The organism is Paenibacillus sp. EC2-1 (genome assembly GCF_049311625.1).
Taxonomy (GTDB): Bacteria; Bacillota; Bacilli; order Paenibacillales; family Paenibacillaceae; genus Paenibacillus_AQ.
Window position 1 is genome coordinate 1356372 of sequence record NZ_CP186006.1, and the last position, 57671, is coordinate 1414042.

Genomic DNA, 57671 nt, shown 5'->3' on the forward strand with positions numbered 1-57671 from the left:
AGCTAATGAACGGGTGAAGTCAAGCATGAGTCATAAAGTTACGATGCAACATATTGCCGAAGCGGTTGGGGTTTCGAAATATGTCGTCTCCAAATCTCTGTCCGGTAAGGAGGGGGTGAATGCGGCAACCAGAGAGCGAGTCCGTCAGGCGGCCATCAAGATGGGTTATCGGTTCAATCCACGTGCAGCAAAAGTAAATGAGGAAGAGACAGAGGAGTCAACAGAGGTCGTACAGACCATTGTTGTACTTCTTCCAGATATCCGCTATCAATATAAAGAATCACTTTATTGGGGGCGTATCATTAGCGGGATAACAGAGGAGCTCGAATCACTTGATATGAGGGGAGTTGTTGTAACCGATCAGACTGCGGACAGCCTCTTATCCATTGTGAATCAAGACACGATTCAAGGTTTCATTGGAGTGGGTGAGATTTCGGCTCAAGTAATCGAGGAGATCAGCAGACTCCGGGTCCCGATCGTGCTTGTTGACTCAGGCAATCCACTGATTGAAGCCATTCGATTGTTTGCTAACAATCGTGAGTGTGTGTATCAATTGAGCCAACATTTACTATCCATGGATCACCGAAATATTCGGTTTGTGGGTAATATGTCATTCTCGCAGAGCTTTATGAGCAGGTGGAATGGCTACAAAGATGCCATGGAAGAGTATGGACTGACGGTAGATCGGCAGGATCCGCTATGCCATCTGAACGGAGAAGACCAAGCTGAATATACAGATGAGATTCGTTCTATTCTGCAGGAGTTTATGGATAAAGATGGACTGCCTACTGCGCTTATATGTGCGAATGATTCACTTGCCATCAGTACAATGAAGGCTTTAGCTGATCTAAAGCTTAAAGTGCCAGATGACATTTCCGTCACAGGGTTTGATAATATCGAAGACGCATATCATACAGATCCGGGATTGACTACGGTGAATGTGGAGAAGGAAATGATGGGCCGCCGAGCGGTACAGCTAATGCTCCATAGTATTAAGCATCGTGATTTCCCTAAGGAAACGGTATATATGCCTGCATCTATTATACATCGTGATTCTGTGTCCTCCTTGAAAGGAAATGGGGCTTAATAGGCTCTCATATAATATATGATAAAAATAAGCTTAAAGATAACGGGGTCCTCTATATGAGGGCCCCGTTTGTGTGATTTTATAAGTTGTTATCTGCTTCTGTTGTGCCGGTCGTCTCAATTTCTCGCTCTGCTTGTTTGCGATGAGCGATTCGGCTGCTTGCTGCCGCTGCGACAGCTCCAACAATGTCATCAAGAAAAGTATTGATTACTCCACTTGATTTGTCGTTTAACCGTTCTAGTACGCCAGGTTTTAATTTATCAACATATCCATAGTTCGTAAATCCAATGCTGCCATATACGTTGACAATGGAGAACGCCAAAATTTCATCCACACCATACAAGCCCTCGTCATGGGCTAACATATCCTGAAGCGGAGATAAGAGTTTGCCTTCTTCCGCCAACATATCCAGCTGGATGCCTGTTATTACGGCGTTCTGAACTTCTCGCTTACTGAGCACCGCCTCGACGTTTTTGACGCACTCTTCCATTGTTAGGCCTGGGTAGTATTTCTTCTGTAGCACCATAACAAGCTCAGCGATCTCAGTCGTCGTCACTCCACGTTCATGTAGTAACCTTCTCGTCGCTTCAGCGACTTTTTTGCTATTTAAGCTATAAGGTATCTGTGTGTCGGCCATGATCTCACCTCGTTTTCTTAGTGGTTGTAATGAAGCCATACATCCAAATTGTACTTTTTCTATGATTACTTTGTCCAGAAACCTAAAAAGAAGGGGCATGTTTTGGAAAAGGGCTCGTATACATAAGAGTACAACCTGTACAAAAAGTAGGGAGGAACAATACATGACACGTAAACGTACGATTCGCGGACTTTCAGCCGCCGGACTTCTCGCTGTTCCGTTGATGTTGTCCGGCTGTGGGCCATTCGGTGGGAAGGAATCGGAGGCCATTGATCCGCCGCCAGCTCAAGCGGAGACTCAGATGATGAACTCGGCACTCAATCAGTCGTTACAAGGCCAGGTCGGTGTCCAGACCACCGTCTATTTGTCTGATCAGCATGGAATGCTCGCACCCGTTACTCTTGGTATTCCCAAAGAAGAAGGAAAAGACCCCCTTAAAAGCACTCTGGAAGTAATGATCCAAGGTGGTTCCTACTCAGGTTACATTCCTGTTGGCTTCCGAGGCGTGTTACCTACGGGAACAGAGGTCAAAAATGTCACGGTTGATAAGGAAAATAAGCTTGCTGTAGTAGAGTTTAATAAATCCTTTGGTGAATATAACGTTCAGGATGAACGCAAAATCTTAGAAGCTCTCACCTGGACGTTGACTGGAAACGAAGGGATTGACAAGATCCAATTGTGGGTGGATGGTGCAAAATTAAATGAAATGCCTGTTAACCATACCCCGTTAGATCGGCCGTTATCTCGTACGATGGGAATCAATCTCCAAAAAGCTGAGGATACGCAGTATTCACAGTCTTCCCCAGTAACGGTCTATTTCTCTGGCTTATCTCCTTCGGGCATCCAGTATTACGTTCCAGTAACGCGTCTTGTAGCTTCTGGTCAGGATACTGTGACCGCAGCACTTAATGAACTAATTCGCGGCCCGCAGTATGGTGACGGTCTGGAGCAAGTTATGACGAGTGAAACGTCTGTCGCAGAGATTAATAAGAACGAAGATGGATCCCTTACCGTTTCTTTAAATGAAGATATGTTCGAACAGGGGGATCAGATCCCATCTGAGATGCTGCAAGCCGTTGTGCTTACGGTTGCGGAGAATTCGAATAATGCCAAGGTGAAAATTCACATGAACGATTTGGCTGAAGTTAAGGGAGATGACGGACGAAATTATAGCGAACCGGTCAGTCGTCCAGAGTATATTAATGAGATTCCTATATAAGAGGTGGAATTCGCGGGAGGGTGCTTTTATGTTAGCACTTTGGTAGAATAGGGGTTGCTAATTAGGACGCGATAAGAAGTAGGAGGCAGAAAACATGAGATCTAACGGACGTAAGAGCGACGAGCTTCGCCCGATGAATTTATCGACCCATGTGAATAAATATGCGGAAGGCTCCGTGTACATCGAAATGGGAGAGACCAAGGTGCTGATTACGGCTACCGTGGATGAGAAAGTACCTCCATTTCTGAAAGGACAAGGAAAGGGCTGGGTGACAGCGGAATATTCCATGCTACCACGGGCGACACAATCCCGTAATCAGCGGGAAGCGAACCGAGGTAAACTCAGCGGCCGGACGATGGAAATTCAGCGGCTGATTGGTAGAGCGCTCAGGTCTGTTGTGAATCTGCATGCGCTGGGTGAGCGCACGATTACGCTGGATTGTGATGTCATTCAAGCGGACGGCGGTACCCGGACCACCTCTATAACAGGTGCATTTGTAGCATTGGCAATTGCAGTGAATAAAATTGCAGAACAACATAAACTAGCTGTATTCCCCATTACGGACTACTTGGCATCCACAAGTGTTGGAGTAGCTGGTGGGCAGGCCCTTCTAGATCTGAATTATGAAGAGGATTCCAAGGCCAAAGTGGATATGAATTTAGTGATGACAGGCAGTGGGAAATTTGTTGAGGTTCAGGGAACAGGAGAGGATAGCCCGTTTTCTCGTGATGAGCTCAATGAAATTCTGGAGCTTGGTGAAAAAGGCATTCGTGAGCTGATCCTTCGTCAACAAGAAGTACTTGGACCTATTGCAGCAAAGATCGGTACAGTCAGCACGAGAAGTGGGGCGTAACGTATGGAGCTTCAAGGAGATATCATCATTGTTGCAACTCGTAATAAAGGCAAGGTTATGGAATTCTCCCATGCCTTCGCACCTTTTGGTAAAAAGGTCGTAAGTATGTTTGATTACCCTAATCTTCCTGATGTTGTGGAAGATGGGGAGACCTTTTCTGAGAATGCCCTAAAAAAAGCCAAGACCATTGGGGATGCTATTGGTTTGCCTGTTCTTGGTGATGATTCGGGTCTATGTGTGGAGGCATTAGATGGGGCGCCTGGTGTGTATTCTGCTCGGTATGCAGGTGAGCATGGTACAGATCAAGATAACAATTTGAAGCTTTTGGCTGAGCTTGAGAAGCTACGACTTGGTGAAGATACAGAACTGCCACTGCTCAGTCCTGCACAGTTCGTCTGCGTGCTTGCTCTTTATGATCCGGCAACAGGGCAACATATTGAGACCAGAGGAACGGTAGATGGATGGATTACTTCCCAGCCATCCGGAAGTAAGGGCTTTGGTTATGATCCTCTTTTCTACCTTCCAGAATTCGAGAGAACGATGGCAGAGCTAACAATTGAGGAGAAGCAAGCGATCAGTCACCGCGGAGAAGCACTTCGTCAGCTGGCTGATAAATTTCGCTCAGAGGATTAATCGTACCCAAGTGATAGCAACGGATCGGGTCCCGCCCGTATTCCGTACATAGGAGAAGCAGAATCTTTCCTTCATCGAATCAGGATGAGAGGAGGGGTTCTGTTTTTTTTATTTTCTTACCGAAGAAATTTGAAAATAAGGATGGTCTAGTTGGGTTCTCCTTGGTAAAATTATTAATTATGAAACGTAGTTTCATTGTGTGAAATTGAAATGGGAGGTTTTTAAATGAGTTATTCATTTTCTGGGATTGACCATGTTCAGTTAGCCGCACCAGAAGGTTGTGAGGCGGAAGCACGATATTTTTTCACAGGTCTTTTAGGATGGAAGGAAATCGACAAACCAGATATGTTAAAACAACGTGGGGGTGTGTGGTTTCAGTGCGGAGCACATCAAGTGCACATCGGAGTTCAGAAGGACTTCACTCCAGCTACCAAAGCACATCCAGCTTTTCTTGTGCGTCAATTATCTGAATTCAGGGACTATTTGTTAATTCATAACGTAGAGGTTATTGATGATGATGCGAGAAAGGATGAAAAAGTCCAGCGGTTTTACTTGAATGATCCATTTGGTAATCGCTTGGAATTTATGGAATACATATAGATGAATGTTTCTGTTACAGAATAGAAGAATGACGTACCCGTCAATTTCGATGGGTACGTCATTTTTTATTGCTGACATCAATTTGTAAGTCTTGTGTTATAGGGTATTTCATGACTTTTTTACCTAATGGCTACATTGTACTCCTTCAGCCAGTAATTCACTTGGGCCAAATAGGCGAACAGCTGAGGGCCTGACATCAGCTGACCGAACCAAGGTAAATTTGATGATGCATCAGGAGAAGACGCGAGCTCACGAATTCTTTTGGTGTCTATCAGAGGTAACAATGGTGAAGTAGGGTCATCCAGAATGGAAAGAACCTGCTGTTTTACAGCTGCCAAGTAGTTAGGATTGTGGGTTTTGGGATAAGGGCTCTTTTTGCGATAGAGTACATCATCCGGAAGAACTCCCTCAAGTGATTTCCGCAGAATTCCCTTTTCTCGAACTCCTGCTGTTTTAATACTCCATGGGATGTTCCACACATAATCGATCAGACGATGATCTGTATAAGGGACACGCACCTCCAGTCCGACACCCATACTCATCCGGTCCTTCCGGTCAAGTAATGTTGGCATGAAGCGAGTGATGTTTAAGTAAGACATGATTCTCATTTTGGCTTGCTGTCCTGTTTCTTCTTTAAGGATCGGGGCCTCTGCCACGGCATCGCTGTACCGGTCTCCCAAATACTCGAGGGGAGAAATCCATTCCCGGATTTCTGGAGAGAGCAGCCCTGCACGCATATCTGGTGCCACAGACCAAGGGAACGTTCCTGAGTTCAGCATATCCTCTCTGTGAAACCAAGGATATCCGCCGAATATTTCATCCGCGGCTTCACCAGAAATAGCTACTGTGGCTCCTTTTTTGATCTCCTGGCAAAACAGGAGCAAGGAAGCGTCTACATCGGCCATACCAGGAAGATCTCGTTTTTGAGTGGATAATTCAAGCGCCTCAACCAGCTCAGGGGTATCGAACTCAATCCAGTGATGTGCCGTTCCAAGCTCCTCATGCATCCGCTTAATCCATGGGGCATCTGCTCCGGGCTGGAAGGAATGAGATTTAAAGTGCCTATCGTTATCTACATAATCGACAGAGTACGTATGAATTTGTCCTTGGCCCGTCTGTTTGTAGTAGTCAACAGCTATGGCAGAAAGGGCGCTGGAATCAAGACCACCGGATAGAAGGGAGCACACAGGAACATCGGATACGAGTTGTCTTTGAACCGTATCAAATAGCAGTTCACGCAGATGTGCTGCTGTTTGTTCTTCATTATCCTCATGCGGTCTGCTTGTGAGCTTCCAATACGTATAATTACGGAGTCCTCCCCGACTAAATATCATGGCATGACCAGGTTTAAGTTCAAATATATCTTTGTACACACCATGGCCAGGTGTTCGTGCAGGGCCAACAATGAACACTTCCGCCAAGCCTTCCGGACCAACAACGGGTTCGACTTTTGGGTGCTGAAGCAGTGCCTTAGGTTCTGATCCAAAGATGAGTGTACCGTCAATGTAACTGTAGAACAGAGGCTTAACCCCAACTCTGTCCCTAGCAAGAAATACTTGTTCTTTTACGCTATCCCAAATGGCAAAGGCAAATATTCCATTCAGGCGTTCCAGACAATCCGGTCCCCATTCGATATAGGATACGAGGAGGACCTCGGTGTCACATTTCGTTTTGAAACGATGTCCCCTTTGGATCAATTCGTCTTTCAATTCCGCAGCATTATATAACTCTCCATTATATACAATGGCGTATACGTCCTCTTCCTGATGAATAATCATAGGCTGAGCACCGTTCTCCGGATCAATAACACTGAGCCGTCGGTGTCCAAATGCACAAGGATTGGATATCCAAGTTCCTGAGCCGTCAGGACCGCGGTGGGCTATGCTCTCAGTCATTCTAACCAGCAACTGTGAGTCCTGGGTTAAGTCGCCGCTCCATTGTATAAATCCGGTTATTCCGCACATGACGGTTCATCCTCTCTATTGTCTTTGTCATACGCTGTCCTTCTTTTTTGATCTAAATCGCCAAAGTGATACAGATATATGCCGAAGTAGGGCATAAAATGTCTGTCCTTTAACGAAAACTATGAGGGAGAACGAATTCAATGTGAAGGGGTGAGGGCGACATGGACAAGTCGAAATATTACGTCTCCGTTCAGAGCCGCTCAGTTATGAACGAACAGGGAGCAAGTGCTTATGAGTGGGAGATTGAAGCTACTCCTGAGGAAGCCAACCAAGTGCGAATGGAGCTCGGTTTAATGCAGGAGAAGGAGGAAGAGGCTTTTCCGGGGTATGTTTTTCCTTGGCCTGATACACCTGAGCAGAGCACAAATGCAGTGTTCCAAGATTCATTGGATCGAGTATATATGACGATTTATCGATTAGGAACGCCAGAAACAAAGACCCAAATGCAGCAGTTTCGGTTACTTTCTCATTTTGCGGATCAATGAAAGGAGAGGCGAATATGTACTCGATTAAAGATGCTAAAATTCGGCGTATGACGAATGTGAATGGCACACCTTGTGCTGAGGTGGAGGTTTATCCAACTTCTGAATCAGATACTGTAGTTTTGGCATATCTGGCACCATCAGCACGGCTTGGAGGCTATGAATTAGTGAAGGTTGTCCGCAGTGACGCGTCCCTTACGCACGATTGGTTCGATAATAGTATGCACAACGCCTATGAGGATGCTACCGATGTCGCTTTTGAGAACAGTGCCATAGCCACTGCGGAAGAGGAACGAGAGCAATTTAAACAGCAACTTTTATCTATCGGCAATTTGAGCCAGCAGTTGAATGGACGATTTAATAATTAGTTGCTCCATTTATTGAGTATGCAAGGACATTTTGAAGAGACCAGCTTTAATAGGCGAGGTCTCTTTGTTTTGTTGGTTTTTGTCAAATGAAATTGAAATTTTGCGTGTATTCGCAATTTAAAATATAAGTTATAGGATGAATTGAGTGGGACTTTTATGAAGAATACATAGGAGGTTTGAATCGGTTTTATTCCTAATCATGAATAATTTGGAAATGAGGCTTGTCCTCTATATGATTGTTTATCAGGTATCCCTATAATGTTGGGTTAGTGTGGCAATATTCACTAATACTTCATGAGGAGAGATAAGATTGAAAAATCGTTTGATTCAAACAATCATGGCAGGTATGCTGGCGTTGAGTATGGTATTTGGGACCATCCAGCCATCTGCACAGGCTGAGGAAGCCACGGGTATTACCGTGGTAGATTCATCACAGGAACTGGTCAATGGAAAGATGAAGGTTAGCTTTGATGTTCGTAATGGAGGTAGAGGGACGACAGCGGGCTTTATCGTCGTTGGTTACGATGAGAAAGGTAAAGTCATAGAAGTGATTGGAGACTCAACTTATCTCATGAGCAATGAGATTGAAACCTTTGAAGTGGATTTGGTAAGTGGAAGTAAAGTTAAAGAGGTAAAGGTGCTACCAGCAGAACCCTCAGGTAACCAAGCCGTACTTCTTGAGTACGGTACACGTACAGAGAAAGGAAGCATTGAGGTATCTGGTGCTGTGCTGAATGCTAGTGAGGGTCGCCGTGTGGGGATGCTTGTCGTAGGTTATGATGCTAACGGTAAAGCGGTTGAAGTGAATTCAGGAAGTAGTTATTTAATGGGTAGTGAGGTAGCTACATATAATATTCAGTTGAAAGCCGTAAACCAGATTAAAAGCGTGAAAGCAATGGTTATTGATTCTACTGAGGATGCGGTGAAACTTCTCCAGACGGGAAGTCGTGTAGAGAATGGAAAACTGGTCATTACCGGATCTATTCAAAATCGTAATGAAGGTGGCAGAGTTGGTGTTATTGTAGTGGGTAGTAATTCAAGTGGAAAAGTGCTGGAGGTCAACACGACAACGGGTTATTTAACCGCTAAGGAAATTGGTAATTTCGAAGCAGAGCTTGAATCAGGAAAAGCGGTCTCTGGTGTAAAAGTCTTCTTAACAGGAACGAGCCAGACACCTAAAATTATTGCTGAAGGAAAAACACGTATCAACAACAAGTTGGTGGTTACCATTGGTGTAGAGAATGGAACGAAGAGTCAGCGAATTACAGTGAAATCTACAGCTTATGATTCAAAGGGGCGTTCCCTGGGATCAGATACGGATTCAATGTTTATGTTAGCTAATGAAACAACAACACTGCGGATGGACTATAATGATAGCCGTGTTAGTAGTGTAAAGCTGAAATACTATGATGAAGCTGGAAAAGAAATTGGGGCCGAACCGATCCGTATTAAAATCAACGGTCAACTTCAGTCCTACGCTCAAGCGCCAATGATGGTAAACGGTAGTGTGCTGGTACCGATGCGTCCGATATTCGAATCTCTTCAGGCTTCTGTCAAGTGGGATCAGAAATCGCAGACCGTTACTTCGAGCAAAGGAACGACGAACATTAAGCTGAAGATGGGCTCAAAGCAGGCGACGGTGAATGGGAAGGCAGTAGCGCTGGACTCCGCACCGCGCTCGGTGCAAGGAACAACGATGGTTCCACTACGTTTTGTCGCGGCTGCACTTGGTTGCGAGGTCAAATGGGATAAGAATGAGCAGATGGTGTTGATTACAACCAAATAAGCGAAAGGATCAGGCCTGTTAGGCCTGATCCTTTTTATACTCGTGGATTTTGGGGCTTTAAGCGTATTCCCGAAGCACTTGTATACCTTGAATCACATTGTATATAAAAGCTCCAAAATATATGATTCCAAAGAGGATGACATACCCTAGAACGGCACCGAAAGAGCCAGCACCAATGGCCATGATAATTAATATGACCGCAGCGATCACAGGGAATACATGCGAGAACAACGCTCTTTTAGCATGTTTTTTTACATAGTCGTCATTTGAGATGAGCCATACAACAATCGGTAGAATGAATGGTGCGAAAAAGATACTGAAATACGATAATGACGAGAGTAATTGCCGCATAAAGAGGCCCCTTTCGAATCCTGTATTTATCATACATATTACCCTGTAAGGGACATACTGATTCATATGTTAAATGTTCCAAACAAAATTCTTCTTTAAAAAATCCCAAAGATGCGATATAATATATTTCGTTACTGTTTTACATAGTTTTTGTCCCAGTAGCTCAGCTGGATAGAGCAACGGCCTTCTAAGCCGTCGGTCAGGGGTTCGAATCCCTTCTGGGACGTCCTAAGAAAAGTCGCCTTTATGGCGACTTTTTTTTCGTATTCCAGAAGGTGAGAACCCCAAATGGGGGTTCGTCGGAGCATAGGCTTCGTTAGCATCCGCATCGCAGTCGGCCCGAAGGGTCGTACCCCGGTCTGGGACGTCCTAAGAAAAGTCGCCTTTATGGCGGCTTTTTTTTTCGTATTCCAGAAGGTGAGAACCCCAAATGGGGGTTCGTCGGAGCATAGGCTTCGTTAGCATCCGCATCGCAGTCGGCCCGAAGTGGCCGTACCCCGGTCTGGGACGTCCTAAGAAAAGTCGCCTTTATGGCGACTTTTTTTTCGTATTCCAGAAGGTGAGAACCCCAAATGGGGGTTCGTCGGAGCATAGGCTTCGTTAGCATCCGCATCGCAGTCGGCCCGAAGGGTCGTACCCCGGTCTGGGACGTCCTAAGAAAAGCCGCCTTTTATGGCGGCTTTTTTGCGTATTCCAGAAGGTGAGAACCCCATGCTCTATACAAATTTTGTGAAAAAGTCTTATACTGGAGCAGTACTATATAGCTGATTCGCAATGATCATACATAGAGGAGAGAACAAAATGTCAGAAACGAAGATTTCGCAACGTACAGCTATTTTATTGGAACATGCACGCAACTGCGGCCTCCAAGGTGAAGAACTTTTGAATGCGATCCGTTCAGGTAAGATTGAGTCATTCGAATTGGCCCAGAACGGCCATTTTGATTATGCCGAGCTGTTTAGTTATGCAGAGGAGCATGGTGAAGAATTAGAGAAGGCCGCCGCTGCAGGGTATCGAATTACATTTAATACGAAGAACGGTTTGAAAATATGGCTTGAAGAAACATTCCAATTAAGCTCAGAATCCGATTTTTCGGTAGGCGAAGGGATTATTGAGAATCTCTATCTACAGGAAGAACAGCTAGAGAAGCTAAAACAGAGTCTGGCAGTTAACTGGATCATTGCGGAAATCACGCCCAATGAAAGTGGCTACAATTTGAAACTGACTTTACGCGGTTTGCAGCACTAATATAGAAGAAAGATAAACAATCCCCCGTTTCTCATGTACAAGAAAAGCGGGGGATTGTTATTTCTATTACATTCTGCTCGGGGTTGGCAAACCAAGAACCTCTAGAGCTTCACCTAGCGTATCTTTATAGATCGATGTCAGCCATACGCGTAAATGGAGTACATCTCCTTCGGACTTAAGGATTGGGCATGCGGCATAGAAGTTATTAAAGAGCGAAGCCAGTTCATATGCATAATTACATAGTGAGCTTGGTGTGAGCTCTTTGCTCGCAGCATACAATAAATCGTGCCAAGTGCTAATATGTCTAAGTAGAGCGTGCTCTGCTTTTTCAAGATTTGGGAATTGTTCTGGGACTAGAGGTATCACACCTTTGTCTTGAGCCTTGTTTAGGACGCTCAGGGCACGAGCATAAGAATAAAGTAGATAGACACCTGTATTACCGGATATTTCTGTAGCTTGCTTCAGATCAAACACGACCTCTGTCTGTAAAGCGAAACGCAGCAGATAGTAACGGATGGAGGCGATGGCGATTTCTCGACTGGACAGACCATTCTTGTCGGAACGGGAATCTTCGATGACATCTTCCATCCGTTGGATCAGTTCTGTAACCTTGATGCCAATTCCTTGACGACCGGACATGGCATAAGAAGATTTTCCGTCAGATGTATCGATTCCTAGATCAGACGCAGCTGAAGGACTTAACGACACAACTCCATAACTGACATGGCGAAGTTTTTCTGCTTCCTTGGTGAATCCAAGACCCTCTAACGCTTGCTTGACCATCATCTGGGGGTATTGCTGTCTATAATCAATGACGTTGATGACGGTATCAGCTTGACCGAATGATTGGTGCTCACCGTGAGATACAGTTGTCCATACATCCCCAGTGAACTTTTTATATACAAAATCATTTTGTAGCAGACCGTATTTCCACAAATGATATGCAATATCTTTTGCTGTATAGGTCAAAATGCCATTTGAACGAACAAGCACTTTATCGATGCTGTGCTCAGCCTCATGGTCGTCACTTGGCTCGTTCGTCGACTGTTTCAGAACCCAGCAACCAGCGAGCTTCCCCTCAGTTTCTTGATGGAATAATGATGTTTGCTTAAGTAACTCGAAAGCCGTATCCCAGAACCCTTCTCTAACGATACTGCTTTCCCAGACCAGTAGGTCATATTCGATTCCGAATTGCTTCATCTCTTCGATGTGTTCTCTGACGATTCGCTCTGCTACAAGTAGCCCAATCCATGAAAGGTTGTGGTTTCCTTCCTCTAGTGCATGGAGTACTTCGGTTCTTTGTTTAACGAGTTCTGGATCATTTTGATAAGCCTTATTGATGGCTGCGTAAATATCCCAGCAGTAATCTCCGAAACGAAGATGATCTTTGGATAATGATATGTTTTGAATGCCCACAACCGTATCTGCCAGTTGATTGCCTAGATCATCAATGTAATTGTGAACTTCTACCTTGTATCCGATTTTTCTCATGAGCCGAACAAGGGTATCTCCGATACAGGAATTTCTTAAGTGCCCAATATGGGCAGACTTGTTAGGGTTGATCGAAGTATGTTCAATTACAACCTTGTTCTTAGACAAAGGTGGCAGTTCAAACTTCATATGTGCCCAGCTGGGCCAATGGATGTGAAAGTTAATGAAGCCTGGCGGCACAACTTCAATACGGTGAATCAACATACTGAAAGCTTCATCTCGCTCAAGTTCAGTCTTGATTTGCTCTGCGATTAGTATGGGTGTCTTACGTAAGGGTTTAGCAAGTTGCATGGCAATGTTCGTTGAGTAATCTCCATGCTCCATATTTACGGGTTGCTCGATTTTTACTTGAAATGAATCAGGTAGTTTGACTTCCTCTATGCATGAGACGACCTGTTGTACAGCTTTTTCGATCCCTGTAATAATGAACTGACTTAACACATGTCATACCCCCTTAGAAAATAAAAAAAAGCCCCCATCTCATAAGAGACGAGGACTATTGCTCGCGGTACCACTCTCGTTGTTAAACCGGCAGGTCTAACCACTTGATACTATAACGGTGTAAACCGGGACTTCCTACTGAATTATTTCAGAAGACCGTTCTCATGGGTCCGCTTCGTGAACTCACCTGTACCGGCTCCCACCACCCCGGCTCGCTTAGACATCGATGTCGATCATTACTCTCCCAATCATTGAACTCGTATTTTGTTTTTCCACATTATAACTAATATTTTCAGAAAAGCAAGCCATCATTTATATGCAACAACTCGAAGTCTTTTATAATCTGCCCAAAAGGCATCGTCTTTCCATAGTGATTGTTCCGTAAGTTGACTTATTTTTTCAAAAGCTTCGTGTTGATCCTCTCGTGTGAGTTCAGTGAAAAAACATTGTCCAAAATGGTGCAGCCATTCTTTGATCCCATTCTTACCTCCGTGAAGTCTTGTTGGGCGGTCAAAGTGATGGGCTAATGTTACTCGAAATCCGATCTTCTCCAGTAAAAAAGTGTATTCTCCAATGCTTGGAAAGTACCAGGGGTTACTAGCTTTTGGGTCGATGTTGTAATCAGAGGAGAGGACCTCTTCGATCGCATTCACAATCGCTGCAATATTCCCTTTTCCCCCGAATTCAGCTACAAAACGCCCCTCTGGTTTTAGAGCTTGGTACACTGAGGCTAATGTATCTTTTGCATTTGTCATCCAGTGCAGCGCAGCATTAGAGAACACCGCATCAACGGGTGTGTCTAAGCTAAAATTTTCTCCGTTTCCTGTAATGAAATGGAGCGAAGGATATTTTTCTTGGGCTTTACTGATCATTTCTTGGGAGTAGTCCATACCTACAACAAAAGCTCCTGCATCCGAGATCTCCTTAGCAAGGTCACCAGTGCCGCATCCGAGATCCAAAATCTGTTCTCCTGAACGAGGGGCTAGAAGTTCGATTAACCCTTTTCCATAGGCTGATACAAAAGAAATCTGATTGTCATAATCCTCTGGTTTCCACACTTGGGCTGAACTCATAAGACCACTCCTTAACGATTGGTTCCTTTATTGTGCATGACTTCAGTTATAATTTGAAATATATAAATACTATGATAGTTATAGGTTTTATCTATTGGAAGTCAAAGTCGATAATAACCAAGACCGTCTCAAACAGTCTTGGTTGATGGAACGAACACGAACTCTGAGCTTATTTTACAGCTACTAACAGAGCCCCGATAGCAATTAGGGCAACGCCGGCAACATTGATCCACGATATTTTCTCACCAAGAAATACAAAGGCCAGTATAACAGCAATCACCACACTGAGCTTATCGATGGGCCCTACTTGCGATACCTTGCCATATTTTAATGCCAAAAAATAAAAGAGCCATGACAGAGCGCCCGCAACACCACTTAGCACGATAAAGCTGAGTGCTTTTTTCTGTAACAAAATCTCACCAAGCTGTGAAAATTTTCCCTGCACCGCAACGACTCCGAGCAAAAATAAAGCCATAATAACGGAACGGATCGCAGTGGCAGCGTTCGCGTCAATGTTCTGCAGCCCGATTTTACCGAAGATTGCTACAAGCGCAGCGGTAACCGCAGAGAGTAGAGCATATGTAAGCCATAATGGCATGTTAAGAGCCTCCTTATATATGTAAACTACTTTTTAGGTAGTATGGGGTAAAATAAGGAATCTTAAAATAAACAATAATTTGCGCTAAAAATAACCGATAGTTATGTGCTTAGATATGTTGTCACTGCAATGGAATTTTGGAAATAGAAGGGTATGCGGACAGAAAAACCGTTATATGTGGAAATAGTTCTGTAATTCGTGCTACGCGGACTGAGATTCCGTTATTTATTCCAAACACACTAATTTCACGAATTTTGTTGGTATTAACGGATTGTCTGTCCGCTTATACTCACAAATTGAGAATATAACCAAAATAACGGATCGTCTGTCCTCAAAGAGACTGCGATGCGGATGCTAACGAAGCCCATGCTCCGACGCCCCCCTGTTTGGGGTTCTCACCTTCTGGAATACGCAAAAAAAGCCGCCATAATTGTCGACTATTCTTAGGGCGTCCCAGACCGGGGTACGCCCCTACGGGCCGACTGCGAAGCAAATGCTAACGAAGCGTATGCTGCGACGAACCCCCATTTGGGGTTCTCACCTTCTGGAATACGCAAAAAAGCCGCCATAATTGGCGACTTTTCTTAGGACGTCCCAGAAGGGATTCGAACCCCTGACCGACGGCTTAGAAGGCCGTTGCTCTATCCAGCTGAGCTACTGGGACACGTTTTTTCAAGCAGGAAATATCATACCATGCGATAAAAATAATTGCAACATATTAATTTGGATTAATAATTTTTATATGCGATTAAGGTCTTGTATATCGTGTTATATAGTTTAGATATATATAATTCTTACGATATTAATGCAATGAATCTTTCACTGTTATTGAGCAAAAACTTCTGCGGTTTGTGTTTTTTTAACTTTGCAGAGGATATGCTATAATCTACAAATATGAAAACGGAAAAGAAAGGGGGTGTCCTTATAAAGGACTCCAACTCCCCAGACCAAGAAGACAAAAACATCATCCTGTTTCCGAAGACATTGGATTACTATCAAATACAACTCACCGTCATGCTCGAAAACGAACGTTACGGGGAGGCGATGGAGCTCCTCCGGTTCCTGCTTCAGTGCCAAGGCCAGAGTGAACGGAATTACGAAGAATGGCGTGCGCTGTTAGAGTGGCTGGAAGCTGCTTTTCCATCATCTTCATCAGCAATTCCAAGCGAAGAAGAGGCAGAGGATGAGAGTGATGAGAATGAGGCGGAGATGACTCGCCGCATGGTTCAAGATAAACTCTCTCAGGATGCCGGATACGCTGATAAACTACTTGAAACGGTAATGAACGGTCCTCTAACCGAACAGACAGTACTAGCACTAGAACAACTAGCATATCTTGATCGACCAGAGGTTGATGTGGCACTTACAGAGTGGATTAAAGAGCGTGCTTTACATCCATTGCTGCAATTCCGTGTGCTGCAAACCCTACGTCGCCGGGGATTATCAAGTGTAGTTACTCTTCCTAGAGGCTCTGAGACCGTAGAAATTGAGGTAGAACAAGTTCCTTTAAGCCAAGGCGAGTTTCCGGATGCTATACTTCAAATACTTGATCGTGTGGCTGAGAAAACAGAGATCCATGAGCCTACCTTGTTTTATTTTGCTCAGGAACTGTGGTCTCAGTTCGTCATGGCGGTTTACGGAACAACAGACTATAAGTCTATGCTTGATGATGAGGAGTCTACTCTGGATATCTGGGCGGCTGCATTGCACGACATCGTCTCAGAGAGTTTAAAAGGCGTTCGTGACGAAGAGGAAATCCGATCTTATTATGGAATTACCGATACCATGCGATTCAGATACGAAGGGGCATATCGCTCTCTTAAACAATTTGTATCAGCAGGTGTAGAGGATTCTTAAAGCATGGGAAACGCTTTCCGTATGATGCCACAAGGGTTCGCCCTTGAAAAAGGATTTAATGTTGTTTATACTATAGTGGTTATTCGGTACGGGATACATTATCTACGCCGACCACGTGAATTATTTTGGAGGGGAAAGCATAAATGAAAGCAACTTGGGAAAAAATAGAGAAGAACCTTGGCGTTCTTGACGTTGAGGTTGAAGCGGACCGCGTAGCGGGCGCCCTCGACAAAGCTTTTAATAAAGTAGTTAAAAAAGCGAATGTACCTGGTTTCCGTAAAGGAAAGGTACCTCGTTCAATCTTCGAAGCACGTTTTGGAGTAGAGAGCCTCTATCAAGACGCTATCGACATCCTACTTCCTGAAGTATACGGAGAAGCTATTGAAGAAACAGCTATCTTCCCTGTAGATCGTCCGGAAATCGATATCGAGCAGTTCGGTAAAGGTGAAACTTTCAAGTTTAAAGCGAAAGTAACCGTTAAACCTGAAGTGAAGCTTGGAGACTATAAAGGTCTTGAAGTAGCAGCTGTTACAGCTGAAGTGTCTGACGAAGAATTGACTCAAGAACTCACGCGCTTGCAAGAGCGTCATGCTGAGCTTGCAGTAATCGATGAAGGTACAGCAGCTTCTGGTGACATCGCAGTTATCGACTTCGACGGATCCGTTGATGGCGTTCCTTTTGAAGGTGGACAAGCTGAGCGTTACTCTTTGGAACTAGGAAGCAACACTTTCATTCCAGGTTTTGAAGAGCAAGTTATCGGTATGGGCACTGGCGACTTCAAAGACGTTGAAGTAACCTTCCCTGAGACTTACCATGCAGAAGAGCTTGCTAACAAACAAGCAGTCTTCAAAGTGAAAGTACACGAAATTAAGCGCAAACAGCTTCCTGAACTGGATGATGAGTTTGCTAAAGATGTTAGTGAATTCGACACGCTTGATGAGTACAAAGAAGACTTGAAGAAACAATTGTTGAAGCGTAAAGAGCAAGAAGCTCAAGGCGTTCGTGAGAACGAAGTTGTTGAAAAAGCTGCAGCTAATGCGGAAATCGACATTCCTGAAGCAATGGTACAATCCGAAGTTCAAAACATGATGCGTGATTTCGACAACCGTCTTCGCCAACAAGGTATGAACCTTGAAATGTTCCTCAGCTTCTCCGGTCAGTCAAACGCTGATTTGGAAGGTCAAATGAAGGATGACGCTACAAAGCGCGTTCGTAACAACCTTGTTCTTGAGCAAATCGCTAAAGACGAGAAGCTTGAAGCTACAGAAGAAGAAATCAACGAAGAGTTGAACAACATGGCTGAAACTTACAAGCGTCCTGTTGACGAAATTCGTAACATCTTGGCTTCTAACGGTTCCCTTGACAGCCTTCGTGAAGAACTGGTTCTTCGCAAAACAATCGACTTCTTGCTTGAAAACAGCGTAGAAGGCGCACCGGTTGCAAAAGAAGAAACAGCTACAGAAGAATAAAATAAGGCTGCTGCAGAAGCTGCCCTAACAATGGATAAGGCACGTACTTTAATGACGTGCCTTATTTTTAACCATAAACACCCATTTTATTACTAAATATGACATGAAATGGGTATTTTTGAAAGAGTACATATAGAATACATAATGAAACAAGTTGGCAGGATATAATTTTTGAGAAGTTCATAGAATGTAAACAGGGTTAAAAAATGACATGGCGCTTTGAACATGTTAGAATATCTTGTGTAACGCTCAAGTATATTTTCAAGGAAAAGAGGTTGGTCGCATGAGTCTTGTACCTATGGTTGTGGAACAAACCAATCGAGGAGAGAGATCCTATGATATCTACTCCCGATTACTGAAAGATCGCATCATCTTCCTCAGCAGTGCGATCGATGACGATGTCGCCAATCTTGTCATTGCACAGCTATTGTTTTTGGCTGCAGAAGATCCGGAAAAAGACATCCATTTGTACATCAATTCTCCTGGTGGTTCTGTAACAGCCGGGATGGGTATATATGATACGATGCAGTTCATCAAGCCTGATGTATCTACCATATGCGTCGGTATGGCCGCAAGTATGGGATCGTTGCTGTTAACTGCCGGGGCGCCGGGTAAACGCTTTGCACTCGAGAACAGTGAGGTTATGATTCACCAACCGCTCGGGGGAGTTCAAGGCCAGGCCTCTGATATTCAAATCCACGCAGATTGGATCATCAAGACTAGACAGAAGCTAAACCGTATCTATGTGGAACACACGGGGCAATCCCTTGAAAAAATTGAACGTGATACGGACCGCGACTATTTCTTGAGCGCGGAGGAAGCGAAAGCTTACCGAATTATTGACGAGGTCCTGTCTTCACCGATCAAATCTTAAGAGGTGGTAATCTAATGTTTAAATTTAACGATGATAAAGGGCAGCTGAAATGCTCTTTCTGCGGTAAATCGCAGGAGCAGGTTCGCAAGCTAGTTGCTGGACCCGGCGTTTATATATGCGATGAGTGCATTGATTTGTGCTCTGAGATCGTGGAAGAGGAACTCGGTCACGAGGAAGAAGTTGACCTCAAGGATATCCCGAAACCACGTGAAATTCGCGATATCTTAGACCAATATGTTATTGGTCAAGATCAAGCTAAGAAGTCTCTTTCTGTAGCGGTTTATAACCACTACAAGCGTATTAATACGCAAAATAAAGTTGAAGACGTTGAGTTGCAAAAGAGTAATATCTTGCTGCTTGGTCCAACAGGATCGGGTAAAACATTGCTTGCACAGACGATGGCTAAAATTTTGAATGTTCCTTTTGCAATTGCAGATGCTACTTCCCTGACCGAAGCGGGATACGTTGGTGAAGATGTGGAGAACATCTTGCTTAAGCTCATTCAAGCTGCAGATTTCGATGTGGAGAAGGCAGAACGCGGCATTATCTATATTGATGAGATTGATAAAGTGGCTCGTAAATCCGAGAATCCATCGATTACGCGTGATGTTTCAGGTGAAGGTGTACAACAGGCCTTATTGAAGATCTTGGAAGGCACTGTAGCTTCAGTTCCTCCTCAAGGTGGACGTAAGCATCCTCATCAAGAATTTATCCAGATCGACACAACGAATATTTTGTTCATTTGTGGTGGTGCATTTGATGGTCTGGAGCAATACATTAAACGCCGGATCGGTAAGAAGGTTATCGGATTTAATGCATCGGGTGAAGGCCAGAAAGAGCTTAAACCGGGTGAATACCTGACAATGGTACTTCCAGAAGATCTTCTGAAATTCGGCCTGATTCCAGAATTTGTTGGACGTCTGCCAGTCATCTCTACACTGGAGCCGCTTGATGAGAAGACTCTTGTTCGGATTCTTTCTGAACCGAAGAATGCACTCACGAAGCAGTATCAGAAGTTGCTTGAGCTGGATAACGTTAATCTGAAGTTTGAAGCGGAAGCGTTGGAAGCTATCGCTCGTGAAGCGATTAAGCGTAATACCGGTGCACGTGGACTTCGTTCCATTATTGAAGGCATTATGCTAGATGTGATGTATGAAGTGCCATCCCGTGATGACATTACTGATTGCGTGATTACAGAGAAAGTGGTTCAAGATAAAGTAATTCCTGAACTTCAAGCAAATGGTAACGATGACAAAAAACAAGAAGAAAGTGCTTAAATTAAAGCACTTTTGAAATAAATCAATGCCAATTCTCCACCCCCGCCCTTTATTTTTTGAGGGCAGAGGTGGAGCTTTGGCGTTATATGGGAGAGATAAACCATGTTTTTGAGACAAGACACAAGGCCCGTAAAAGTGGGGAACCTCACAATCGGCGGAAGCAATGAAGTCATTATTCAAAGCATGTGCACGACCAAAACCGCGGATGTTGAAGCAACGGTTGCCGAAATTTTGCGATTGGAAGAAGCAGGTTGTCAGATTGTACGTGTTACGGTTAACAATGAAGAAGCGGCTGCGGCAATTAAGGAAATTAAGAAACGGATTCATATTCCTCTAGTAGCTGATATTCATTTCAATTATAAGCTTGCTCTTGCAGCGATTGAGAATGGTATTGATAAAGTACGTATTAATCCAGGGAATATTGGTAAACGTGAAAAAGTCGAAGCGGTTGTTAAAGCATGTAAGGAAAAAGGAATTCCGATCCGTATTGGTGTAAATGCAGGTTCTCTTGAGAATCATCTGCTTGAGAAATATGGCTATCCAACAGCGGAAGCTATGGTAGAGAGTGCGTTATATCATATCGGTATTTTGGAAGAACTTGATTTCCACGATATTATCGTTTCACTCAAAGCTTCTGATGTCCCAATGGCTGTAGAGGCTTATACGAAAGCGGCTGAGGTGATTCCGTATCCGCTACATCTTGGAATTACAGAGGCGGGTACATTATTCTCTGGAACGGTGAAAAGTGCTGCTGGACTAGGAACTTTATTGTCCGCGGGTATTGGTAATACCATGCGAATTTCTCTCAGCGCCGATCCGGTAGAGGAGATCAAGGTAGGCCGTGAACTGCTGAAAGTATTTGGCCTGATCTCGGATGCGGCAACACTTGTTTCTTGCCCAACATGCGGCAGACTCGACATCGATTTATTCTCGATTGCCAATGAAGTGGAAGAATATATTGCGAATGTTAAGGTGCCAATTAAAGTGTCTGTTCTCGGTTGTGCAGTGAATGGTCCTGGTGAAGCCAGAGAGGCTGATATCGGTATTGCTGGGGCACGAGGCGAAGGCCTGCTGTTCCGATATGGAGAAATGATACGTAAAGTACCAGAGGCTACGATGGTCGAAGAGCTTAAAAAAGAGATTGATCATATTGTTAAAGTATATGAAGAGACGGGAGAAATCCCTGGTCGTAAACATAAGACGGGTGTGTAAACATAAACATTCGTAGTACTTTTAGTCGAAAATGATACAAAAAAAGAACTGGCCACTTGAGATTTCAATCTCAGGTGGTCTTTTTTGGACTAGTTATTCCTATTCTTATTCAGATTCTTAGTAATTCCTTTCAAAGAGTCGTTTTACCATCCGATTAACAGGCAATACTATCATGTATTAACGTGTGGTAATAGACATGAATGGAGAAACAGGAGGAATGACTTATGAATTTGAATATTGTGATTATGCTGGTTCAACTGTTCTTTGCAGTGATTATCGGCGTTTATTTTTGGAACTTGCTGCGAGGACAAAAGACGAGTAAAACAGCGGTAGATCGTGAATCTCGTAAAGAATTGGATAAGCTACGTAAATTGCGCTCCATTTCACTTACTAAACCTTTGGCTGAGAAGACGCGCCCTCAGACGATGAATGATATTGTAGGCCAAAAAGATGGTCTGCGTGCATTAAAAGCTGCTCTTTGTAGTGGTAATCCTCAGCATGTTATTGTATACGGACCTCCGGGAGTAGGGAAGACAGCAGCGGCTCGTGTTGTGATGGAAGAGGCTAAAAAAAATCCGCAGTCTCCATTTAAATACGATGCTAAATTTACTGAGATTGATGCTACGACTGCGCGTTTTGATGAGCGGGGTATTGCAGATCCACTAATTGGATCGGTTCATGACCCGATTTATCAAGGTGCGGGTGCCATGGGGGTAGCTGGGATTCCCCAGCCTAAGCCAGGTGCTGTAACGAAAGCCCATGGTGGAATTTTATTTGTTGATGAAATCGGTGAATTGCACCCCATTCAGATGAATAAGCTGTTAAAAGTGCTGGAGGACCGCAAAGTTCTACTTGAGAGTGCGTATTATAACTCGGAAGACACCAATACACCGGCTTACATTCATGATATTTTTCAAAATGGATTACCCGCCGATTTCCGCTTAGTAGGAGCAACGACACGTTCACCTGAAGAAATAGCCCCTGCATTAAGATCACGCTGTATGGAAATCTTTTTCCGTCCATTGCTCCCAGAAGAGATTGGACAAATTGCTGAGGATGCCATACAAAAAATCGGTTTGATGCCATGTCCAGAAGCTGTGGAGGTTGTAAAACGTTATTCGACGAATGGGCGTGAGGCCGTTAACATGATTCAGCTAGCAGCAGGTCTTGCTCTCACGGAGAAACGTGAGACGCTCCGAGCAGCTGATGTGGAGTGGGTGGCGAGCAGTAGTCAGCTACAGCCAAGACCCGATCGAAAGATACCGGAAAAACCACAGGTAGGGCTTGTGAATGGATTAGCGGTGTATGGGCCGAACATGGGTGCGCTGCTCGAGATTGAGGTATCTGCTGTACCAGTTGAAAAAGGAAGAGGAATCTATAACATTACAGGTGTGGTTGATGAGGAGGAGTTCGGTGGTGCTTCTCGCAAGCTTCGACGTAAGAGCATGGCTAAAGGTTCGATAGAAAATGTACTTACGGTATTAGGAGCGATGGGATTTAATCCTAAGGATTTCGATCTGCATATCAACTTCCCTGGTGGTACACCGATCGACGGTCCCTCTGCTGGGATTGCGATGGCAACAGCTATTGTATCAGCAATTACGGGGCTCGAAATCGACAACAAAATAGCCATGACCGGTGAGATCAGCATTCACGGTAAAGTGAAGCCGATCGGCGGTGTTATTGCTAAAGTGGAGGCAGCGTTTCAGGCCGGTGCGACAGTGGTGATTATACCGAAAGACAATTGGCAGACTCTTTTTGAAGATCTGAATGGGCTGCGAGTGATTCCGGTTGAATCTGTTGATGAAGTGTTTACCCAAGTATTTGGTGGTGCTGTTACACCAGGTGTGGTTCAAATGTCTCAAGCAGAGAAGTTTTCTGCTTCCTCAGCTTCTTTGTTACAAGCCACACAGCCGCACAATGGGCAAATTACAGATGCTGGTAGCTGTTAATACTCAACTTGTTGGTTTTTTATACGAAGATTTGATAAAATAGGAATAGTGTCAACATTGAGAGCCATTGGAGGTGTGAAAGCGATGGGACCCAATAAATCCAAAGGTCGTCGTTTTCCTTTGTTGCCTTTAAGAGGACTTCTCGTCTATCCAAGTATGGTATTGCATTTGGATGTTGGTCGGGAGAAGTCGGTTAAGGCATTAGAAAAGGCGATGGTTGAAGACAATTTGATTCTCCTATGTTCTCAATCGGAAGTGAACATTGAAGAACCAACGCAAGAGGATATCTTTCGAATCGGTACAGTAGCGAATGTAAGACAAATGCTTAAACTTCCGAACGGTACCATACGTGTGCTTGTGGAAGGTATGGAACGGGCGGAAATTATTCAATATACGGATAACGAGGATTATTATGAAGTCCTCGCGCGTGAACTTCCTGAAGAAGAGAATAACGATTCCGAAGTTGCAGCTCTAATGAGAACAGTTCTGGGACAATTTGAGAATTATATCAATTTGTCCAAAAAAGTGACGCCTGAGACACTGGCCGCGGTATCCGATATCGAAGAGCCGGGACGCCTTGCGGACGTAATTACAAGTCACTTGTCCCTTAAGATTAAGGATAAGCAAGAAATTCTGGAGACGATTGATGTTCGGAAACGTCTGGAGAAACTGCTTGATATCTTGAACAATGAGCGTGAAGTACTTGAGCTCGAGCGAAAGATTAATCAGCGTGTTAAGAAGCAGATGGAGAAGACACAGAAAGAGTATTATTTGCGTGAGCAGATGAAAGCGATCCAGAAAGAATTAGGTGAGAAAGAAGGGCGTACTGGAGAAGTAGAGGAACTTCGCAACCAGCTGAAGGAGCTTGAACTTCCAGAGCGTGTACAAGAGAAGGTAGAGAAGGAAATTGATCGTCTGGAGAGAATGCCATCGAGTTCAGCGGAAGGCGGTGTCATCCGTAACTATGTGGATTGGCTCCTAGCATTGCCTTGGACGAAACAGACCGAGGATGACCTGGATATCTTGAAAGCGGAGCAGGTTCTCGATGAGGATCATTATGGTCTGGAGAAACCGAAAGAGCGCGTTCTAGAATACTTGGCGGTTCAGAAGCTCGTCAAGAAGCTGAAAGGTCCGATTCTTTGTTTAGTTGGCCCCCCAGGGGTCGGCAAGACTTCACTTGCTCGTTCGATAGCTCGTTCTCTTGAACGTAAATTCGTACGTATTTCTCTTGGTGGCGTTCGAGATGAAGCGGAAATTCGAGGTCATAGACGCACCTATGTTGGTGCAATGCCAGGCCGTATTATTCAAGGAATGAAGACAGCAGGTTCTAAAAACCCTGTATTTTTACTTGATGAAATTGATAAGATGGCTTCTGATTTCCGGGGAGATCCTTCATCGGCCCTATTGGAAGTGCTTGATCCTGAGCAGAATAATACATTCAGCGATCACTTTATTGAAATTCCGTTTGATCTGTCACAGGTCATGTTTGTAACGACAGCTAATACACTGCATAGCATTCCACGTCCATTACTTGATCGAATGGAGATTCTTAATATTCCGGGATATACGGAACTTGAGAAGTTGCAGATTGCAATACGCTACCTGCTTCCGAAGCAGAAAAGCGAGCATGGATTGGAAGCGGAACAGCTCGTGCTGAGTGAAGAGGCTTTGTTAAAGGTAATCCGTGAGTATACGCGTGAGTCAGGTGTGCGGAATCTTGAACAGCAGGTTGCGGCATTATGCCGTAAAACAGCTAAAAGAATTGTGACCAATGCTTCTGAAGTCATCACGATTGGTGAGGAAGATATCAAAGATTACCTTGGCATTCCGAAGTTCCGTTATGGTATGGCTGAGCTTGAGGATCAAGTGGGGAGCGTGACGGGCCTTGCTTGGACAGAGGTTGGCGGTGAGACGCTTACGATTGAGGTTACCGCTGTGCCAGGTACAGGCAAGCTGACGCTTACAGGTAAGCTTGGCGATGTTATGAAGGAATCTGCTCAAGCCGCATTCAGTTACACGCGCTCCAAGGCGGCAGAGCTTGGAATTGAGTCGGATTTTCATGAGAAGCTTGATGTACACATTCATATTCCTGAGGGAGCAATTCCAAAGGATGGCCCTTCGGCAGGAATTACGATTGCCACTGCGCTCATATCTTCGTTAACGAAGCGACATGTAGCTCGTGATGTGGCCATGACAGGTGAAATCACCTTGCGCGGACGGGTATTGCCTATAGGCGGTTTGAAGGAGAAATCCCTTGCGGCCCACCGAGCAGGCTACAAAAAAATTCTACTCCCGAAAGACAATGAACGGGACTTGCGTGATATCCCGGACAGCGTAAAGAACGACATTGAATTCGTTCCTGTTTCTCATATGGATCAGGTGCTCCAGCACGCGCTGGTGGAGCAAGCGGGAGTGCACTAGAGAGGAATTACTTGAAATGAAAGTTACGAAATCAGAGTTTGTTATCAGTGCTGTAGGTCCCGATCAGTACCCTACAGATGCCTTGCCAGAGGTTGCTCTGGCAGGGCGCTCCAACGTGGGTAAATCTTCACTTATTAATAGGATGCTGGCTCGGAAGAACCTGGCCCGGACAAGCTCAACCCCAGGTAAAACACAGCAACTTAACTACTACCGTGCGAATGACGACTTATACCTAGTCGATTTTCCTGGATATGGTTATGCTAAGGTCTCCAAAACACTGCGTGCGGCATTTGGAGAAATGATCGAGAAATATTTGTTAAATCGTGATGAGCTTAAACTTGTGCTTCTGGTCGTGGATCTTCGTCATCCGCCTTCTAAAGACGATATCATCATGTACGATTGGTTGCAGTATTATAATCGCGATGTTTGTGTTGTAGCTACGAAAGCTGACAAAATCCCGCGTAGCCGCTGGCAAAAACATATTAAGATCGTGAAGGAAACACTAGGCTTTAAGCCACATCATTCCATGGTCATGTTTTCATCTGAAACTGGTTTGGGTAAAGATGAATTATGGAGTATTATTGAGTCTTATACAAATTATGCTGAAATGGACGAAGCATCTAGCGAGGACGTAAATGAGTCTTTTCTAGGAGACCAAGGGCAAGAATAATAGCTTGCCAACTGATTTGCTGTGCCTTCACTTTTCATCATATATCATAGAGATACGGTGTATTTTCTGTATGAAAGTGAGAATCCCTTTGAAATTGTTAGGGAAATTCCGTCTTAAACCGTTTTTTTATGAAATTTGCTGAATAATCTCAATCGGCTGACAGGAAATATCCTTGTGGCCTGCGGTATAATGGACATAAGGATCGTTAAAAGAATTGAGGAGATTTTTATGGCTCATAGGTTAGCCACAGAATATGTTAATGCCACCATGCAAATGACGGACGTTCAAATGAATCAATTTCTGCAGAGTACTATTGCTTCCCAGATTAATTTCAGGGTTAAAGTAATGGACGGCGGAGGGCAGGAGATTGTGCTCGAAGACGAAAGCGGGGAAGAAGTTCATTTGCCTTTTGAACGCAAAGATGGCTTTTATGTCTGTGAGCTGTCCTGCCGATTAGTGACCTCGGAGCTGACCAACGCTGTACGTAAGCTTTTTTCAGCTTACAAAGGTTCAGGAAAGGTAAATCGGATTTATCGTGGATTCATTATGAGCTACGACTATCATGAAGGTGCAGTGAAACGAATTGCACAACTAGCGGAGGACGCTTGTAGTCTGGTGTATGAATACAAGAATACAACAGGGGAATTGCAGCGCCTTTTCAACAGCAATGAAACAGAGAGAGAGATCGAGTCTATTCAACGGAATATTAACGATCTTTTGGATCAACGTATTACTACTGTTTCACCTTGCATAATTGAGCGTATTGATGAGCAGCTAAGAAACTATAATCAGCGATTATTCGTTCTAGAGGCTTAAGGAATCACACTAAATTACGAAAGCTTCCCGATTTATCGGGGGCTTTTTTTGTTTTGATTGAAATGGTTTAAAAACATGAAACAACCTATAAAAACAACTTGTCCACCATGAACAAACCTTTATTTGTCGTCATATGCTGATCTGTAAAATAAATATGATCATTTTTCAAAAATGTATTGCATTTCGATCATATTGATGTTATTTTTAATCTCGTTGAAAACAATATAGGAACCAGGATTCACTCAGGACATGTAATGTTGCGAGAGATTATTCCCTCGGGAAGTGAATGACGTAGGTCCTAGCGGATGAAATTTTTCAAACATTTTATTCCTAGGAAGGGGGAAACCGGAAGATGGAATACTCAACTTTCGGAAGACACGTTGCTGTTGATACTTGGGGAGTCGATTTTGAACTACTGAACAGTGCTGAATATTTACAAGCTCAGATGGTGGAAGCCGCTGAAGCATGTGGAGCAACGGTAATGTCCGTGCAGTCCAAGCAATTTGAACCACAAGGTGCAACGGTACTTGTACTGCTGTCGGAAAGCCATCTCTCTATTCATACTTATCCTGAGAGAGGTTTTGCTGCGATTGACTGTTATACCTGCGGGGAGACGGTGGATCCGCAATTGGCTATTGATTACCTGGTATCCGTTCTAAAACCGGAAAAATGCTACGCGAAAAAGCTCGTGCGCGGTTTAGGCGAAATGAGCGTAGAAACGCCCGAAATGAAGCAGGCTGAATTGGTGTAATTCATTAAGCCTCCAAAATGTGTATACTGATAACCATGGATTTTTCCATGGTTATTTATTTTATGTGATAGATTTTCTAAAGAACTGACCACTTCATAAACATTTCATAAAATAGACAAGGTTTTTCGACATACTATGATATAATTATCATGGTTAAAACAGTCGTTTATATTGTAATGAATTAGTGAATTATATGGATACAGAAAGCTTTAATAACCAATAGGCAGGTGAACAAGAAATGCACATCGTCGTTGTTGGGTTGAATTATCGCACGGCGCCTGTAGAAGTCAGAGAACGGTTTACGTTTGCGGAGCAAGATCTACCAGAGGCGTTGGAATTGTTGAAATCAACCAAGAGCGTATTGGAGGGCGTCATTGTCGCTACCTGCAACCGTACTGAGATTTACGTAGTTGTCGATCGACTCTCTATGTGCGGCTACTTTATCCGTGGTTTTATGGAGCAGTGGTTTAACATCAAGCGTGAAGAATTCACTCAGCATCTATATATATATGAAGATGAGCAGGCGATTTCCCATTTGTTCAAAGTAACCTGTGGTCTTGATTCCATGGTTATTGGGGAGACGCAGATTTTAGGACAGGTTCGTAATGCTTTTCTTGAATCACAAGAACAAAAGGCAACAGGTACTTGGTTCAATATGCTATTTAAGCAGGCTGTAACACTTGGCAAACGAGCTCATTCGGAGACTTCTATCGGAGAGAGTGCCGTTTCTGTCAGCTATGCTGCTGTTGAATTAGGAAAAAGAATATTCGGAACATTTAGTGACAAGAAAGTGCTTATACTCGGTGCTGGCAAAATGAGTGAACTCACCGTTAAGCACTTATATGCGAATGGTGCGGCTGAAGTTATTGTGGCTAACCGAACAATAGCCCGTGCCGAAGAGCTTGCTCGTAAGTTCAAGGGAACACCAAGTGGTATGCATGAAGCACTGGATCGATTGCACGAAGTCGATATTATTATTAGCTCTACTGGGGCGAATGAGTATGTACTTAACCCGTTGCTCGTGAAGAAAAGTATGAAGAAGCGGCCCTCACGTCCATTGTTTATGATCGATATTGCTGTACCACGTGATATTGACCCTGCAGTAGGAGAAGTATCGAATGTGTTCCTATATGATATTGATGATCTCGAAGGAATTGTGGAGAGCAATATGGAGATGCGGCGCGCGGAAGCAGCCAAGATTGAAGTGATGATCAAAGAGGAAATGGATGCCTTTCATCAGTGGTTAAAGACGTTAGGTGTTAGACCCGCTATTCGCGCGTTGCAGGATAAATCCAATACGATACATGAGGATACCCTTGAAAGTTTATTTAACAAGTTACCTGAACTGGATGAACGCCAGCGCAAGGTTATCCGTCGTCTCACCAAAAGTATCGTGAATCAGATGATGCATGATCCGATCAACCGGATCAAAGAAATGACTGGCGAAAAGCATGGCGGAGAAGCATTGGATTATTTCACACAAATCTTTGCTTTGGAGAACGTGATGGAAGAAAACGAACGAAGAGCAGATCGTAAAGCTCAGAATAACGTTAACCCAGCCGAGGTTGATTCTTTGGTGAAATTGGCGGATCAACCTGATGAGCAGAAACAGGCCCGTATTCCACTGGCCCCTGCAGTTTTTTAAGGTGGGTGAAGTTATTACATGTCGTTGAACCTAATTTATGATATTGGCATTTGTATCTATGCCCTGAGCCTACTGTTTTTTATCTCGGATTGTGTATCTCGCAATCGGGCAGCGAAGCGGATAGGCACAGGGCTTCTTGTTGTTGCTGCGTTGTTTCAAGGAGGAGCTATAGGATTACGAGTCGCGGAGACGAGAACGATCCCTGTGTTTACCTCTTTTGACTTCTTACTGATGTGTTCGTTCAGTGTTACGCTCACATCTCTAGTCGTCATATTTATGAAACGAACTGAATTTGCACCCTTGCTTATGAACACCATTGGCTTTTGTGTTATGTTCCTTAATCGATTCTGGATAACGACAGGATATAATACTTTGGAGAGCTGGCAGACTGTCCATGGCATGCTTATTCTGCATATTGCCCTTGCAAGTATTAGTTTTACTGCATTAACCGTTGGCGCGGTCTTTGCGGCCATGTATATGTTTCTACATCGTAAGCTAAAGCACAAGAAATGGAATGATATTGTTCGGAGATTGCCTAGTCTTGAAATTTTAGATAAGTACTCCTACATTGCATTGCTATTGGGAACGCCGGTTTTAATATTGTCATTAATAGTTGCTGTGTTATCGATTGCTACGGAAGGACGCTGGACTCTTTTGGCTGACTTAAAGGTGCTATCCACTACGGTTGCCCTTGGTGTTTATATCTATTATTTTGTGCGCCGACGTATTCAGAAGCAATCCGGTTATGATACAGCCATCTGGGCTATCATTGGTTTTGTATTTATCGTTGTGAACTTCCTATTAAACGCATGGTCTGGCTTTCACAGTTGGTCAGGAGTGTGATGAGATGAATTCATATGTTCCAGTTATGCTCAAATGCGAGGGACGGAACTGCTTGGTTATAGGTGGAGGGGCAGTTGCAGAGAGAAAGGTGGAGTCGCTCCTTGCTGCAGGTGCCTCGATTCATATTATTAGCCCTTCAATAAGTAGCAGACTTTATGATTTAGTTTTGTCTAAGATGATTCAATGGACGGCCAAGAATTATGAAGATGGAGACTTGAATTCTGCTTTTCTAGTTCATGCAGCTACGAATGATCCGAAAGTGAATGAGGCCGTCGCTTTGGAAGCCAATAGACTGGGGATTTTGGTCAATGTGGCCAGCAGCGGAGAATCAGGTACATTTATTAATCCTGCTGTCATTAGACGTGGAAGGTTGACTGTTGCAGTATCTACGTCAGGAGCAGGTCCCCTTGCAGTCAAAGAGATATGCAGTCATTTGGATGAGCAACTTGATGATGGGGTTGAGCCGTATCTGGATTTTTTATATACCATGCGTACGGCGGTCAAGGAACGAGTTCGCACCTCACCTGCTAGGCAAAAGCTTTTGCGAAAAATACATGAAATCGATATACTACAGGACATAAAGCAGGGGAGTTACATCCCGTGGAGTCCGGAACAGATCCAGCTATGGATTAGTCACAATCAGGAGGATTAAAAATGCGTACAATTGTGGTTGGTAGTAGACAAAGCGCACTTGCGCTTACTCAGACGGGGCAGGTTATTGATGATTTGAAGCGTTTGGCTCGTGATCATGGCATGGCGTTCAATTTTGAGGTTAAGAAGATTGTGACCAAGGGGGATCGCATCCTGGATGTTACCTTGTCTAAGGTTGGTGGCAAGGGATTGTTCGTTAAAGAGATAGAACAGGCGATGCTCGATGGTGAGATTGATATGGCTGTTCATAGTATGAAGGACATGCCTTCTGTTTTGCCTGAAGGTTTAACAACAGGGGCTATTCCTCGGCGGAAAGATCCTCGGGATTGTCTTATCTCTTTGGAATCTGACAGCTTGGATAGTCTGCCGCACGGGGCTAAAGTAGGGACTAGTAGTTTGCGTCGTTCCAGCCAATTGAAGGCATATCGCCCAGATCTGCAGATAGAATGGATTCGTGGAAATATTGACTCAAGACTTCGTAAATTAGAAAATGGTGAGTTTCAGGCGATCATTCTTGCAGCGGCTGGTCTTCAGCGTATGGGCTGGGAAGATCGAATAACCTCCTATTTATCGACTGAGGTTTGTCTACCTGCTGTGGGACAGGGAGCGCTCGGTATTGAATGCCGAGTAGAGGATGCAGAACTCTTGAAGTTATTATCCCTTTACAATGATGAGGATACATCACGCACGGTAGCTGCTGAGCGTAAATATTTGAGTGAACTGAATGGTGGATGTCAGGTGCCAATTGGGGCATATGCAGTACTGACCGAAGCACTTGCGGGTCATTCCATAGAAGGTCAGAGTATGATTCAACTAACCGGTATGGTGGGTTCACCAGACGGTGAAATTGTATTGAAAGAAAGTGCTCAAGGCACGGACCCCGAGGCTTTAGGTATAGAGGTTTCCGATAAACTAAAAGCCATGGGAGCGGAGCAGATTCTGGCACAAGTAAGGGGATGATCGGATGACGGGCAAGGTTTACTTGGTTGGAGCGGGCCCTGGTGACGCTCGGCTAATTACGATAAAGGGTAAGGAATGTATCGAAAAAGCAGACGCTATTGTATATGACCGTCTTGCATCTCCTCGTTTCCTTCAGTGGGTGAAGTCGGGGACTAAGAAGGTATATGTTGGTAAACTTCCAGACAGGCATACGATGAAGCAGGAGGAAATTAATCAGTTGCTTGTTGATCTTGCACTAGAAGGTAAGACAGTTGTCAGATTAAAGGGTGGAGACCCTACAATTTTTGGCAGAGTAGGGGAAGAAGCAGAGCTGCTATATAGAAATGGCATTGAGTTCGAGATTGTTCCAGGCATAACCTCCTCCATCAGTGTTCCTGCTTATGCGGGTATTCCAGTGACACATCGTGACCTTGCCTCTTCACTGTCGATCATTACAGGGCATGAGAGTCCAGATAAGCTGGATCGAATGATCCAATGGGATAAGGTGACCCACGCTACAGGTACACTCGTCTTTATGATGGGTGTGGCCAAAATAGGATATATCAGTCAGCAACTAATCGCACATGGACGATCACCACAAACCCCAGTCGCTCTTGTAAGATGGGGGACCCGTGCAGAGCAGGATACAATCGTCGGGACACTTGCTGATATTGAAGAAATTGTAAGAACGACAGGTTTTCAGGCTCCGGCTGTTATCGTCGTAGGCGATGTTGTTCGGCAGCGTGAACATTTGAAATGGGCAGAGAAGCTTCCGTTGTTCGGAAAGCGGATTCTTGTGACTAGAGCTCGAAGTCAGGCGAGTACACTTGTGAGTCGAATCGAGGAACTGGGCGGTGAACCTTACGAATTTCCGGTGATAGAGACTGTGAAGCCGACTTCGAAACAGATGGTTGATCAGCTTCATCAAGCGTTTGAGAGACTGAATCAATATGATTGGGTGTTCTTTACGAGTGTTAACGGAGTTGACTTCTTTTTCAGGCATTTAAATGAATTAGGCAAGGATATCCGGGCACTAGCGGGTGCAAGAATTGCAGCGGTTGGTCCCGCTACGGCAAGTGCACTGCGTGAACGAGGAATTGTTCCAGAGGTACTGAGGGAACGCTATCAAGCGGAAGGGCTCATTGAAGCATTTGGTTCAGAGATGAAGGCTGGTCAGCAAGTCTTACTTCCCAGAGGAGACCTTGGTCGGAGTTGGTTGCCTGAGGAATTGAACCGAATGGGGCTACAGGTAACAGATGTTAAGATTTATGAGACCATCTCTTGTGCTGAAGATGATCATGAACTGTGTAAGCTATTTGATGAGGGTGGAATCCATGCCGTTACCTTTACTAGCTCCTCGACAGTAACCAATCTCATTCGCGCGCTCGAACGAATGGGAGGGGATGCATTGCTCCAGCGCCTCCGTGAATGCACGATTGCTTGCATCGGGCCACTAACGGCAGATACGGCAAGAGAGGCTGGGCTGAATGTATCGCTTATGGCCCAAGAAGCGACAATTGAAAGTCTAATTGAAGTGTTATGTGAGTGGAATAAAGACGAACCACGTCGCCATAGAAAATGAGTTATAGCGGACATTATTTTATATTCATTACTTTTACAGCTAAAGTAGTTCAACATGATATCGTTTGACCTGGAGGGATAAACATGAGTTTTCCGATTGTACGTCATCGTCGTTTGCGCCAAAGTGCCAGTATTCGCAGTATGGTACGGGAGACTGTACTGAATGTTGAAGATCTGGTACAGCCGATTTTTGTAGCTTATGGAACAGGTATAAAGAATGAGATTTCATCCATGCCAGGTGTATATCACTTTTCTTTGGATACGCTTAAAGCCGAAGTGGATGAGATTGCTGCGCTTGGTATACCTGCAGTACTTCTCTTTGGTATTCCAGAAACGAAAGATAGTGTTGGATCATCTGGGTTCGCAGATGATGGAATCGTTCAAGAAGCAACACGTCTTATCAAGGCATGGTATCCAGATCTGTTAGTCATAGCTGATACTTGCTTATGTGAGTTTACGGATCATGGACATTGCGGGATGGTGCATACCTTTGAGCGGGACGGTCATGTTCATGGAGATGTCATGAATGACGAGTCGCTTGAACTGTTAGCGCGCACAGCCGTTTCTCAGGCAAGAGCAGGGGCAGATATTATTGCTCCATCGAATATGATGGATGGTTTCGTGCAGGCAATTCGCACCGCTTTAGATCAAGCTGGATATGAGCATATTCCGATTATGTCTTATTCGGTTAAGTATGCTTCTGCTTTCTACGGTCCATTTCGTGAAGCAGCTGACTCTGCTCCGCAATTCGGAGACCGTAAGACGTATCAAATGGACCCTGCCAATGTGCGAGAAGCACTTCGTGAAGCAGAAAGTGACGTGCTTGAGGGTGCTGATATGCTCATGGTTAAACCAGCGCTTGCTTATCTGGACGTTGTGAGATTGCTAAGAGATCAATTTGATTTGCCGTTAGTAGCTTATAACGTGAGCGGCGAATATTCGATGGTTAAAGCTGCTGCTCAGCAAGGCTGGATTAATGAACAGGCAATCGTAATGGAGATGCTGACAAGCATGAAGCGGGCTGGTGCAGATATTATCATTACGTATTTCTCTAAGGATGCAGCAAGCTGGATTCGTAATCGTTAATTAATAGTTTTGTCTTTTGGGACAGATAGGAGTGTCAACAATGAGCCAAGGTATTCGTAAGGAAGAAGCTTCACGTGTTGCCTTTGAAGAGGCAAAACAATATATTCCAGGCGGTGTTAATAGTCCGGTAAGGGCTTTTAAATCGGTAGGATTGACACCAATTTATATGGAGCGCGGTGAAGGAAGCCGCGTGTTTGATATCGATGGCAACAGCTTTCTCGACTATGTCGGATCCTGGGGACCGCTCATTATGGGTCATGCACATCCGGAGGTCGTTGAGGCATTACGGGACACGGCCACTAGAGGTACAAGCTTTGGAGCTCCAACTTTATTAGAGACAGAAATGGCCAAGCTGGTATGTGAGCGTGTACCATCCATCGAGATTGTTCGGATGGTGAACTCCGGAACGGAAGCAACGATGAGTGCAATTCGTCTTGCTCGAGGTTATACGGGGCGAAGCAAAATTATTAAATTCGAAGGCTCTTACCATGGGCATGCGGATAGTTTGCTGATCAAAGCGGGTTCTGGTATTGCTACACTTGGGTTGCCTGACAGTCCCGGTGTACCAGAAGCTGTAGCAACGAATACGATTGCGGTTCCATATAATGACCTAGAATCTGTACAGCTTGCATTTGAACGTTTTGGTAGCGAGATCGCTGCAGTTATTGTAGAGCCTGTAGCTGGAAATATGGGCGTTGTTCCTCCGCAAGATGGGTTCCTAGAAGGCCTTAGGAAAGTTACGACGGACCATGGAAGCCTACTTATTTTTGATGAGGTTATGACTGGCTTCCGTGTAGATCTGAACTGTGCACAAGGTCGATTTGGAGTTACACCGGATTTGACTTGCCTTGGCAAAGTAATCGGTGGAGGTCTTCCAGTCGGTGCTTACGGCGGTAAACGCGAGATTATGGATCAGATTGCCCCTGCGGGACCGATATATCAGGCTGGGACACTAAGTGGTAACCCACTGGCTATGGCGGCAGGCTATACAACACTGAAACTGCTGACTCCTGCAATCTACGATCAATTGGAACAGCGAGGGGCTCAGCTTCAAGCTGGACTAGAGCGAAATGCTCGAGAGTTCGGAATACCGCTCTCTATTAATCGTGTTGGGTCTATGGTGTGTCCATTCTTTACGGATCAGAAAGTCTTCAATTTTGAAACAGCGAAGACTAGCGACTTGGATTTATTCCGTCGTTATTTTGCAGCGATGATTCATGAGGGGATTAGTGTTCCTCCATCCCAGTTCGAAGGAATGTTCATCTCGGCTGCACATACGGAGGAAGACATTGAAGCGACAATTGAAGCGAACTACAATGCCTTCAAAAGTCTATGAGCTATCAAGGAAACTGGGTTCGCCGTGGTGAATGGTTGGAGATGACGCCCGGCAAGGTATTGACGAGTCAATCCGATCGAGAGGAAGCGACAATGAAGTGGCTTCTTGAACAGGTTGGTATGCCGGAGAAGCTACTTAGAAAGCTACAACACAGTGATGGTATTCAGTGGAGAGGTGATCGACTTCGTTTGGCATTATTTCCGCCACGAGAAGCGGGGTTTGAGCCGATGTGGAGCGATATTGAGATTTTGTATGAGGATGATTTCTGTCTTGTTGTGAACAAGCCTGCGGGTATGGCTGTCCATCCGGATGACCGTGGTAGTGAGATTACACTGAATCATGCTGTTGCAGCCTATTATGAAGCCTCCGGAGTGGAAGCGGCTGTTCGTCATATTCATCGACTCGATAAAGACACAACAGGACCAGTACTGTATGCCAAGAATGAATATGCTCAGCTCAAACTAGATGAAGCGATGCGCCAAAAAGAGATTGTTCGGATCTATGCAGCCTTGGTTCAAGGACGCGTGTCACCGGACCTTAAGGTTATTGATCTACCTATCGGTAAAGACAGGCATCATGGACAGCGCCGCAGAGTGTCATTAACCGGTCAGGCCGCCATTACACATATCCTTGAAGCTGAGGTATATAGGGAGTCCAGTTTGTTGTATCTGAGCTTGGAGACGGGAAGGACACATCAGATTCGCGTTCATTTGAGTCATATGGGACATGCAATACTCGGAGATTCGCTGTATGGGGGATATTCAGTTAGCTTTGGCCGACAGGCTCTGCACGGAGCGAAGCTTAGCTTTTCCCATCCGTTCACTGGTGAAGTCATTCAGGTCGTTGCACCTTGGCCAGAGGATCTTCTTCAGCTGAAGGAAGAACAGGCGAGTAAGCTTTTTCGGAAATAGAGACCGTTTTTAAACGGTCTTTTTTCTTTTTTAGAGAATTGAGCCTTCATTTTGTATATGATGCCTGTAAAAAAGTCATGCTCCCCCAATTTCGGCATATAGATAAGTTGAGTGACAAAAATGGGGCTCATGCCGCGGAATAGTCCGCGGATAGTATATGCCGAAAGGAGGACATTCCCGTGTTCGACCAGTCCTACGGATTACGGTTTGATATTTATGAACGCATTATTTTATCGGAAGATCTGCCGGGAATTGAAGAGCTGGAAGAGGTTGAATTAATTCCTCATATTCAGGTGATCAGTCAGGAGGAACAGGCGACTCTTCGCGGTCATCTGCTCTTAGCAGGTCTGTATAAAGGCGACAGCGAAGCGGGTGAGTCCGAACCATTGGAGCATTGGATACCAGTTGAAATTACGGTTCCTATGAACAGAGTATCTTCGCTGGATGAAATTGCCGTGGAAATTGAAAATTTTGATGTTGATTTGTTGTCTACCCGAAGTTTGAATATTACCGGTGTTCTCTCGTTGAAAGGTATTCAAGCTGCTGTTCAAGGAACGAATGATCTTTCTTGGAACGATGAAGAAATTACGGTGGTACATGCTCCTGAAACTTATCCTGAACAACCCTTTGGTTATGACGGGGGAAATCGACAGCAAGTGGATGATCCGGCAGCATATCCATCCTATCCAACCTATCCATTCGTTCAAGGTCAGGATGTGTATGCTCAAGAGCAGATTTCGGGTTCTGATGGAGATAAGTCAATTAACGAGCGGTATGAGGACTCCCAAACGGGGCAATATCAAGAGAGACCTGGTTCTGGGTTTCAGTCTGAATACGATAGCCATGCGGAGTTCGCTAAGTTAGAAAGTGCTGATAGCGCGCCAAGAGAGCAGTTACATAGAGAGCAGGAATCGGAGCTGTTTATAACCGCTCAACCTGTAGAACAACCTGTGTCAGATCCTGTAGCTGCGCCACAGCCACAAAGTATAACGGATTCAAACCCTAATGTCTGGAACTTTGAACGCGTTGAAAAAGCGGATATTAGTGGGTATCCAGGTATCGCGGAAGATCGAGTTGAAGACACTGAACAGCCTATTGCGCATGATGAGACAGGGGAGTTATCCGAAGAGAAACTGGATATTACCGGTGTTCAAGAAACGGCATTTATTTCAGAAGATACTTCAGATCAGGAGGAACCTCCTTCAAAGCCAGAACTTAAAGTTGCTTTCAGCACCAAGAACAGCACTGTAGACAGTACGTCAGGCGTTGGATTTTCATCTCTGTTGAGTTCAAGCCGAACAGTTCAGGAGCAGCAAGAGATTGCAGCGCGTGATGTAGAGGAACCGATCGCAGAATCAGCGGAGCAGCTTACAGTTGAGGATGTTCAGTGGAAGTCTCTATTTCTTGGAAGCAGACAGGAAGAGAAACCATTTCGTAAAGTTCGATTATGTATCGTACAGCGTGAAGAGACGATTGACGTAATTGCGGAGAGATATCAATTGAGTCCTAGGGAGTTATTACTTTATAACCGTATGTCAGAACAAAGCGTTGAAGAAGGCCAGGTTCTTTATATTCCTTGATTTTCTTGGAAAACGTTTGATAACGGAAATAAGCAGGTAGGTCGCTTAAGGGTTACCCTTGAGCGGCCTATTTGCTTTTTTTAGTGCTTTGTGGTGATATATTGACTATCCACCCAGAGCAAGTTATAGTTGACTATAGTCAACTTAAACATATTGGAATACAATATGGTAATACTGTATATAGCATTTGCAAATTACAAACAACTGTGAACGGGAAGAGTAGGAAGAAATGGCCTTCAGAGAGCGGAATTGCAGCGCTGAGAGATTCCGCAGGAACCAATCTTGCGAAAAGTCGCCCCGGAGTTGCTTGCTTGAACTTCAGCTCATGATAATCATGAACGAAGATAGAGCATGCCGGCTGCAGCCGTTACCTGTGTAAAGTGTCGCAACACTTGGAGTTGCCTGGATTAAAGGCATTCTAGAACGAAGTGGTGCGAAACAAAGGTGGTACCGCGAGAGAACAACAGTCTTTCGTCCTTTGAGGACGAAAGGCTTTTTTTGTTTCTAATGAAAAAGTTCCAAGTAGTGCAAGCGGCTAAAATTATTCTGTATGGCAATGCTGACTAAGTAACGGAGGTACGAGATTATGGAGCAAAAGGAAAATCAAACCTCGGCACAAATGCCGACCACTTATGATCCGAAGGCAGCAGAACAAAAATGGTATACCTATTGGAAAGAAGGCGGTTATTTTAAAGCGGGTCAGCGTCCGGACGCCGAGCCTTATACGATTGTAATACCACCGCCAAATGTTACCGGTATGCTTCATATTGGTCATGCGTTGGATTTCACACTGCAAGATATCCTCATTCGTGTTAAGCGGATGCAGGGCTATGATGCACTTTGGCTTCCAGGCTCAGACCATGCGGGAATTGCTACCCAAACCAAGGTTGAGCAGAAACTGCGTGAGCAGGGAATTACTCGTTATGATCTGGGGCGTGAGAAGTTCCTGGAGAAAGTATGGGAATGGAAAGAGCAGTACGCGAATACGATTCGAGATCAATGGTCCAAAATGGGGCTTTCCCTCGACTATTCCAGAGAGCGGTTCACCCTGGATGAGGGACTGTCTAAAGCGGTTCGTGAAGTGTTCGTGAAGTTTTATGACAAAGGCCTTATCTACCGCGGTAAACGTATTATTAACTGGGATCCTGCAGCACGTACTGCATTATCTGATATCGAGGTTGAATATAAGGAAGTTCAGGGTCATTTGTACCATCTGACCTATCCGTTGAAAGATGGTAGCGGCAGTATTACCGTTGCGACTACTCGTCCAGAAACGATGCTCGGCGATACAGCTGTAGCTGTTCACCCAGCGGATGAAAGATATAAGGATATGATTGGTAAAACATTAATCCTGCCTATTATCGGACGTGAAATTCCAGTCATTGCAGATGAATATGTTGAGAAGGATTTTGGTAGTGGCGCTGTGAAAATCACACCTGCTCATGACCCGAATGACTTTGAAATGGGGCTTCGCCATGACCTGCCTCAAATTACGGTTATGGATGAAACAGGTACAATGAACAATCATGCTGGTAAGTATGAAGGAATGGATCGCAGTGATTGCCGTAAGCAAATCGTAGCGGATCTGAAAGAGTCTGGTGTACTTATTAAAATTGAAGATCACGTTCATCAGGTAGGTCATAGTGAGCGTAGCGGTGCTGTTGTTGAGCCGTATCTGTCAACGCAGTGGTTCGTTAAAATGCAGCCTTTGGCAGAAAGAGCGATTGAAGCTCAAAAGTCAGGTGAAGGTGTTAATTTTGTACCTGAACGCTTTGAGAAAACATACCTTCAGTGGATTGAGAATGTACGTGACTGGTGTATTTCACGTCAGCTTTGGTGGGGGCATCGTATCCCAGCTTGGTATTGTGAAGACTGCGGTGAAGTTCATGTAGCCCATAATGATGTTGAAGCTTGCTCCAAATGCGGAAGCAAGAACATGAAGCAAGACGAGGATGTACTGGATACTTGGTTCAGTTCTGCACTATGGCCGTTTTCGACTTTGGGATGGCCCGAAGATACAGAGGATCTCAAACGTTATTATCCGACCAGCGTTCTAGTTACGGGTTATGACATCATCTACTTCTGGGTAGCTCGTATGATATTCACGGCACTTGAATTTACAGATGAGAAGCCATTTAAAGACGTTCTTATGCACGGGCTGGTTCGTGATGCTGATGGTAAGAAGATGTCAAAATCACTTGGCAACGGTGTAGATCCGCTGGATGTTATTGAGAAGTATGGTACCGATGCTATGCGCTATATGATTTCAACAAGCAGCACACCAGGTCAAGACCTTCGTTTCCGCTGGGAACGGGTAGAGCAAGCACGGAATTTTGCTAACAAAATTTGGAACGCATCTCGCTTTGCGCTAATGAACCTTGAAGGCTTCAAACATAGCGATATCGACATCAGTGGAGATTTAGGAACTGCAGATCGTTGGATTCTTCACCGTCTGAACGAAACTTCACGCGATATTACGCGTCTAATTGATGCCTATGAATTTGGCGAAACAGGTCGACTGCTCTATAATTTCATCTGGGATGACTTGTGTGATTGGTATATCGAGTTTGCCAAGCTGTCGCTTTATGGCGAGGATCAAGCTGCGAAGAAGAAGACTCAGTCCGTTCTTGCGTACGTTCTCGATCAGACGATGCGTTTGATTCATCCTTTCATGCCGTTCATTTCGGAAGAAATTTGGCAACACTTGCCGCATGAGGGTGAGACGGTTATGCTCTCCTCTTGGCCGACCTACGATGCTTCGTTGGAGAATAAAGATGCTGTGGCTGAAATGAATTTGCTGATGGACGTGATTCGTGCTGTTCGTAATATCCGTGCTGAAGTAAATGTGCCGATGAGTAAGAAAATAGAGCTGATGCTCAGTGCAGCTGATGAGAACGTACTGGGTATCGTTGAACGTAATGCAGACTATATTCGCCGCTTCTGTAACACTTCAGAGTACCAAGCGGGCCTTGGCCTTGAGGCACCTGATAAAGCGATGACAGCTATTGTAACGGGAGTAGAACTTTATCTCCCACTGGCTGGTTTAATCGATATTGAACAGGAGATTGCTCGTCTTGAAAAGGAAGTTCAGCACTTAACCAGTGAGGTAGAGCGTGTAGAGAAGAAGCTGAGCAATCAAGGCTTTGTTTCCAAAGCTCCGGCTAAAGTGATTGAAGAAGAGCGCGCGAAACAGGCTGATTACTCTGAGAAGCGCAATAAGGTAATCGCTCGGATTGAAGAGCTAAGAGGCTAAGGAGAAGCTATCTAAATATTGACCTGAAGGTGAGAAGCATGGGGAACCATAATGGGGCTGCTGTTGAGCTAGCCCCTCTACAAAGCTACGAGGAAGCGGTTGATTGGATCAACGGGCTGATTCCATTTGGGATTCGGCCAGGTCTGGAACGTATTGAGAAATTGCTTGAGCAGCTTGGCAATCCTGAGCGGAGACTGAAGTTCATTCATGTAGCAGGCACGAATGGGAAAGGATCAACATGTGCATTCTTGACTGAAGTTCTTTTGCAGAGCGGCTATTCTGTAGGGACGTTCACTTCTCCGTACATTACGAAATTCACGAATCGGTTTCGCTTTAACGGGGAAGACATTCCTGAAGAAACATTACTTAAGCTGACGAATAGGCTCTATCCGCTCGTTCGGGAGATGGCGGAAACAGAGCTTGGTTCTCCAACGATGTTTGAGGTTTCTACAGCACTTGCTATTTTATATTATGCTGTGGATAGTGTTCCTGATGTCGTCGTTTGGGAAACGGGACTCGGTGGAAGAATGGACGTAACGAATGTGGTTCATCCTGTTGTTTCCGTAATCACGAATATTGGTATGGATCATACGGATATTTTGGGAGAGACGATTCCCGAGATCGCTTTTGAAAAGGCCGGTATTATTAAGCGAGGTGTACCCGTAGTCAGTACGGTAACTCAGCCAGAAGCTATTCAGGTCTTGAAGGAAGCGGCTGAACGTAACCGTGCGACACTGTATCTCGCAGGAGAGCAATTCTCTTATGAGCGTACGGGAGGCAATGAGGAAGGCCAGACATTTCATTTCAATGGTCCTTTCCGCAGCTTGGATATTGGGATTACCTTACAGGGAGATCACCAATGTGCAAATGCAGCCTGTGCCATGATGAGTCTTGAAGTACTTCGTCACTATATGGCCTTTGTGATCGAAGATGATAATCTTAAGAATGGATTTCACTCTACGCAGTGGGCAGGAAGACTAGAGCAGGTGAGCTCATCTCCTCGTATTGTTTTAGATGGAGCCCATAACCCAGAGGGTGCTGAAACCTTGGCCCTCAGCCTTCCAAAAATTTATAAACACCGTAAGCTAAACTTAATGATGGGAATGCTCTCAAATAAGCATCATGAGACGTATTTGAAGCATATACTGCCTATAGTGGATACGCTTATCCTGACAGAACCGGATTTCCGGAGAAAAATGGACGCCAAGGCGTTAGGAGACATCGTAGAGCAGTTACGGGAGAAATACGCCAAACCATCGCTGCAAATCATCATAGAGCAAGACTGGAAAAACGCACTTGAAATGTTGAAATCACGGACGGAAGCGGAGGATCTTGGGGTGGTGTCTGGTACGTTGTATCTGATTGCCGACGTGCGTTCCAACCTCCTGGGCCTTTCCGATTCTGAAAAAGGTTGGTGATATCTGTTGAATACATCAGAATTAGAACATGTTCATTTTATTGGAATAGGCGGCTACGGCATGAGCGCCATTGCAAGAGTAATGTTGGAGATGGGATATAAAGTTACGGGATCAGACGTGGCATCCCAAGAATTAACAGAAAAGCTGGCTGCCAAAGGTGCCAAGATATATATTGGCCATACGGCAGAACAGGTTAATGGAGCAGATCTCGTTGTTTACTCAACGGCACTGTCAAGGGACAATGTAGAACGAGTAGCAGCTGAGGAGCAGAATATCCCAGTGCTACATCGTGCTCAGATGCTTGCGAGACTGCTGAATGAAGGCAAGGGAGTAGCTGTAGCCGGTGCGCACGGCAAAACAACAACCTCCTCAATGATTGCCCTCGTTATGGAAGAATGCGGTGTTGATCCGACCTTCATTATCGGCGGAGAGATTATGAATGTGGGTACGAATGCTAAGGCAGGACAAGGTGAATATGTCGTGGCCGAAGCGGATGAGAGTGATGGCTCATTCTTACAATACCATCCATGGCTTGGTGTGGTATTGAACATTGAGGCTGATCACTTGGAGAACTATAACGGTGACTTCAATGAATTGAAAGCAGCATATGTACAGTTCCTAAGCCAGATTCGAGAAGATGGTACAGCCGTTGTATGCGGCGACGATCCGAATATCCAGGCTATTTTGCCAGAACTAAATCGTGTAGAAGTCACCACTTATGGTATTCATTCAGACTGTGAGTATATGGCGACCGATTTAGTACTTGGTGACCGTCAAGTTTCCTTTACGATGTCTCATAAGGGGCAGGTACTAGGAGCCGTTGAACTTTCAGTTCCGGGTAAGCACAACGTATATAATGCGATGGCTACCGTGATAACTTGCATGAAAGCGGGCGTATCGTTTGAAGCGATCGTAAAAGCAATCTTTAAATTTAACGGTGCGAAACGTCGTTTCCAAGTGCTTGGTGAAGTTAATGATATTCTAGTGATTGATGACTATGCGCACCATCCGACTGAAATTGAAGCTACGATTAGCGCAGCGAAGGCAACAGGAAAACGAATTATTGCGATTTTCCAGCCACAGCGTTACTCGAGAACGTTCTTCCTGCTTGATGCATTTAGCCGTGCGTTTGAGGATGCCGATGAGGTCATCATCACAGATATATATTCACCGGCTGGTGAGAAGCAGATCGAAGGCGTGAGCTCCGCTAGATTGGTTGAGCTGATTATCGAGAACAGTAACGCTGGCGCTAGATACCTTTCTTCTAAAGAAGAGGTTCTTGCTGACCTTAAGGGACGTGTTCAGCCGGGCGATCTCGTTCTGACAATGGGAGCGGGAGATATCTGGAAGGTAGGGGCTACATTAGCTGAGTCTCTAAAAAAGAATAAATAATTACATGAAGTGAGCATATCTTTTAACCGATGCCCGCATGTCCACCTGCAAAGGACGGACATGTGGGCATCATTTGTATAAGTTGTCCTTATCCGCTCATAACTTTCCTGAATCTATCATATAGGTATTTATAGATGAGGAGATAAGTGAGGGGGTTAGGCAATGAGTAAAGCGCGTATGACGATAAGGTTCGACCATGAGACGTCTAGAGAACAAGATGAAGAACCTATTGAAATTACGGATAAGCACAACTTTACTGTATATGACAATCACAAGAGGAATTCACGCGTTCATGGTCGATTGGCTGAGGAAAGACGGCGTCTGGAGCAAGATAGAGATGATCGCCCGCACTTGGAGAGTCAATATGAAAGGCCTGCAATTCCTTACATAGAGAATGATATAGGGATTGAACAAGATCCCCCACTAATGAATGATTGGGAAATGGAACAACAGAACTATGTTCAGGATGTGTCCAGAGAGAACACTAGAATTCAGCCTCACTTATCAGAAGCCAGTTCCACGAATTATGACTATGGTTATTATCGTTCAAGAAAGCCAACATCAGCATGGAAGGTAGCAGGGTCCATAACAGGCGCAATTGTGACAGGAGTATTGTTCGGAGCGGTTGTGTTATCGATGTTTAACGATGGAGGCTCAGACCAAGCTCAAATCAATTCAGAGATTAGCAGTCAAGCTACCAACAATCAGCCATCGGGCAATGCCAGTGTGGATCAGACGTTGATCAATCAAGAGACAGCAGGATCGGCTTCTGTAGTCGTTGCCATACCCGAGCAAACCTTTTATATGCTGCAATATGGAGTGTTCAGTTCGGCCGAAAGGGCTGAACAGGCTAAGGGGGAGCTAACTCAAGCGGGTATTGCAGCTTTTGGAGATTCCTCTCCTGAAAATAGAGTATACGCCGGGGTATCACCAGATCGGGAGCAGGCCAAGCTGCTTAGTGGTCAGCTCAAAAGTGAAGGTGTTGAGCTTTACGTCAGGGAAGTTTCGTTGCCTGGAGCACAGTCTGCTGTTTTTGCAGGAGAAGCCGCCGCATTAGACATTTTCTTTGAAATGAGTGGTGAACTTACAGCGAAGCTAAGCTCGTTATCGGCTTCCCTTTTGGGGTTAGATAGTCCCGGGCCTGTGGATGCAGAGACCATGAATACTATTTCTGGGCTCCACCTCCAGTGGACAGAGGCTATAAAGCTTATGAACTCAGGTCTCAGCCCAGCGAATGGGAATAGTCTGACGTCTATGGAGCAGGAAATGAATGGAGCGATTACAGCTCTGACAGAATACAACAAGAATCGATCCAAGGGTCATTTATGGGAAATTCAAGCAGGAATGATGAACTATATTATGGGGCAGAGGAAGCTTGTGGAAAGCTTGTAGTCCGAAAGCCACAAAAGCCGCGGAAATCCGGCAGGTGAACTGGAAATAGTTCCCCCGTCCGGATTTCTGTTTGTATTGCTTGACGATTCACCGTATAATAATTAGGGTGTCAAAAAATGGCGAGGGAAGAGGACGGATGAAGAAAAACGCAGGAGTGCTTATCTTGTTTATACTGATGGGTTGGCTAACCGGAACTTGGATTGCTAAACTATTGCTACCTGTCAAAGCTCTTTCTTTTCTAACCACTTCGAAGATGTTAACGTGGTCGCCCGAAGCTAATTTGGACATTATTAACTATGACATTAACATTGAATTCAAACTTTGCCTGCTGGGTCTGATCGGAATGATTACAGCGGTTTGGCTGTATCGCAGGCTCTAACAACAAAGGAGACATCCCTCTTGAAAGAGAAGACATCGAGGCACATTATACTGGCGTCCACATCTCCGCGGCGTCAAGAACTGATAGCGAAGCTAGGATTGCCTTTTGATATTATTCCTAGTGATGCTAATGAAGACACCCCCTTCGGATGGGAACCGCGTAAGATTGTGGAGACCCTTGCACTGCGTAAAGCAGATACAGTATATCGAAATCTGGTGGAACCAGATGTAAATGCGATTATTGTAGGGAGTGACACGATTGTCGTTCTAGAGGGTAATATACTGGGCAAGCCGTCAGATGATGCGGATGCCGTAAGAATGCTATCATTACTTCAAGGTCGCGTCCATGAGGTTTATACAGGCGTTGCTTGTATAGATGTGTTAACAGGACAATGTATTGTTCGTTATCGGATGACCAAGGTGAATATGAAGCCATTAAATGATGATCAGATCATATCCTATGTACGGAGCGGTGAACCTAGAGGCAAAGCCGGCGCTTACGCCATTCAAGGCCTTGGTGCATCGATTGTTGAGAGCATAGAGGGGGACTACTTCAATGTCGTAGGTCTTCCGGTATCGTTACTTAGTGATATGCTTTCAGAGATGGGAATGCATGTATTATCTTAATTATCGTTTATGCCCGTATTTATGATTTAGATACAGGAAAAGAGGGGAATCTATGGAGTCGCAAGCATTCTTGCTGCGCGACATCCCCCATGAAGAACGACCAAGAGAGCGCATGATGTCTTATGGGGCGAGCGCCTTAAGTCATGCTGAGCTTCTTGCGATATTGCTTCGAACAGGAACACGTCAAGAATCTGCTATCCATGTAGCACAGCGGATATTGAAGCAGGTTGGAAGCATTCGTCAGCTTGTAGATCTCAGCATTGAAGAGTTAACACAGATTAAAGGGATTGGCCCTGCTAAAGCTGTACAGTTGAAAGCGGGAATTGAGCTTGGACGACGCCTTGTCAGTTCGAGACACATGGAGCCGGTGATCATACGTAGTCCGCATGATGCCGCGGAATTGCTAAGCGAACAGCTGCGCTATCTCCAGAAAGAGCATTTTGTTTGTCTTTTTTTAAATACCAAAAATCACGTCATAGCCCAAGAAACGCTTTCCATGGGAAGTCTTAACGCCTCCATTGTTCATCCCCGTGAGGTGTTCAGAGCCGCAATCAAATGCAGTAGTGCGTCTTTGGTTTGTGCGCACAACCACCCAAGCGGCGATCCTACACCAAGTCCTGAAGATATTTCTCTGACCTCTCGTTTGGTAGAGGCTGGCAATATAATTGGTATTGAGGTTTTGGATCATTTGATTATTGGAGATGGAGCGTTTGTAAGTTTGAAGGAACGGGGCCAGATGTAATATAATAGTTCAGATTGAGAAGGAAAGGGAGATTGCAGCATGTTAGGTAGTTTCACGAAAGATTTAGGAATTGATTTGGGGACAGCTAATACACTTGTCTATGTCCGTGGTAAAGGAATTGTCGTTAGAGAGCCTTCGGTGGTAGCTCTGCGTACTGATACGAAAACAATTGAGGCTGTTGGTGAATCCGCCAAAAAAATGATCGGGCGTACTCCAGGTAATATTCGTGCGATTCGTCCGATGAAAGACGGCGTTATCGCTGATTTTGATACGACAGCAACCATGATTAAGTACTTTATACGTCAAGCACAGAAGCAGCGTTCCATATTCCCGCGTCATCCCAACGTGATGGTGTGTGTACCTTCGGGTATTACGGCGGTTGAACAACGTGCGGTTGAAGATGCGACGAAGCAAGCAGGTGCTCGCGAGGCGTATACCATTGAAGAGCCGTTTGCAGCAGCGATCGGTGCAGACCTTCCAGTATGGGAGCCAACAGGAAGTATGGTAGTTGATATCGGTGGAGGTACGACGGAGGTAGCGGTGATTTCCCTCGGAGGTATCGTTACAAGCCGTTCCGTACGTGTTGCAGGTGATGAGATGGATGATTCCATTATTTCCTATGTCAAGCGCCAGTACAACTTGATGATCGGGGAACGTACATCGGAGCAATTGAAGATGGAAGTTGGATCAGCGATGCCGCTGGAATCGGTTGAGACAATGGAAATCCGTGGTCGTGACTTGGTAACAGGATTGCCAAAGACAATTACGATTACTTCTGATGAAATTAGTGAAGCATTGGCGGATACGATTAATGCGATTGTTGATGCAGTGAAAGTAACCCTCGAAAAATGCCCGCCAGAGCTAGCTGCGGACATTATGGATCGCGGTATTGTATTGACTGGTGGCGGAGCCTTGCTGCGTAATCTAGATAAGCTGCTTGCTGAAGAGACAGGCATGCCTGTCATTGTCGCTGAGAATCCGCTTGACTGTGTAGCCATTGGTACAGGTAAAGCGCTCGATAATATTCATATGTTTAAATCCCGCAACAATTCTACTTTCCGGAAGCGGTAGAATGGACAGGTGTGTCAACCCCTGGTATGTGGGAGAGAAAACAGTAACGTTAGAGGGTGTTGAAAACTGTTTAAACTGCTAGGTAACAAACGTTTATTTATTATGCTTATCGGGCTGGTTACGTTTATTATACTCATGGGCTTTACGCTTGGTCCGAGAGTAGGTTTAACTTGGCCCGAGAAGTTTGTTAGAGATACTGTAGGTTTTGTGCAAGGTGTGTTCTACAAGCCCGCTTCTTACATAGCGGGCTTCTTTGAAGATGTGGGCGAGATGAAAGAAGTATTTGAAGAGAACGAACGCCTGAAGAAGGCAGTGGCGCTATATGCACGCGAAAGTGCAGAGTACAATATGATCAAGAACGATAATAAGAGATTGATGGATGATCTTAAATTTACGGAAGAACAAAAGAAAAGGTACGACTATGACTACCGTCCGGCTAACGTATTGAGTGTGAATCAGGATCCGAACAACCATACGTTGGTCATTGATCTGGGAGCACAAGACGGCGTTCGGATGAACATGTCTGTTACCTCTGTTGATGGCATGGTCGGCGTTGTTAGCCAAGTAGGTAACTTCACTTCCACAGTGAAGCTGCTGACGACGCTGGATCCACAAGACTCGAAGCGTCAGCAGATCGCAGCTACCGTTTCCGATAAGGATACTTTTGGCATCATTGAAAGCTACGATAAGAAGACAAAAATGCTAAAAATGACACGAATCCCAGAGGACGATCCGATTAAAGAAAAAGATCTAATTGTTTCCTCCGGTAACGGTGGTGTCATTCCTCGTGGCATGATTATCGGTACAGTTGAGAAAGTAGAGACTGGCGAGTTCGGTCTGACACGAACAGCTACGATTAAACCTGCGGCAAGCTTTCAAGATTGGAAGACACTTCTTGTGGTATTCACGCCTGAGGAGCCGAAGGGATGAAGCGTAAACAGGTATTAATACTACTGTTGTTTCTCTTGTTTATCCTTCAAGGGACTATTGGCTTCTGGTTAACCCCAAGTTCATGGCAGGATAAAGTCTCGCCGAATTTCATGTTTATTGCCATTCTCTTCGCGACGATGTATCATCACCGACACACGGGGCTTATACTCGGACTTGTGTTTGGAATGCTTCATGACGTAGTCTATTACGGTGAAATGATCGGTACTTACTCCTTCGCTATGGGGGTGTCGGCTTACGTTATGGGGCTTTTGTTTAAGACGCCGCGCGCTCCATTGCCAGTCATGATGACAGTGGTTATACTAGGCAGCTTACTACTGGATAGCATGGTGTTTGGAGTATATAAGTTATTTGGAGTTAATCCAGATTCCTATAATTGGGCTCTGCTGAATTATATGCTTCCCAATCTTCTGATTCATTTTGCTTTTGCCTTGATTATTTATGTGCCTCTTCGGAAGCAGTTTGAGTTACTTGCTAAGGCTCCGAAGAGAAGCAAGGCTTCCTGACCCGTCAAACTGACATTTTACAAAGACTAGCAGGAACTTGAAGGTCCGAGCGCGAAATGTATGAAGATGGGAGGGACAGGCTTATGGCTGTAAAATCCAATCATGTTACGATTAAGGGCATCAAAGATGGCCTGGTATTCCTGCTTGATGATCAATGTGAACTAGAAGAACTGCTCAGTGAGCTGCGTTATAAACTTGAGCATAGCCACCAGAATATTTTGACCGGACCTATCATTCATGTGGATGTGAAGATGGGGTCCAGAAGGATCTCAGAAGAACAGAAACAGTCTATTCTTGACATATTGAAGCAGAAGGGCAACTTGCTGATTCGTACAGTGGAATCTCCACCTCTAGAGCCGGAGAATGAGCCGGTGACAGGACCCGTAGTTAAAACCGGGATGGTTCGTTCTGGACAGGTTCTGCATCATACTGGAGATATAATCTTCCTTGGTGATGTGAATCCTGGCGGTACGATTATAGCGACCGGAGACATATATATTCTGGGTGCCCTTCGGGGAACAGCACATGCAGGTGTGGATGGCAATGAGGATGCCATTATAGCAGCCTCCTATTTAGCTCCCACACAGCTTCGTATTTCTGATATGATCAGCAGACCTCCGGATGAATGGGAGACACGGGAAACGGTCATGGAATTTGCATATTTACAGAATGGTAGTATGCAGATTGACAAGATCAGTAACATCGTCCGATTGGGCCGGGATTTTAATGTGTTTAAAGGGGTGTAGAATATGGGAGAGGCAATCGTCATAACATCAGGCAAAGGCGGAGTCGGAAAAACGACTACCTCGGCAAACATCGGCACGGCTCTGGCACTGCTAGGCAAAAAAGTGTGTTTGGTGGATACCGATATCGGTCTTCGGAATCTCGACGTGGTCATGGGTTTGGAAAACCGTATCATTTATGACCTCGTCGACGTTGCAGAAGGGCGCTGCCGTCTCAATCAGGCGCTTATCAAGGATAAACGCTTTGACGAGCTTTATATGCTGCCTGCAGCCCAAACTAAGGACAAGCATGCGATTTCACCTGAACAGGTGAAAGATATTGTTCTGGAACTGAAGAAGGAATATGAATACATTATTATCGATTGTCCGGCAGGAATTGAGCAAGGCTTTAAGAATGCTATTGCGGGGGCGGATAAGGCTATTGTCGTAACAACTCCGGAAAATGCTGCAGTACGCGATGCAGATCGTATAATCGGACTACTGGAAAGCTCTCACGTTGAATCTCCGAAGCTCGTTGTTAATCGGATTCGTCCGAATATGGTGAAGTCAGGAGATATGCTTGAAATCGAAGATGTATTGCAAGTGCTGAACATCGATCTGATCGGAATCGTGCCAGATGATGAGATGGTCATCAAGGCAGCTAATCTTGGAGAACCGACGGTGATGAATCCAGATTCCCCAGCAGCTATTGCTTACCGTAATATCGCTCGGCGGATTCTAGGGGATACGGTTCCTCTGATGCAGATTCATCAGAAAAAAGGAATGTTCACACGATTCAAGAAATTTTTCGGTATGGGATAATATCATATTTAGCACTTATTTTGAGCCGATGCAGGATGCTGCATCGGCTTTTTATTTGTGCAGACCGCAGATCCTCTAACAGAGGGCTTGTTCTAAATATCTTTGATGTCCACATAGGATAGATTAAAACAAGCCCCAAGGGGGAGAACAATGTGGATATTAAAAATTCAGTAAAACTTCGAAGAGAGGCGCGAATCCGGGAGCTCCTAAGCGACAATGATAGTGAAGTAACGCGAGATTCAAACGATCAGCGTTCCCTTCCTGCTCTTTCCGCAATACATATACCTGAAGTTCGGCAGAGTAATGGAATCCAGCATCACAGTCTGAGTAGTGCGGGTAGTGCAGAGGAGATGGAGCGCGATCCCGAAAAGTTATGGAAGCAAGGTCATCGAGGGTGGTATGACCATACAACAGAGCCGGTGATGCCGCCTCGTAAATACTCTTTTGTAGCAGGATTACTGCGCCGCCTAACGGCTAGTGTGCTCATATTCGGTGTGATTTGGGGCATCTTCTCGATCCATGAACCCTGGGCTATTCGAACGCAAGGTTACATCATTCAAGGATTAAACCAAGAAATGAATTTTCAGGCTGCGCAAGCATGGTACGAAGAGTATTTCGGAGGAACTCCATCGTTTATTCCTATTTTTGGTCAAGATGAACAAGATACAACAAAAGTCAATGCAAGAACCTCCTTAATCCCCCCGCTTCAAGGGAATTTAGTCCAGACTTTTGCTGTTGACTTCAAAGGGGTACTGATTGCACCTCAAGGGGATTCACTCTCTATCCATGAGGTTAAAAGCGTAGAAGCAGGTAGAGTGCTTGAAGTTAAAGAACAGGCTGACTCTAGTATCTCAGTTCTGATTCAACATACAGGAACAAGAACAGCCAGTTATAGCCGTTTATCTACAACGACCTTGAAAGTGAATGATTGGGTTGAAGGTGGAGATGTCATAGGTACGCTCCCTTCTGTACAGTCCGATGGAGAGCAGTCTGCTTTATATTTTATGTTAAAAGACGGAGAACGAAGTGTTGACCCTACGGATGTGATTTCATTTGATTAGAATTCGGGGGACGACCCTGTCTCTTCATCCTCTTTTTGTGATTGTCATGTTGGCTTCTGTTATAACCGGACGATTCTTTGAATTGCTTACTCTATTTGTGATCGTTTTTATACATGAACTTGGTCATGCTGGCGCTGCTTTAGCGATGGGGTTTAAAGTGCGGTCAATTCAGATGCTGCCGTTTGGCGGGGTTGCGGTGATTGAAGATGATAAACGAATGAATGCAGCACGCGAATTGATTATTGCTCTAGCAGGTCCTCTGCAAAACGGCATTATGATCGGAATTGCATTCATATGTCAGGCGGCCGGCTGGGGGGACGAATCTTTTTTGAATTATGTAATCCAAGGAAACCTTATAATAGCCCTCTTCAATCTGTTACCTGTACTACCTCTGGATGGCGGAAAGGTTCTGCAAGCGTTAATCAGCTTACTCGTCCCCTATCATGCAACGCTGTTATGGACAGCTCGTGCAGGATTTATATGCAGCTTGTTTATGATCGGATATGGTCTTTCCCCGTTATTTACAGGTGAGGGAGTAAAGCTCAATCTGCTCATGATCGGCCTTTTTTTAGCCTATTCTAATTTTGAAGATCACCGAAATGTTCATTATCGTTTTTTGCGTTTTTTAGTGAATCGGAGCGGAATTGACGAGCATCAGCAGGAGGGTGTGGGAACAGCTCAACCGATTGTTGCAGATTCATCGAAACCTTTGGATGATATTATGCGTTTATTTAAGAGAGAGAAGTATCATTTGATCTATGTCATGAATCGCCAAGGAGGGCTTATGGCTGTCGTACCAGAGCAGCATGTCATCGCTTCTTACTTTGCGTCGAATAGACCACCTTGGTATGCCTAGCGGATAATCATGAAAGACCACTTTAGCAATTCATTTTTATATATTCCGTCTGCTGTGACTCATGATAGGATTGGGTAATAGATTCGTAAGTCTTCCATAAGAGGTGAAGCCATGAAACAAATGATCGTTCACTGTGACCCGGAAACCATTCAGATGGCCCTCGTCGAAGATGGCAGACTTGTTGAGTATGCAACTGAACGCGGGCGTGAGAAAAGTGTCGTTGGTAGTTTTTATAAAGGAAGAGTAGTCAATGTGCTTCCAGGCATGCAGGCTGCATTTGTAGATATTGGATTGAAAAAGAACGCTTTTTTATATGTGGACGATGTATTGCATCCTCATTTGGAGAAACAACCCAAGATCAAACCTTCCATTACGGATTTGCTTAAGGTCGGACAAGAGCTGGTTGTTCAGGTTATGAAGGAACCAAGGGGAGGAAAAGGTGCGAGAGTCACCACTCACTTCTCTTTACCAGGCAGATGTATGGTATTTATGCCTAAGTCTGATTATGTGGCCGTATCCAAGAAAATTCAAAGAGAAGCGGAAAGAATGCGTCTAAAAATGATTGGTGAGCGGATTAGAAATGGTGAGGAAGGTATTATTATGCGTACGGTCTCTGAGGATGAGTCCGTTGAATTTGTTGCTGGAGATCTGGAGCTGCTGCGCCTGGAATGGGAAGGGATCATTGAGCGGGCGAAAGTTTCAGAATCACCGGCTATTCTGCATAGAGATCTAGGAATTCTTCAGCGCTTTATCCGAGATGCCTTTGATCCCATGAATGATGAACTGATTATTGACCGCGAACAAGATGCCAGAGAAGCAGAAAGATATTTAACCAATATGATGCCTGGTATTAAACCTAAAGTACAATTGTATGAGGGAAACTATCATGTCTTTCAAGCTTATGGTATTGAGGAGCAATTGAGAGTCAGTTTCTCACGTCAGATCTCTCTGCCTGGCGGTGGAACCATCGTTATTGATCAAACTGAGGCCCTTACGGTTATTGATGTGAATACAGCGAAGTATACGGGCGGAGATAATTTTGAGGATACCGTTACCCAGACGAATCTACATGCTGCTCGCGAAATTGCCCGGATTCTCCGGCTTCGGGATATCGGTGGTATGATCATTATAGATTTCATTGATATGGAAGAGGATGAGCATCGACAAGAGGTCATCGCTGTCATGGAGGCAGGTATCCGTAAAGATCGGACGAAGAGTTTTGTTGTTGGCTGGACCAAGCTGGGATTACTGGAGATGACCCGCAAGAAAGCGCGTGAGAGTTCAGCCGCTCCCTATCCCAAGACTTGTACAGTCTGCGGTGGGACAGGCATCGTCTAAAACAAGATGTGTTGACGATTAATAGGCTATATGTTATGATCTTCAAGTATGTGTTTAGTGAGCAATTGCTGCACATGCTGTAACCGCTCCGATCGGGTTTACAAGGGCGCTCATTTTTAAATGAACGAACACCTGAATTAGGCGAGTCTGAGACATGAGGAGGTGCAAGCAAATGTACGCTATTATCGAAACAGGTGGTAAACAATACAAAGTTCAAGAGGGCGACGTATTGTTCATCGAGAAGCTGAATGCAGGTGACGGGGAAAGCGTGACTTTCGACCGTGTACTAGCCGTTTCCAAAGAGGACGGTTTGGTAGCAGGAACGCCGGTTGTTTCCGGTGCATCCGTAACTGCTAAAGTGGAGAAGCACGGTAAAGGCCATAAGGTCGTTGTATACAAATACAAGCCGAAGAAGAACTACCACAAGAAGCAAGGTCATCGTCAACCTTACACAAAAGTAACCATCGAGAAAATCCAAGCGTAAGAAGGTGCGGTAATTGATTACTGTACAGATCTCTCGCAAAGAAGACGGCCTAATCCATGGATTTGAAGTCAAGGGACATGCAGGTTATGCTCCCCACGGACAAGATATCGTATGTGCTGGAGTATCCAGTGTTACGGTAGGTACGGTGAACTCTATTGAGGCTTTAACCGGTACTGTCATGGAGACTAAGATGAAGGGCGGATTTCTCAGCGGAATTGTTCCGCCGGTGAAAGACGAATCGGTATCGGGTCAGGTGCAGTTGCTTCTCGAATCCATGGTTCTGATGTTACAAGGAATTGCAGATTCATACCGTGAGTATATTCAAATACAAGAACACACTACTAAAAGAAGGAGGTAGACAACATGTTGAAATTGGATCTTCAGTTATTCGCATCGAAAAAAGGTGTAGGTTCCACAAAGAACGGACGTGACAGCCAATCGAAACGTTTGGGCGTTAAGCGTGCAGACGGTCAAGTCGTTACTGGTGGAAGCATCTTGGTTCGCCAACGCGGAACGAAAATTCACCCAGGCACAAACGTGGGCATCGGCAAAGACGATACTTTGTTTGCGAAAGTCGAAGGCGTTGTGAAATTCGAACGTTGGGGTCGTGATCGCAAGAAAGTGAGCGTCTACCCGGTTGATGTCGCTCCTGTAGCGGCTGCAGTAGAAGCGTAAGACGTTTCTAATAAAGCTTACAGACGAGAAGTTTCCGGCAACTTTGCCGGGGCTTCTTTTTTTTATTGAAGAGATGAATCCCGGATAAAGACTGTGGTATACTGTGGTCTGGTGAGCGTAACCAATTGTTTGTGGGAACGGGGAGAAATGATGAATTCCTGGAAATGGATATCGGCTGGTGTTGGTTCAACATCCGTGCTGCCAGCAGCCTGGATGTTATGGCATCCTACATATACAGCTGGAATAATTCTGACAATCTGGTCTGCAGTCGCCGCGCTTGTTGCTGCTTGGTATGTCTGGCGAATGGAAGTTCGCAAGCAGAAAGTTAACCAGCAGAACTTGGAGCAGAGCGCCATTCAGACGCTGAACCACCACCGCCATGATTGGATGAACGAGCTTCAGATTTTATATGGGTATATTCAGTTAGGGAAGCTTGATAAATCAGTGCAATGTGTGGAAAGAATAAAGGAACGGATGCTGCAGGATAGTAAAATATCAAAGCTTGGTCTTCCGTCGTTGGTTTTTTATTTGCATTCCTATCGAACGTTAAACACGGGTTTACAATTGGATGTTGATGTTGTAGACCATGTTCAATTGGAGGGAAAGCTGACACCGAGTAAGGAAGAGAGTTTTGCTCAATCCATTATGCAGGTTATACACGTATATCAGCAAAGTGGGAGTTCGACTTGGGAAGATGAGCGACTGCTCACCTTAACATTCATGGAGCAGGGACAAGAACTGATTGCTGAGTTTGATGGAGAGGGTTCTTTTGGTGATTCAGACCATATACGTCAACAGATTGAGCTTGCAGTACAAGATAGAGGTATAAGGGTAGAGCAGATCCATACGGAAAATACGACGTATCGATTATGCTTACCGTATGTGATATGAGGAAGGTGAATTCATGTTTGTAGATAAGGCAAAAGTATATGTTAAAGGCGGAGACGGTGGGGATGGTCTAATCGCGTTTCGTCGTGAGAAATACGTGCCAGAAGGTGGTCCAGGCGGCGGAGATGGCGGTAAGGGCGGAGATGTAATATTTCGCGTTGATGAGGGTCTTCGGACTCTGATGGATTTCCGTTACCAGCGGCATTTTAAAGCTAAGCGTGGGGAAAAGGGTCGCAACAAAAGCCAACATGGAGCTAATGCGGAAAATATGGTAGTGAGAATACCTCCGGGCACCGTGCTTATTGATGATGACTCAGGCGAAGTTATTGCAGATTTAACCCGCCATGGTCAGCAAGTTGTCGTAGCACGTGGTGGTCGAGGCGGACGTGGTAATAT

At 44.9% G+C, this 57671-nt stretch carries 54 protein-coding genes, 2 tRNA genes and 2 other annotated features (1 of these 58 only partly in view); of the genes, 49 read left to right on the forward strand and 7 right to left on the reverse strand.

The window, feature by feature from the left end; translation table 11 throughout:
* Window positions 1–25 precede the first annotated feature (25 nt).
* Window positions 26–1087 carry a LacI family DNA-binding transcriptional regulator gene (locus tag ACK8P5_RS06320; protein WP_422660126.1) on the forward strand — a complete coding sequence of 354 codons (1062 nt, stop codon included), beginning with the start codon at window positions 26–28 and terminating at the stop codon, window positions 1085–1087.
* 79 nt (window positions 1088–1166) lie between these two features.
* Here the strand turns inward: ACK8P5_RS06320 and ACK8P5_RS06325 are convergent, their stop codons facing one another.
* Window positions 1167–1724 carry a phosphatidylglycerophosphatase A gene (locus ACK8P5_RS06325; RefSeq protein ID WP_422661393.1) on the reverse strand — a complete coding sequence of 186 codons (558 nt, stop codon included), beginning with the start codon at window positions 1722–1724 and terminating at the stop codon, window positions 1167–1169.
* A 163-nt stretch (window positions 1725–1887) separates the two neighbouring features.
* Here ACK8P5_RS06325 and ACK8P5_RS06330 point away from each other — a divergent pair, with 163 nt between their 5' ends.
* From ACK8P5_RS06330 to ACK8P5_RS06345, 4 genes are all read left to right on the forward strand, one after another.
* On the forward strand, window positions 1888–2943 hold the full coding sequence (locus tag ACK8P5_RS06330; protein ID WP_422660127.1) for a GerMN domain-containing protein: 1056 nt from the start codon (window positions 1888–1890) through the stop codon (window positions 2941–2943).
* A gap of 94 nt (window positions 2944–3037) precedes the next feature.
* A complete protein-coding gene (gene rph, locus ACK8P5_RS06335) occupies window positions 3038–3796 on the forward strand; it encodes a ribonuclease PH (protein ID WP_422660128.1) in 759 nt (252 codons plus the stop codon).
* Window positions 3797–3799: 3 nt separating this feature from the next.
* Entirely contained in the window at window positions 3800–4429 is a 630-nt protein-coding gene (locus ACK8P5_RS06340; RefSeq protein ID WP_422660129.1) for an XTP/dITP diphosphatase, read from the forward strand.
* A gap of 225 nt (window positions 4430–4654) precedes the next feature.
* On the forward strand, window positions 4655–5029 hold the full coding sequence (locus tag ACK8P5_RS06345) for a glyoxalase (RefSeq protein ID WP_422660130.1): 375 nt from the start codon (window positions 4655–4657) through the stop codon (window positions 5027–5029).
* A gap of 119 nt (window positions 5030–5148) precedes the next feature.
* Here the strand turns inward: ACK8P5_RS06345 and asnB are convergent, their stop codons facing one another.
* Window positions 5149–6936, reverse strand: a complete 1788-nt coding sequence (gene asnB, locus ACK8P5_RS06350; RefSeq protein ID WP_422661394.1) for an asparagine synthase (glutamine-hydrolyzing) — start codon at window positions 6934–6936, stop codon at window positions 5149–5151.
* 218 nt (window positions 6937–7154) lie between these two features.
* On the opposite strand from asnB, the gene ACK8P5_RS06355 reads away from it, so the two are divergent.
* The 3 genes from ACK8P5_RS06355 (at window position 7155) to ACK8P5_RS06365 (ending at window position 9629) form a co-directional block, all read left to right on the forward strand.
* Window positions 7155–7478 carry a hypothetical protein gene (locus ACK8P5_RS06355; RefSeq protein WP_422660131.1) on the forward strand — a complete coding sequence of 108 codons (324 nt, stop codon included), beginning with the start codon at window positions 7155–7157 and terminating at the stop codon, window positions 7476–7478.
* A 14-nt stretch (window positions 7479–7492) separates the two neighbouring features.
* A complete protein-coding gene (locus ACK8P5_RS06360; RefSeq protein ID WP_422660132.1) occupies window positions 7493–7843 on the forward strand; it encodes a hypothetical protein in 351 nt (116 codons plus the stop codon).
* Window positions 7844–8153: 310 nt separating this feature from the next.
* On the forward strand, window positions 8154–9629 hold the full coding sequence (locus ACK8P5_RS06365) for a copper amine oxidase N-terminal domain-containing protein (protein WP_422660133.1): 1476 nt from the start codon (window positions 8154–8156) through the stop codon (window positions 9627–9629).
* 57 nt (window positions 9630–9686) lie between these two features.
* Here the strand turns inward: ACK8P5_RS06365 and ACK8P5_RS06370 are convergent, their stop codons facing one another.
* Window positions 9687–9980: a DUF4870 domain-containing protein gene (locus ACK8P5_RS06370; RefSeq protein WP_422660134.1), complete on the reverse strand. Its 294-nt coding sequence runs from the start codon at window positions 9978–9980 to the stop codon at window positions 9687–9689.
* 152 nt (window positions 9981–10132) lie between these two features.
* Between ACK8P5_RS06370 and ACK8P5_RS06375 the strand changes: the two genes are divergently transcribed.
* Both ACK8P5_RS06375 and ACK8P5_RS06380 read left to right on the forward strand, forming a co-directional pair.
* Window positions 10133–10206 (forward strand) — tRNA-Arg (locus ACK8P5_RS06375).
* A gap of 575 nt (window positions 10207–10781) precedes the next feature.
* Complete coding sequence (locus tag ACK8P5_RS06380) at window positions 10782–11228, forward strand: hypothetical protein (RefSeq protein WP_422660135.1); 447 nt, start codon at window positions 10782–10784, stop codon at window positions 11226–11228.
* 66 nt (window positions 11229–11294) lie between these two features.
* Here the strand turns inward: ACK8P5_RS06380 and ACK8P5_RS06385 are convergent, their stop codons facing one another.
* From ACK8P5_RS06385 to ACK8P5_RS06400, 4 genes are all read right to left on the reverse strand, one after another.
* Entirely contained in the window at window positions 11295–13160 is a 1866-nt protein-coding gene (locus ACK8P5_RS06385; RefSeq protein WP_422660136.1) for an arginine--tRNA ligase, read from the reverse strand.
* 41 nt (window positions 13161–13201) lie between these two features.
* Window positions 13202–13421: a binding site (T-box leader), on the reverse strand.
* 47 nt (window positions 13422–13468) lie between these two features.
* Window positions 13469–14233 (reverse strand): class I SAM-dependent methyltransferase, encoded by a 765-nt coding sequence (locus ACK8P5_RS06390; protein WP_422660137.1) that lies wholly within the window; start codon window positions 14231–14233, stop codon window positions 13469–13471.
* A 169-nt stretch (window positions 14234–14402) separates the two neighbouring features.
* Window positions 14403–14831 carry an EamA family transporter gene (locus ACK8P5_RS06395; protein WP_422660138.1) on the reverse strand — a complete coding sequence of 143 codons (429 nt, stop codon included), beginning with the start codon at window positions 14829–14831 and terminating at the stop codon, window positions 14403–14405.
* Between the two features lie 590 nt (window positions 14832–15421).
* A tRNA-Arg gene (locus ACK8P5_RS06400) sits at window positions 15422–15495 on the reverse strand.
* A gap of 230 nt (window positions 15496–15725) precedes the next feature.
* On the opposite strand from ACK8P5_RS06400, the gene ACK8P5_RS06405 reads away from it, so the two are divergent.
* The 39 genes from ACK8P5_RS06405 to obgE form a co-directional block, all read left to right on the forward strand.
* A complete protein-coding gene (locus ACK8P5_RS06405; RefSeq protein WP_422660139.1) occupies window positions 15726–16688 on the forward strand; it encodes a hypothetical protein in 963 nt (320 codons plus the stop codon).
* A gap of 143 nt (window positions 16689–16831) precedes the next feature.
* Window positions 16832–18157, forward strand: coding sequence for a trigger factor (gene tig, locus ACK8P5_RS06410; protein WP_422660140.1), 1326 nt, complete (start codon window positions 16832–16834; stop codon window positions 18155–18157).
* A 283-nt stretch (window positions 18158–18440) separates the two neighbouring features.
* Window positions 18441–19031: an ATP-dependent Clp endopeptidase proteolytic subunit ClpP gene (gene clpP / locus ACK8P5_RS06415; RefSeq protein ID WP_422660141.1), complete on the forward strand. Its 591-nt coding sequence runs from the start codon at window positions 18441–18443 to the stop codon at window positions 19029–19031.
* A 14-nt stretch (window positions 19032–19045) separates the two neighbouring features.
* On the forward strand, window positions 19046–20308 hold the full coding sequence (clpX, locus tag ACK8P5_RS06420; protein ID WP_422660142.1) for an ATP-dependent protease ATP-binding subunit ClpX: 1263 nt from the start codon (window positions 19046–19048) through the stop codon (window positions 20306–20308).
* 102 nt (window positions 20309–20410) lie between these two features.
* Window positions 20411–21520: a flavodoxin-dependent (E)-4-hydroxy-3-methylbut-2-enyl-diphosphate synthase gene (gene ispG, locus ACK8P5_RS06425; RefSeq protein ID WP_422660143.1), complete on the forward strand. Its 1110-nt coding sequence runs from the start codon at window positions 20411–20413 to the stop codon at window positions 21518–21520.
* Between the two features lie 224 nt (window positions 21521–21744).
* On the forward strand, window positions 21745–23472 hold the full coding sequence (gene lonB, locus ACK8P5_RS06430) for an ATP-dependent protease LonB (protein ID WP_422660144.1): 1728 nt from the start codon (window positions 21745–21747) through the stop codon (window positions 23470–23472).
* An 84-nt stretch (window positions 23473–23556) separates the two neighbouring features.
* The gene (gene lon / locus ACK8P5_RS06435) at window positions 23557–25893 is read left to right on the forward strand and encodes an endopeptidase La (protein WP_422660145.1); all 2337 of its coding nucleotides are present in this window, start codon (window positions 23557–23559) and stop codon (window positions 25891–25893) included.
* 16 nt (window positions 25894–25909) lie between these two features.
* On the forward strand, window positions 25910–26563 hold the full coding sequence (yihA, locus tag ACK8P5_RS06440; RefSeq protein WP_422660146.1) for a ribosome biogenesis GTP-binding protein YihA/YsxC: 654 nt from the start codon (window positions 25910–25912) through the stop codon (window positions 26561–26563).
* Between the two features lie 228 nt (window positions 26564–26791).
* On the forward strand, window positions 26792–27379 hold the full coding sequence (locus ACK8P5_RS06445; protein ID WP_422660147.1) for a non-ribosomal peptide synthetase module: 588 nt from the start codon (window positions 26792–26794) through the stop codon (window positions 27377–27379).
* A gap of 352 nt (window positions 27380–27731) precedes the next feature.
* Window positions 27732–28130 carry an adenosylmethionine decarboxylase gene (speD, locus tag ACK8P5_RS06450; RefSeq protein WP_422660148.1) on the forward strand — a complete coding sequence of 133 codons (399 nt, stop codon included), beginning with the start codon at window positions 27732–27734 and terminating at the stop codon, window positions 28128–28130.
* A 238-nt stretch (window positions 28131–28368) separates the two neighbouring features.
* Window positions 28369–29775: a glutamyl-tRNA reductase gene (gene hemA, locus ACK8P5_RS06455; RefSeq protein WP_422660149.1), complete on the forward strand. Its 1407-nt coding sequence runs from the start codon at window positions 28369–28371 to the stop codon at window positions 29773–29775.
* An 18-nt stretch (window positions 29776–29793) separates the two neighbouring features.
* Window positions 29794–30618, forward strand: a complete 825-nt coding sequence (gene ccsA, locus ACK8P5_RS06460; protein WP_422660150.1) for a cytochrome c biogenesis protein CcsA — start codon at window positions 29794–29796, stop codon at window positions 30616–30618.
* 4 nt (window positions 30619–30622) lie between these two features.
* Window positions 30623–31270 (forward strand): precorrin-2 dehydrogenase/sirohydrochlorin ferrochelatase family protein, encoded by a 648-nt coding sequence (locus ACK8P5_RS06465; RefSeq protein WP_422660151.1) that lies wholly within the window; start codon window positions 30623–30625, stop codon window positions 31268–31270.
* 2 nt (window positions 31271–31272) lie between these two features.
* Complete coding sequence (gene hemC / locus ACK8P5_RS06470) at window positions 31273–32229, forward strand: hydroxymethylbilane synthase (protein WP_422660152.1); 957 nt, start codon at window positions 31273–31275, stop codon at window positions 32227–32229.
* Window positions 32230–32233: 4 nt separating this feature from the next.
* Window positions 32234–33790, forward strand: coding sequence for a uroporphyrinogen-III C-methyltransferase (gene cobA, locus ACK8P5_RS06475; protein WP_422660153.1), 1557 nt, complete (start codon window positions 32234–32236; stop codon window positions 33788–33790).
* A gap of 83 nt (window positions 33791–33873) precedes the next feature.
* Window positions 33874–34875: a porphobilinogen synthase gene (gene hemB / locus ACK8P5_RS06480; protein WP_422660154.1), complete on the forward strand. Its 1002-nt coding sequence runs from the start codon at window positions 33874–33876 to the stop codon at window positions 34873–34875.
* 40 nt (window positions 34876–34915) lie between these two features.
* On the forward strand, window positions 34916–36211 hold the full coding sequence (hemL, locus tag ACK8P5_RS06485; RefSeq protein WP_422660155.1) for a glutamate-1-semialdehyde 2,1-aminomutase: 1296 nt from the start codon (window positions 34916–34918) through the stop codon (window positions 36209–36211).
* The gene (locus ACK8P5_RS06490; RefSeq protein WP_422660156.1) at window positions 36208–37122 is read left to right on the forward strand and encodes an RluA family pseudouridine synthase; all 915 of its coding nucleotides are present in this window, start codon (window positions 36208–36210) and stop codon (window positions 37120–37122) included. The genes hemL and ACK8P5_RS06490 overlap by 4 nt, the downstream gene beginning before the upstream one ends.
* 179 nt (window positions 37123–37301) lie before the next feature.
* Window positions 37302–38702 (forward strand): LysM peptidoglycan-binding domain-containing protein, encoded by a 1401-nt coding sequence (locus ACK8P5_RS06495; RefSeq protein ID WP_422660157.1) that lies wholly within the window; start codon window positions 37302–37304, stop codon window positions 38700–38702.
* Between the two features lie 197 nt (window positions 38703–38899).
* Window positions 38900–39184 (forward strand) — a binding site (T-box leader).
* 104 nt (window positions 39185–39288) lie between these two features.
* Window positions 39289–41955: a valine--tRNA ligase gene (locus tag ACK8P5_RS06500; protein ID WP_422660158.1), complete on the forward strand. Its 2667-nt coding sequence runs from the start codon at window positions 39289–39291 to the stop codon at window positions 41953–41955.
* Window positions 41956–41993: 38 nt separating this feature from the next.
* Entirely contained in the window at window positions 41994–43373 is a 1380-nt protein-coding gene (locus ACK8P5_RS06505) for a bifunctional folylpolyglutamate synthase/dihydrofolate synthase (RefSeq protein ID WP_422660159.1), read from the forward strand.
* A 60-nt stretch (window positions 43374–43433) separates the two neighbouring features.
* A complete protein-coding gene (gene murC / locus ACK8P5_RS06510) occupies window positions 43434–44765 on the forward strand; it encodes a UDP-N-acetylmuramate--L-alanine ligase (RefSeq protein WP_422661395.1) in 1332 nt (443 codons plus the stop codon).
* Between the two features lie 162 nt (window positions 44766–44927).
* The gene (locus ACK8P5_RS06515; protein ID WP_422660160.1) at window positions 44928–46157 is read left to right on the forward strand and encodes an SPOR domain-containing protein; all 1230 of its coding nucleotides are present in this window, start codon (window positions 44928–44930) and stop codon (window positions 46155–46157) included.
* Window positions 46158–46293: 136 nt separating this feature from the next.
* Window positions 46294–46536 (forward strand): DUF4321 domain-containing protein, encoded by a 243-nt coding sequence (locus ACK8P5_RS06520; protein ID WP_422660161.1) that lies wholly within the window; start codon window positions 46294–46296, stop codon window positions 46534–46536.
* 20 nt (window positions 46537–46556) lie between these two features.
* A complete protein-coding gene (locus ACK8P5_RS06525) occupies window positions 46557–47162 on the forward strand; it encodes a Maf family protein (protein WP_422660162.1) in 606 nt (201 codons plus the stop codon).
* A 52-nt stretch (window positions 47163–47214) separates the two neighbouring features.
* Window positions 47215–47904: a RadC family protein gene (gene radC, locus ACK8P5_RS06530; RefSeq protein WP_422660163.1), complete on the forward strand. Its 690-nt coding sequence runs from the start codon at window positions 47215–47217 to the stop codon at window positions 47902–47904.
* 39 nt (window positions 47905–47943) lie between these two features.
* Window positions 47944–48975 (forward strand): rod shape-determining protein, encoded by a 1032-nt coding sequence (locus ACK8P5_RS06535; protein WP_422660164.1) that lies wholly within the window; start codon window positions 47944–47946, stop codon window positions 48973–48975.
* 102 nt (window positions 48976–49077) lie between these two features.
* Complete coding sequence (mreC, locus tag ACK8P5_RS06540) at window positions 49078–49905, forward strand: rod shape-determining protein MreC (protein ID WP_422660165.1); 828 nt, start codon at window positions 49078–49080, stop codon at window positions 49903–49905.
* Window positions 49902–50429 (forward strand): rod shape-determining protein MreD, encoded by a 528-nt coding sequence (gene mreD / locus ACK8P5_RS06545; RefSeq protein WP_422660166.1) that lies wholly within the window; start codon window positions 49902–49904, stop codon window positions 50427–50429. The genes mreC and mreD overlap by 4 nt, the downstream gene beginning before the upstream one ends.
* Before the next feature lie 83 nt (window positions 50430–50512).
* Window positions 50513–51175: a septum site-determining protein MinC gene (gene minC / locus ACK8P5_RS06550; RefSeq protein ID WP_422660167.1), complete on the forward strand. Its 663-nt coding sequence runs from the start codon at window positions 50513–50515 to the stop codon at window positions 51173–51175.
* A 3-nt stretch (window positions 51176–51178) separates the two neighbouring features.
* Window positions 51179–51973, forward strand: a complete 795-nt coding sequence (minD, locus tag ACK8P5_RS06555; RefSeq protein ID WP_422660168.1) for a septum site-determining protein MinD — start codon at window positions 51179–51181, stop codon at window positions 51971–51973.
* A gap of 152 nt (window positions 51974–52125) precedes the next feature.
* Window positions 52126–53034: a peptidoglycan DD-metalloendopeptidase family protein gene (locus ACK8P5_RS06560; RefSeq protein ID WP_422660169.1), complete on the forward strand. Its 909-nt coding sequence runs from the start codon at window positions 52126–52128 to the stop codon at window positions 53032–53034.
* Window positions 53027–53890 (forward strand): M50 family metallopeptidase, encoded by an 864-nt coding sequence (locus ACK8P5_RS06565; protein WP_422660170.1) that lies wholly within the window; start codon window positions 53027–53029, stop codon window positions 53888–53890. The genes ACK8P5_RS06560 and ACK8P5_RS06565 overlap by 8 nt, the downstream gene beginning before the upstream one ends.
* 111 nt (window positions 53891–54001) lie before the next feature.
* Window positions 54002–55228: an Rne/Rng family ribonuclease gene (locus ACK8P5_RS06570; protein ID WP_422660171.1), complete on the forward strand. Its 1227-nt coding sequence runs from the start codon at window positions 54002–54004 to the stop codon at window positions 55226–55228.
* A 172-nt stretch (window positions 55229–55400) separates the two neighbouring features.
* The gene (gene rplU, locus ACK8P5_RS06575) at window positions 55401–55712 is read left to right on the forward strand and encodes a 50S ribosomal protein L21 (protein WP_379243914.1); all 312 of its coding nucleotides are present in this window, start codon (window positions 55401–55403) and stop codon (window positions 55710–55712) included.
* 13 nt (window positions 55713–55725) lie between these two features.
* Entirely contained in the window at window positions 55726–56070 is a 345-nt protein-coding gene (locus ACK8P5_RS06580; protein WP_422660172.1) for a ribosomal-processing cysteine protease Prp, read from the forward strand.
* 5 nt (window positions 56071–56075) lie between these two features.
* The gene (rpmA, locus tag ACK8P5_RS06585; protein ID WP_422660173.1) at window positions 56076–56387 is read left to right on the forward strand and encodes a 50S ribosomal protein L27; all 312 of its coding nucleotides are present in this window, start codon (window positions 56076–56078) and stop codon (window positions 56385–56387) included.
* Window positions 56388–56537: 150 nt separating this feature from the next.
* The gene (locus tag ACK8P5_RS06590) at window positions 56538–57278 is read left to right on the forward strand and encodes a Spo0B domain-containing protein (protein WP_422660174.1); all 741 of its coding nucleotides are present in this window, start codon (window positions 56538–56540) and stop codon (window positions 57276–57278) included.
* A gap of 13 nt (window positions 57279–57291) precedes the next feature.
* A protein-coding gene (gene obgE, locus ACK8P5_RS06595) for a GTPase ObgE (RefSeq protein ID WP_422660175.1) crosses the window boundary here: on the forward strand, window positions 57292–57671 show its beginning. Its footprint extends 931 nt past the window's final position; the window shows 380 of its 1311 coding nt (coding positions 1–380); its start codon is at window positions 57292–57294; its stop codon lies off the right edge, out of view.

Bases quoted from the DNA above. Each gene is read 5' to 3' on its own strand.
- ACK8P5_RS06515 (WP_422660160.1), top strand. From the start codon at position 44,928: ATGAGTAAAGCGCGTATGACGATAAGGTTCGACCATGAGACGTCTAGA.
- ACK8P5_RS06355 (WP_422660131.1), top strand. From the start codon at position 7,155: ATGGACAAGTCGAAATATTACGTCTCCGTTCAGAGCCGCTCAGTTATG.
- clpX (WP_422660142.1), top strand. From the start codon at position 19,046: ATGTTTAAATTTAACGATGATAAAGGGCAGCTGAAATGCTCTTTCTGC.
- tig (WP_422660140.1), top strand. From the start codon at position 16,832: ATGAAAGCAACTTGGGAAAAAATAGAGAAGAACCTTGGCGTTCTTGAC.
- ACK8P5_RS06500 (WP_422660158.1), top strand. From the start codon at position 39,289: ATGGAGCAAAAGGAAAATCAAACCTCGGCACAAATGCCGACCACTTAT.
- ACK8P5_RS06445 (WP_422660147.1), top strand. From the start codon at position 26,792: ATGGCTCATAGGTTAGCCACAGAATATGTTAATGCCACCATGCAAATG.
- cobA (WP_422660153.1), top strand. From the start codon at position 32,234: ATGACGGGCAAGGTTTACTTGGTTGGAGCGGGCCCTGGTGACGCTCGG.
- speD (WP_422660148.1), top strand. From the start codon at position 27,732: ATGGAATACTCAACTTTCGGAAGACACGTTGCTGTTGATACTTGGGGA.
- ACK8P5_RS06535 (WP_422660164.1), top strand. From the start codon at position 47,944: ATGTTAGGTAGTTTCACGAAAGATTTAGGAATTGATTTGGGGACAGCT.
- rpmA (WP_422660173.1), top strand. From the start codon at position 56,076: ATGTTGAAATTGGATCTTCAGTTATTCGCATCGAAAAAAGGTGTAGGT.
- ACK8P5_RS06490 (WP_422660156.1), top strand. From the start codon at position 36,208: ATGAGCTATCAAGGAAACTGGGTTCGCCGTGGTGAATGGTTGGAGATG.
- ACK8P5_RS06325 (WP_422661393.1), bottom strand. From the start codon at position 1,724: ATGGCCGACACACAGATACCTTATAGCTTAAATAGCAAAAAAGTCGCT.
- ACK8P5_RS06345 (WP_422660130.1), top strand. From the start codon at position 4,655: ATGAGTTATTCATTTTCTGGGATTGACCATGTTCAGTTAGCCGCACCA.
- minC (WP_422660167.1), top strand. From the start codon at position 50,513: ATGGCTGTAAAATCCAATCATGTTACGATTAAGGGCATCAAAGATGGC.
- mreC (WP_422660165.1), top strand. From the start codon at position 49,078: ATGCTTATCGGGCTGGTTACGTTTATTATACTCATGGGCTTTACGCTT.
- ispG (WP_422660143.1), top strand. From the start codon at position 20,411: ATGTTTTTGAGACAAGACACAAGGCCCGTAAAAGTGGGGAACCTCACA.
- ACK8P5_RS06395 (WP_422660138.1), bottom strand. From the start codon at position 14,831: ATGCCATTATGGCTTACATATGCTCTACTCTCTGCGGTTACCGCTGCG.
- ACK8P5_RS06590 (WP_422660174.1), top strand. From the start codon at position 56,538: ATGAATTCCTGGAAATGGATATCGGCTGGTGTTGGTTCAACATCCGTG.
- ccsA (WP_422660150.1), top strand. From the start codon at position 29,794: ATGTCGTTGAACCTAATTTATGATATTGGCATTTGTATCTATGCCCTG.
- yihA (WP_422660146.1), top strand. From the start codon at position 25,910: ATGAAAGTTACGAAATCAGAGTTTGTTATCAGTGCTGTAGGTCCCGAT.
- ACK8P5_RS06405 (WP_422660139.1), top strand. From the start codon at position 15,726: ATGAAAACGGAAAAGAAAGGGGGTGTCCTTATAAAGGACTCCAACTCC.
- ACK8P5_RS06330 (WP_422660127.1), top strand. From the start codon at position 1,888: ATGACACGTAAACGTACGATTCGCGGACTTTCAGCCGCCGGACTTCTC.
- ACK8P5_RS06520 (WP_422660161.1), top strand. From the start codon at position 46,294: ATGAAGAAAAACGCAGGAGTGCTTATCTTGTTTATACTGATGGGTTGG.
- ACK8P5_RS06390 (WP_422660137.1), bottom strand. From the start codon at position 14,233: ATGAGTTCAGCCCAAGTGTGGAAACCAGAGGATTATGACAATCAGATT.
- minD (WP_422660168.1), top strand. From the start codon at position 51,179: ATGGGAGAGGCAATCGTCATAACATCAGGCAAAGGCGGAGTCGGAAAA.
- lon (WP_422660145.1), top strand. From the start codon at position 23,557: ATGGGACCCAATAAATCCAAAGGTCGTCGTTTTCCTTTGTTGCCTTTA.
- radC (WP_422660163.1), top strand. From the start codon at position 47,215: ATGGAGTCGCAAGCATTCTTGCTGCGCGACATCCCCCATGAAGAACGA.
- ACK8P5_RS06320 (WP_422660126.1), top strand. From the start codon at position 26: ATGAGTCATAAAGTTACGATGCAACATATTGCCGAAGCGGTTGGGGTT.
- clpP (WP_422660141.1), top strand. From the start codon at position 18,441: ATGAGTCTTGTACCTATGGTTGTGGAACAAACCAATCGAGGAGAGAGA.
- ACK8P5_RS06340 (WP_422660129.1), top strand. From the start codon at position 3,800: ATGGAGCTTCAAGGAGATATCATCATTGTTGCAACTCGTAATAAAGGC.
- ACK8P5_RS06370 (WP_422660134.1), bottom strand. From the start codon at position 9,980: ATGCGGCAATTACTCTCGTCATTATCGTATTTCAGTATCTTTTTCGCA.
- ACK8P5_RS06465 (WP_422660151.1), top strand. From the start codon at position 30,623: ATGAATTCATATGTTCCAGTTATGCTCAAATGCGAGGGACGGAACTGC.
- mreD (WP_422660166.1), top strand. From the start codon at position 49,902: ATGAAGCGTAAACAGGTATTAATACTACTGTTGTTTCTCTTGTTTATC.
- ACK8P5_RS06570 (WP_422660171.1), top strand. From the start codon at position 54,002: ATGAAACAAATGATCGTTCACTGTGACCCGGAAACCATTCAGATGGCC.
- murC (WP_422661395.1), top strand. From the start codon at position 43,434: ATGAGCGCCATTGCAAGAGTAATGTTGGAGATGGGATATAAAGTTACG.
- ACK8P5_RS06360 (WP_422660132.1), top strand. From the start codon at position 7,493: ATGTACTCGATTAAAGATGCTAAAATTCGGCGTATGACGAATGTGAAT.
- rplU (WP_379243914.1), top strand. From the start codon at position 55,401: ATGTACGCTATTATCGAAACAGGTGGTAAACAATACAAAGTTCAAGAG.
- ACK8P5_RS06505 (WP_422660159.1), top strand. From the start codon at position 41,994: ATGGGGAACCATAATGGGGCTGCTGTTGAGCTAGCCCCTCTACAAAGC.
- hemL (WP_422660155.1), top strand. From the start codon at position 34,916: ATGAGCCAAGGTATTCGTAAGGAAGAAGCTTCACGTGTTGCCTTTGAA.
- hemC (WP_422660152.1), top strand. From the start codon at position 31,273: ATGCGTACAATTGTGGTTGGTAGTAGACAAAGCGCACTTGCGCTTACT.
- hemB (WP_422660154.1), top strand. From the start codon at position 33,874: ATGAGTTTTCCGATTGTACGTCATCGTCGTTTGCGCCAAAGTGCCAGT.
- rph (WP_422660128.1), top strand. From the start codon at position 3,038: ATGAGATCTAACGGACGTAAGAGCGACGAGCTTCGCCCGATGAATTTA.
- hemA (WP_422660149.1), top strand. From the start codon at position 28,369: ATGCACATCGTCGTTGTTGGGTTGAATTATCGCACGGCGCCTGTAGAA.
- ACK8P5_RS06380 (WP_422660135.1), top strand. From the start codon at position 10,782: ATGTCAGAAACGAAGATTTCGCAACGTACAGCTATTTTATTGGAACAT.
- lonB (WP_422660144.1), top strand. From the start codon at position 21,745: ATGAATTTGAATATTGTGATTATGCTGGTTCAACTGTTCTTTGCAGTG.